50 protein-coding genes and 2 pseudogenes (2 of these 52 running past the window's edge) are annotated in these 57,671 nt (G+C 38.1%); 33 read left to right on the forward strand and 19 right to left on the reverse strand.

The window, feature by feature from the left end; translation table 11 throughout:
* Positions 1 to 2,189 carry the 5' portion of an S-layer homology domain-containing protein gene (locus F7731_RS11595; protein ID WP_151534944.1) on the reverse strand. Its footprint begins 1,690 nt before the window's first position, so 2,189 of the gene's 3,879 nt are visible here — the first part of the coding sequence; the start codon lies at positions 2,187 to 2,189; its stop codon lies off the left edge, out of view.
* Positions 2,190 to 2,528: 339 nt separating this feature from the next.
* On the opposite strand from F7731_RS11595, the gene F7731_RS11600 reads away from it, so the two are divergent.
* Both F7731_RS11600 and F7731_RS11605 read left to right on the forward strand, forming a co-directional pair.
* Positions 2,529 to 4,673: a bifunctional metallophosphatase/5'-nucleotidase gene (locus tag F7731_RS11600; protein ID WP_246197191.1), complete on the forward strand. Its 2,145-nt coding sequence runs from the start codon at positions 2,529 to 2,531 to the stop codon at positions 4,671 to 4,673.
* Positions 4,674 to 5,089: 416 nt separating this feature from the next.
* Positions 5,090 to 6,760, forward strand: coding sequence for a M4 family metallopeptidase (locus tag F7731_RS11605; RefSeq protein WP_151534946.1), 1,671 nt, complete (start codon positions 5,090 to 5,092; stop codon positions 6,758 to 6,760).
* 68 nt (positions 6,761 to 6,828) lie between these two features.
* On the opposite strand, the gene F7731_RS11610 is transcribed toward F7731_RS11605, so the two are convergent.
* Entirely contained in the window at positions 6,829 to 7,263 is a 435-nt protein-coding gene (locus tag F7731_RS11610) for an RrF2 family transcriptional regulator (protein WP_151534947.1), read from the reverse strand.
* A gap of 174 nt (positions 7,264 to 7,437) precedes the next feature.
* Here F7731_RS11610 and hmpA point away from each other — a divergent pair, with 174 nt between their 5' ends.
* The 3 genes from hmpA (at position 7,438) to opuFB (ending at position 11,545) form a co-directional block, all read left to right on the forward strand.
* Positions 7,438 to 8,637: an NO-inducible flavohemoprotein gene (gene hmpA / locus F7731_RS11615; RefSeq protein WP_151534948.1), complete on the forward strand. Its 1,200-nt coding sequence runs from the start codon at positions 7,438 to 7,440 to the stop codon at positions 8,635 to 8,637.
* A gap of 430 nt (positions 8,638 to 9,067) precedes the next feature.
* Entirely contained in the window at positions 9,068 to 10,024 is a 957-nt protein-coding gene (locus F7731_RS11620) for an ABC transporter ATP-binding protein (protein WP_151534949.1), read from the forward strand.
* A gap of 3 nt (positions 10,025 to 10,027) precedes the next feature.
* Entirely contained in the window at positions 10,028 to 11,545 is a 1,518-nt protein-coding gene (opuFB, locus tag F7731_RS11625; RefSeq protein ID WP_151534950.1) for an osmoprotectant update ABC transporter permease/substrate-binding subunit OpuFB, read from the forward strand.
* Positions 11,546 to 11,926: 381 nt separating this feature from the next.
* Here the strand turns inward: opuFB and F7731_RS11630 are convergent, their stop codons facing one another.
* On the reverse strand, positions 11,927 to 13,879 hold the full coding sequence (locus tag F7731_RS11630; RefSeq protein WP_151535162.1) for a bifunctional 2',3'-cyclic-nucleotide 2'-phosphodiesterase/3'-nucleotidase: 1,953 nt from the start codon (positions 13,877 to 13,879) through the stop codon (positions 11,927 to 11,929).
* 445 nt (positions 13,880 to 14,324) lie between these two features.
* On the opposite strand from F7731_RS11630, the gene F7731_RS11635 reads away from it, so the two are divergent.
* The 7 genes and pseudogenes from F7731_RS11635 to F7731_RS11665 all read left to right on the forward strand — a co-directional run bounded on the left by F7731_RS11635 (position 14,325) and on the right by F7731_RS11665 (position 20,313).
* Positions 14,325 to 15,200 (forward strand): radical SAM/SPASM domain-containing protein, encoded by an 876-nt coding sequence (locus tag F7731_RS11635; protein WP_151534951.1) that lies wholly within the window; start codon positions 14,325 to 14,327, stop codon positions 15,198 to 15,200.
* A gap of 359 nt (positions 15,201 to 15,559) precedes the next feature.
* Positions 15,560 to 16,402, forward strand: coding sequence for a phosphate ABC transporter substrate-binding protein (locus F7731_RS11640; protein WP_151534952.1), 843 nt, complete (start codon positions 15,560 to 15,562; stop codon positions 16,400 to 16,402).
* A 32-nt stretch (positions 16,403 to 16,434) separates the two neighbouring features.
* On the forward strand, positions 16,435 to 17,343 hold the full coding sequence (gene pstC, locus F7731_RS11645; RefSeq protein ID WP_151534953.1) for a phosphate ABC transporter permease subunit PstC: 909 nt from the start codon (positions 16,435 to 16,437) through the stop codon (positions 17,341 to 17,343).
* Between the two features lies 1 nt (position 17,344).
* The gene (gene pstA / locus F7731_RS11650; protein WP_151534954.1) at positions 17,345 to 18,169 is read left to right on the forward strand and encodes a phosphate ABC transporter permease PstA; all 825 of its coding nucleotides are present in this window, start codon (positions 17,345 to 17,347) and stop codon (positions 18,167 to 18,169) included.
* Between the two features lie 15 nt (positions 18,170 to 18,184).
* A complete protein-coding gene (gene pstB, locus F7731_RS11655; protein ID WP_151534955.1) occupies positions 18,185 to 19,015 on the forward strand; it encodes a phosphate ABC transporter ATP-binding protein PstB in 831 nt (276 codons plus the stop codon).
* A 175-nt stretch (positions 19,016 to 19,190) separates the two neighbouring features.
* Positions 19,191 to 19,325 (forward strand): annotated as a pseudogene (locus F7731_RS11660) (aminomethyltransferase beta-barrel domain-containing protein); the annotation flags it as partial.
* Between the two features lie 169 nt (positions 19,326 to 19,494).
* Entirely contained in the window at positions 19,495 to 20,313 is an 819-nt protein-coding gene (locus F7731_RS11665) for a squalene/phytoene synthase family protein (protein WP_151534957.1), read from the forward strand.
* A gap of 168 nt (positions 20,314 to 20,481) precedes the next feature.
* On the opposite strand, the gene F7731_RS11670 is transcribed toward F7731_RS11665, so the two are convergent.
* Entirely contained in the window at positions 20,482 to 20,991 is a 510-nt protein-coding gene (locus F7731_RS11670) for a staygreen family protein (protein ID WP_246197192.1), read from the reverse strand.
* 121 nt (positions 20,992 to 21,112) lie between these two features.
* On the opposite strand from F7731_RS11670, the gene F7731_RS11675 reads away from it, so the two are divergent.
* The 5 genes from F7731_RS11675 (at position 21,113) to F7731_RS11695 (ending at position 24,887) form a co-directional block, all read left to right on the forward strand.
* Positions 21,113 to 21,541, forward strand: a complete 429-nt coding sequence (locus F7731_RS11675; RefSeq protein ID WP_151534958.1) for a ferritin-like domain-containing protein — start codon at positions 21,113 to 21,115, stop codon at positions 21,539 to 21,541.
* 114 nt (positions 21,542 to 21,655) lie between these two features.
* Positions 21,656 to 21,910 carry a transcriptional regulator SplA domain-containing protein gene (locus F7731_RS11680; protein ID WP_151534959.1) on the forward strand — a complete coding sequence of 85 codons (255 nt, stop codon included), beginning with the start codon at positions 21,656 to 21,658 and terminating at the stop codon, positions 21,908 to 21,910.
* On the forward strand, positions 21,907 to 22,935 hold the full coding sequence (splB, locus tag F7731_RS11685) for a spore photoproduct lyase (protein ID WP_151534960.1): 1,029 nt from the start codon (positions 21,907 to 21,909) through the stop codon (positions 22,933 to 22,935). Before F7731_RS11680 ends, splB begins: the two co-directional genes overlap by 4 nt.
* A gap of 258 nt (positions 22,936 to 23,193) precedes the next feature.
* A complete protein-coding gene (locus F7731_RS11690; RefSeq protein ID WP_151534961.1) occupies positions 23,194 to 23,397 on the forward strand; it encodes a DUF3311 domain-containing protein in 204 nt (67 codons plus the stop codon).
* Positions 23,397 to 24,887 (forward strand): sodium:solute symporter family protein, encoded by a 1,491-nt coding sequence (locus F7731_RS11695; RefSeq protein WP_151535164.1) that lies wholly within the window; start codon positions 23,397 to 23,399, stop codon positions 24,885 to 24,887. The genes F7731_RS11690 and F7731_RS11695 overlap by 1 nt, the downstream gene beginning before the upstream one ends.
* 108 nt (positions 24,888 to 24,995) lie before the next feature.
* Here F7731_RS11695 and F7731_RS11700 read toward each other — a convergent pair whose 3' ends face one another.
* On the reverse strand, positions 24,996 to 26,186 hold the full coding sequence (locus tag F7731_RS11700) for an MFS transporter (RefSeq protein ID WP_151534962.1): 1,191 nt from the start codon (positions 26,184 to 26,186) through the stop codon (positions 24,996 to 24,998).
* Between the two features lie 204 nt (positions 26,187 to 26,390).
* Here F7731_RS11700 and F7731_RS11705 point away from each other — a divergent pair, with 204 nt between their 5' ends.
* Positions 26,391 to 26,939: a hypothetical protein gene (locus F7731_RS11705; RefSeq protein ID WP_151534963.1), complete on the forward strand. Its 549-nt coding sequence runs from the start codon at positions 26,391 to 26,393 to the stop codon at positions 26,937 to 26,939.
* Positions 26,940 to 27,266: 327 nt separating this feature from the next.
* Here the strand turns inward: F7731_RS11705 and F7731_RS11710 are convergent, their stop codons facing one another.
* From F7731_RS11710 to F7731_RS11730, 5 genes and pseudogenes are all read right to left on the reverse strand, one after another.
* On the reverse strand, positions 27,267 to 27,485 hold the full coding sequence (locus tag F7731_RS11710; RefSeq protein ID WP_091175162.1) for a helix-turn-helix domain-containing protein: 219 nt from the start codon (positions 27,483 to 27,485) through the stop codon (positions 27,267 to 27,269).
* Between the two features lie 10 nt (positions 27,486 to 27,495).
* Positions 27,496 to 27,975, reverse strand: a complete 480-nt coding sequence (locus F7731_RS11715) for a DUF2975 domain-containing protein (RefSeq protein WP_151534964.1) — start codon at positions 27,973 to 27,975, stop codon at positions 27,496 to 27,498.
* A 13-nt stretch (positions 27,976 to 27,988) separates the two neighbouring features.
* A pseudogene (locus F7731_RS26850) lies at positions 27,989 to 28,183 on the reverse strand (DUF2975 domain-containing protein); the annotation flags it as partial.
* Positions 28,184 to 28,436: 253 nt separating this feature from the next.
* Positions 28,437 to 28,655, reverse strand: coding sequence for a hypothetical protein (locus F7731_RS11725; RefSeq protein ID WP_151534965.1), 219 nt, complete (start codon positions 28,653 to 28,655; stop codon positions 28,437 to 28,439).
* Between the two features lie 347 nt (positions 28,656 to 29,002).
* Positions 29,003 to 29,224: a DUF5342 family protein gene (locus F7731_RS11730; protein ID WP_151534966.1), complete on the reverse strand. Its 222-nt coding sequence runs from the start codon at positions 29,222 to 29,224 to the stop codon at positions 29,003 to 29,005.
* A 443-nt stretch (positions 29,225 to 29,667) separates the two neighbouring features.
* Between F7731_RS11730 and F7731_RS11735 the strand changes: the two genes are divergently transcribed.
* From F7731_RS11735 to F7731_RS11745, 3 genes are all read left to right on the forward strand, one after another.
* Positions 29,668 to 31,731 carry a DUF4179 domain-containing protein gene (locus tag F7731_RS11735; protein ID WP_246197193.1) on the forward strand — a complete coding sequence of 688 codons (2,064 nt, stop codon included), beginning with the start codon at positions 29,668 to 29,670 and terminating at the stop codon, positions 31,729 to 31,731.
* A 107-nt stretch (positions 31,732 to 31,838) separates the two neighbouring features.
* Positions 31,839 to 32,471 carry a YdeI/OmpD-associated family protein gene (locus F7731_RS11740; protein WP_151534968.1) on the forward strand — a complete coding sequence of 211 codons (633 nt, stop codon included), beginning with the start codon at positions 31,839 to 31,841 and terminating at the stop codon, positions 32,469 to 32,471.
* Between the two features lie 415 nt (positions 32,472 to 32,886).
* Positions 32,887 to 33,276 carry a cupredoxin domain-containing protein gene (locus F7731_RS11745; protein WP_151534969.1) on the forward strand — a complete coding sequence of 130 codons (390 nt, stop codon included), beginning with the start codon at positions 32,887 to 32,889 and terminating at the stop codon, positions 33,274 to 33,276.
* Between the two features lie 116 nt (positions 33,277 to 33,392).
* Here F7731_RS11745 and F7731_RS11750 read toward each other — a convergent pair whose 3' ends face one another.
* Positions 33,393 to 34,823, reverse strand: a complete 1,431-nt coding sequence (locus F7731_RS11750) for a PQQ-dependent sugar dehydrogenase (protein WP_151534970.1) — start codon at positions 34,821 to 34,823, stop codon at positions 33,393 to 33,395.
* A gap of 355 nt (positions 34,824 to 35,178) precedes the next feature.
* On the opposite strand from F7731_RS11750, the gene F7731_RS11755 reads away from it, so the two are divergent.
* The gene (locus F7731_RS11755; RefSeq protein WP_151534971.1) at positions 35,179 to 35,745 is read left to right on the forward strand and encodes a hypothetical protein; all 567 of its coding nucleotides are present in this window, start codon (positions 35,179 to 35,181) and stop codon (positions 35,743 to 35,745) included.
* A 129-nt stretch (positions 35,746 to 35,874) separates the two neighbouring features.
* Here the strand turns inward: F7731_RS11755 and pcp are convergent, their stop codons facing one another.
* The 4 genes from pcp to F7731_RS11775 form a co-directional block, all read right to left on the reverse strand.
* Positions 35,875 to 36,522, reverse strand: a complete 648-nt coding sequence (pcp, locus tag F7731_RS11760) for a pyroglutamyl-peptidase I (RefSeq protein ID WP_151534972.1) — start codon at positions 36,520 to 36,522, stop codon at positions 35,875 to 35,877.
* Between the two features lie 3 nt (positions 36,523 to 36,525).
* Positions 36,526 to 37,488, reverse strand: a complete 963-nt coding sequence (locus F7731_RS11765) for a DUF979 domain-containing protein (protein WP_151534973.1) — start codon at positions 37,486 to 37,488, stop codon at positions 36,526 to 36,528.
* Positions 37,485 to 38,174 carry a DUF969 domain-containing protein gene (locus F7731_RS11770; protein ID WP_151534974.1) on the reverse strand — a complete coding sequence of 230 codons (690 nt, stop codon included), beginning with the start codon at positions 38,172 to 38,174 and terminating at the stop codon, positions 37,485 to 37,487. Before F7731_RS11770 ends, F7731_RS11765 begins: the two co-directional genes overlap by 4 nt.
* A 413-nt stretch (positions 38,175 to 38,587) precedes the next feature.
* Positions 38,588 to 40,057, reverse strand: a complete 1,470-nt coding sequence (locus F7731_RS11775) for a S8 family serine peptidase (protein WP_151534975.1) — start codon at positions 40,055 to 40,057, stop codon at positions 38,588 to 38,590.
* Between the two features lie 550 nt (positions 40,058 to 40,607).
* Between F7731_RS11775 and F7731_RS11780 the strand changes: the two genes are divergently transcribed.
* The 8 genes from F7731_RS11780 (at position 40,608) to F7731_RS11815 (ending at position 48,104) form a co-directional block, all read left to right on the forward strand.
* Positions 40,608 to 41,822 carry a M14 family zinc carboxypeptidase gene (locus F7731_RS11780; protein WP_151534976.1) on the forward strand — a complete coding sequence of 405 codons (1,215 nt, stop codon included), beginning with the start codon at positions 40,608 to 40,610 and terminating at the stop codon, positions 41,820 to 41,822.
* A gap of 505 nt (positions 41,823 to 42,327) precedes the next feature.
* Positions 42,328 to 43,212, forward strand: a complete 885-nt coding sequence (locus F7731_RS11785) for a DnaD domain-containing protein (protein ID WP_151534977.1) — start codon at positions 42,328 to 42,330, stop codon at positions 43,210 to 43,212.
* Positions 43,209 to 44,450, forward strand: coding sequence for a replicative DNA helicase (locus F7731_RS11790; RefSeq protein ID WP_151534978.1), 1,242 nt, complete (start codon positions 43,209 to 43,211; stop codon positions 44,448 to 44,450). Before F7731_RS11785 ends, F7731_RS11790 begins: the two co-directional genes overlap by 4 nt.
* Positions 44,437 to 44,853, forward strand: a complete 417-nt coding sequence (locus F7731_RS11795) for a hypothetical protein (RefSeq protein ID WP_151534979.1) — start codon at positions 44,437 to 44,439, stop codon at positions 44,851 to 44,853. The genes F7731_RS11790 and F7731_RS11795 overlap by 14 nt, the downstream gene beginning before the upstream one ends.
* A 235-nt stretch (positions 44,854 to 45,088) precedes the next feature.
* Positions 45,089 to 46,048, forward strand: a complete 960-nt coding sequence (locus F7731_RS11800) for a copper amine oxidase N-terminal domain-containing protein (protein WP_170289691.1) — start codon at positions 45,089 to 45,091, stop codon at positions 46,046 to 46,048.
* A gap of 108 nt (positions 46,049 to 46,156) precedes the next feature.
* A complete protein-coding gene (locus F7731_RS27285; protein WP_151534981.1) occupies positions 46,157 to 46,288 on the forward strand; it encodes a DnaB-like helicase C-terminal domain-containing protein in 132 nt (43 codons plus the stop codon).
* 188 nt (positions 46,289 to 46,476) lie between these two features.
* On the forward strand, positions 46,477 to 46,866 hold the full coding sequence (locus tag F7731_RS11810) for an OsmC family protein (protein ID WP_151534982.1): 390 nt from the start codon (positions 46,477 to 46,479) through the stop codon (positions 46,864 to 46,866).
* A gap of 416 nt (positions 46,867 to 47,282) precedes the next feature.
* Positions 47,283 to 48,104, forward strand: coding sequence for an aspartate dehydrogenase (locus tag F7731_RS11815; protein ID WP_170289692.1), 822 nt, complete (start codon positions 47,283 to 47,285; stop codon positions 48,102 to 48,104).
* 108 nt (positions 48,105 to 48,212) lie between these two features.
* On the opposite strand, the gene F7731_RS11820 is transcribed toward F7731_RS11815, so the two are convergent.
* The 3 genes from F7731_RS11820 to F7731_RS11830 are packed head-to-tail and all read right to left on the reverse strand — an operon-like array spanning position 48,213 to position 52,176.
* Positions 48,213 to 49,523 (reverse strand): cyanophycinase, encoded by a 1,311-nt coding sequence (locus tag F7731_RS11820; protein ID WP_170289693.1) that lies wholly within the window; start codon positions 49,521 to 49,523, stop codon positions 48,213 to 48,215.
* 19 nt (positions 49,524 to 49,542) lie between these two features.
* On the reverse strand, positions 49,543 to 50,715 hold the full coding sequence (gene iadA / locus F7731_RS11825) for a beta-aspartyl-peptidase (RefSeq protein WP_151534985.1): 1,173 nt from the start codon (positions 50,713 to 50,715) through the stop codon (positions 49,543 to 49,545).
* 39 nt (positions 50,716 to 50,754) lie between these two features.
* Complete coding sequence (locus tag F7731_RS11830; RefSeq protein ID WP_151534986.1) at positions 50,755 to 52,176, reverse strand: YfcC family protein; 1,422 nt, start codon at positions 52,174 to 52,176, stop codon at positions 50,755 to 50,757.
* A gap of 178 nt (positions 52,177 to 52,354) precedes the next feature.
* Here F7731_RS11830 and F7731_RS11835 point away from each other — a divergent pair, with 178 nt between their 5' ends.
* Together F7731_RS11835 and F7731_RS11840 are read left to right on the forward strand one after the other, a co-directional pair.
* Positions 52,355 to 54,394, forward strand: a complete 2,040-nt coding sequence (locus F7731_RS11835) for a sigma-54 interaction domain-containing protein (RefSeq protein WP_151534987.1) — start codon at positions 52,355 to 52,357, stop codon at positions 54,392 to 54,394.
* A 153-nt stretch (positions 54,395 to 54,547) separates the two neighbouring features.
* A complete protein-coding gene (locus tag F7731_RS11840; RefSeq protein WP_151534988.1) occupies positions 54,548 to 55,786 on the forward strand; it encodes an MFS transporter in 1,239 nt (412 codons plus the stop codon).
* A gap of 199 nt (positions 55,787 to 55,985) precedes the next feature.
* On the opposite strand, the gene F7731_RS11845 is transcribed toward F7731_RS11840, so the two are convergent.
* Positions 55,986 to 56,702: an ion transporter gene (locus F7731_RS11845; RefSeq protein ID WP_151534989.1), complete on the reverse strand. Its 717-nt coding sequence runs from the start codon at positions 56,700 to 56,702 to the stop codon at positions 55,986 to 55,988.
* 283 nt (positions 56,703 to 56,985) lie between these two features.
* On the opposite strand from F7731_RS11845, the gene F7731_RS11850 reads away from it, so the two are divergent.
* Positions 56,986 to 57,671, forward strand: the 5' portion of a protein-coding gene (locus F7731_RS11850) for a M14 family zinc carboxypeptidase (RefSeq protein WP_246197194.1). The gene runs 463 nt beyond the window's last position; the window shows 686 of its 1,149 coding nt (coding positions 1–686); its start codon is at positions 56,986 to 56,988; its stop codon lies beyond the right edge, outside the window.

Raw genomic sequence — 57,671 nt, forward strand, 5'->3', positions numbered from 1 at the left:
GTAACTTCATATAATTCCTTGCTAGGGGAAAAACCACTTACTAACTCCCCGTTAATTTTAATCTCAGCTAAATTTGAATTCGATGATGCAGGTGGCACCGACCCACTTAATAGAGGATAGTCCTTTCCTACATCAATTTGCCAAACATATGCAAAGTCCCAATCCTCATACGTTGCTTTCTGTTTCATCTCTGCAGTTGTTTTACCTGTTCCACCAGCACTAGAAGTTTGTCCGGATGTTTCAAGATCCCAGTAAGAATCATTTGTGTTTTCTGGTTTAGTAACACCGATTAAACCTCCCACTTCGCTAGTTCCAACTACATTTCCAGTAGAATACGTATTATTTACAGATGAATCGGCTTTCCCAAAAAGCCCCCCAACTTGCTCCGTACCCGTTACGTCCACTCGAGCAAAACTATCGGAGACGGGGTTTTGAATATGTCCGCCTAATCCCCCAACATACTTTATCCCTTTAACAGTTCCTGTAGCGTAGCTGTTTTTGATAAATCCACTACCTTTACTCTGATAGGAGACTAACGCACCAGCGAAGTTTTTACCCTCAACATATACATTTTCCAAAGCAACGTTTTTAATTTTCGCATTGGCACCTGTATAGCCAATGAGGGCATTATGATCGGTATCTGGTCGTTTAATTGTAAGCCCATTTATGATAAAGCCGTTTCCATCAAGTGAGCCCAGGAACCGAGTTGACGAACCACCAGTATTATCAATTGGTAACCAGCCTTTACCGTCTCCAGCGTCAAAAAAGGTTAAATCGATGTTTGCACCAAGTTGGTAATGAGCACTTGTGTTATTTCGAATGTTATAAAGATCCTGAGCTGTCAGGACAATATACGGATCTTCCTCTGTTCCAGCACCTTCCATTACAGCAGTAGGGTCTGGTTTAAGAACTCTAGACTCGATCGTAAAAGAGTCGACTATTTCTCCAAGATTACACTGCACATTTTCTTTTTTATGTGCAGGTCCACATACAAAATCAGCTTTGATTTCATCTTCTTCAAAAACAAGTTTTACTACTCCAAAATGAAAAAAGCGTTCCGCAGACCAAGGTGGGGAAGTACAGTTTTTAAATCCACAGTCCGAATCTTTTTCACTATAAAGATCAGAACCACCAGTACCAATTAGTACATGATGTACTCCAAACGTCTTGCTAACATCAGTTCGCTCGTAATGATGATCATGGCCCATCAGGTTTAGTACGAATTTCGGATGCTTTTTTGCTAAACCTTCCATAATATTGGCTAAGCTATCATTACTGCCATGTGACCCACTTGAATAGGTTGGTCTATGTCCAAAAGTGACAATAAACTTAATGTCGTTATTAGATTTTGCTGCTTCCATGATCTCGTCAGCTTCTTGGCCCCAATCAAGCCATGCAGCACCTGAATAAGGTTCAGGGTAAGCAATAAAGCGTGTGTTCCCATAATCAAACCAGTACCAATCTCCAGGAACTCCACTAGTCGGTCTATTTCCCAAACCTGGAGAAACTTTCGCATTTGGCAAATCGAAACGTCCGATATAATTAGTCAAGTCGTCGCCGGAGCTCTGCCATTCATGATTGCCCCAGATCGGCATAAAGGGTACTTCCCTACTCCATTTCATTACATCGTTGAAATAAACATTTACAGCATTCAGACCACTCTGATCAGCATAGGTAAAATCCCCAAGTCCCAAGAAGAGATCAGGGTTCAACGCAGCGATTAAATCATTGATTTCCCCAGCGGCAGGATAGACAACAGAATCACCGGTATCGCCCATAGTAACGATTGTAAATCCGGCACTTCCTTCAGTCGGTGCAGTGCGAAACGTATAATCCTGACCATCATCGATTGTGTAATGATAGGTCGTATTCGGTTTTAGACCAGTTATTTTCGCCTCGCGAAACACACCATCTGCAGGAGTCCTCGGTTTAACGATTGGCTCCCCAGCTTGGACAACTTGATCATAATCATTTGTTTCTCCGAATTGAATCGTGTCGGGACCGTAAACCCAATCAAAAGTGACTGAATCAGGTCCTGTAATCGAATAATGGATTTGCTCGGCTTTCTTTTCCACCTCATTAGCAGCTGCTGTAGGGGAATCATAAGGCGATACAAATCCCAAAGAGCTAACTAGGAAAATGAGGCACATTAAAATTCTCCCAATAAGTTTTAACGCATGTTTGTTCAAGATGCACACTCCTCCAATTATTTAAAATATGTAGATATCAAGAAAATATTAACACTAGAGTTTAATATTGGTATTACGCTATTGTAAATGTCTCGTTAATCTCAATTTCTTGACATCATATGAATCCTTGAAATTAGACAATGTTAGGGAATATAAAATATACAAATTAGCAAGAGAATGAAATCGAGATGAATATGAAACGGGACTATGAATCTAATCGTAAATCATGGCACTAGGAAAAAATGATTATTTTCAGGGGATTTACATGAAATTAACATGGAATTAACCTTCTATATAAATAACAAGATTATTATGGGGTCATATAGGAGGAGTGAAATTATGAGAAAACTATTTTGTAAAAGATTTATTAATTTACTAGTTATTGCTCTACTAGTTCTACCAATCTTCTCAAGTCTCGCCATTCGTGCGCATGCAGAAGATACAGTGTCGGTTAAATTACTTTCTGTAAACGATTTACATGGGAAGATTGATGTAACAGGAACAATTAATAATGTAAATTATGGACGTGCTGATTATTTGGCTACTTATTTAAAAGCCCGTAAAGCAACTAATCCAAATAACACGCTAATTATCCATTCTGGAGATATGATTGGTGGCAGTTCTCCGGTTTCAGCCTTACTTCGAGATGAGCCTACAGTTGAAATCATGGAAGCAATCGGATTTGATGTAGGAACTGTAGGTAACCACGAATTTGATAAAGGTACACAGGAACTCCTTCGGATGGTAAATGGCGGTGACCATCCAAACGGCACAAAAGGATATAAAGGGATGAACTTTCCGGTTGTTGCCGCTAATGTGGAATATAAAGATACTGGAAAGCTCATATTAGATCCCTATGCCATTAAAGAAGTAGATGGTGTCAAAATTGGATTTATTGGTGTAGCCACAGTTGAAACACCTAATATGGTGATGGCCTCAGGTATTCAGGATATTCGTTTCACGGACGAAGCGGCAGCTGTTAATAAATATACGGAGGAGCTAAAAGCAAAAGGAATTAAGGCGATTGTCGTTTTAGCTCACGTTCCTGGAAATCAAAGCGGTGAAACGGCCACTGGTCAAATTGCAAATTTAGCGAAGAACGTAGATGACGAGGTAGATGTCATTATTGCTGCTCATAATCATGTGAAACTCAATGCGATTGTAGATAACAAACTTATTGTCCAAGCTTGGGAGTATGGAAAATCCTTTGCGGATATTGATTTGAAAATTGATCGTGTTACAGGTGACATTGTTGAAAAACATGCGGAAATCGTTGATGTCATTCAAGAAGGTGCAACTCCTGACCCAGAGGTTAGTGCAATTTTAGCCAAATATAACGAAATGGTTGGACCAAAATTAAAAGAAGTAGTGGGTTACGCTACCACTCCAATGAATGGCGGATACCCTATCAAAGGCATCATTGGTGACAATGCTTTAGGAAACTTGATTGCAGATGGAATGAATTTTGAAATGAAGTCTGATTTTGCTTTAATGAACGGCGGGGGAATCCGTGATGTTCTGGCCCAAGGCGAAATTACTTGGGAAAATCTTTTCAATATCCAGCCATTTAATAACACACTGGTTACGGTCACCATTCCGGGATCAGCATTGGAACCTATATTAAATGCTCAGTTTTCATCCTATGGGCCGGACGTCTCCATTGGTGGATTCTCTTATACATGGGATAGTAAGAAAAATAAAGTAGTGAATATCTATCTTCCTGATGGAACACCAATTGATAAGAATGGGACCTATACGCTTACTGTCAACAATTATATGTATGAACATGGAACTGATAAATATAAAATTCGCCAATATAGCAAAGACCCAGTTCAAGGACCTGAAGATTTACAAGCCACTGTAAATTTCGTAAAAAGCTTTAATGGACCAATCCAATATGTAGCGGAAGGAAGAATCTCGGAAGACTTCAAGGCGCCTGAACTGGTGGATGCGGTATTACATGGGGCTGACTTGAAAGATGGATCGTATCTTCATGAAGTCAAAGTATCATTGGCAGCAACAGATGCAGGTATCGGGATTTCGCATATTGAGTATAGCCTAGATAACGGTGTCACTTGGAAACGTTATGATGAGGGGTTAACGATCAATAAAGCAGGTAAAAACTCTATTCAATACCGTGCGATTGATAAAGTGCATAATGTATCAGAGACGAAAACTCTTGAGGTATTCATTACACCTGCATCAATTGAAAATACGATTTCTTTAGTGAAACAAGCAGATGGGGATAAAGGAATTAAAGCATCGCTTATTGATCAGTTGGAAAATGCAATCAAAACTTTTGAAAAAGATAAAGAAGATAAAGCTTATCAATCTTTAGAAAAAATTTACTTGCATATTAGCAAGCTCTCAAATAAGCATTTAGGGGAAATGGATAAAAACGAAATCATGTTCATGCTTAAATACATCATTGAACATAGAACAGAAATTAGTCGGAATGAGTTACCAGCCTTATTAGCAAGTTAATTTTCGAATGTTTGTTATTAATAATAAATCAAAGGCATTAATAATTTTGATAAGAATCCCGCTAGTATTTTTATACTAGCGGGATTCTTTTGTTTATTGCGATAGGCCTATTTAATCTAACTCGCAAAGGCTCAATGCCAAACCGACTATCTTTCTGTCTGTTACATTACCTTTTCCATATTAATAGCTATGAGTCTATTTTTTTATCATTATTAACTGCAACAAAAGTATCGGAAAACCAATAATTTAGTTGCGTTTTCTATTTGTTCTCCTGGCTAATTATACCTATCTTAGCACCAGGAACTAGTTTTTTCTTACTGTTATTTACGAAAATTAAAATAATTCCAACTATTCATGTAAGTTAATTTCTATTAATCTATAATAAAATAGATGGAAAATAATAGGGGGTATTCATATTGAAGAAAAAGTTTATTATTCCTGTAGCTCTATCATCAGCATTATTGGTAGGTTCAATCCCAATGAATAGCGTATTTGCAAAGCTGGATGATTCGAAGGTGGTTAGTAGTGTACAAGCTTCTAAGAAGTGGAATGAGAAGGCAAGCGTTCCTGTTTTTGTGAAAGAGCGATTTGCAGAGAAATTTTCTTCTGGCACGCCTTCCAATGCAGTAAATTATTTAAAGAAAAACGAAGGTAAAACAGGAATTAAAAATCCGGAAAAAAATTTAAAAGTAAAAGATATTCAAAAAGATGAACTAGGTATGACTCACGTCCGCTTTAATCAGTCAATAAATGGAGTTAGCGTAGAAGGGGCGGAAATTATTGTTCATTTTAATAAGAATAATGAAGTAGAATCGGTCAACGGAAGAATCAATCAAATGATTGCGGAAGATGGAGTAGACACGACAGCTACCTTAAGCAGTGATACTGCGCTAAAGACAGCATTGTCCTCTGTCAAAGCACCTGAAGAGCTGACATATGAGCCAACTACTGAGCTTGTTGTCTATCCTTTTGAAGAGGAAAATCATACAGCTTATAAGGTAAATGTTAACTTCATGGGGGATGAGCCCGGAAACTGGTTTGTCTTTGTGGATGCAAACACAGGAAATGTAATCGATAAGTATAATGGCTTAATGCATGCAGATGAAATGAAAACACAAAAAGGTGTTGGAAAAGGTGTACACGGCGATCACAGGGAGTTACATATTTCCCATGTGAAGGAACCGAAATCTGGAACTAAGTTTGCGCTAGCTGATTATGCTCATGAGAATCTTGAAGGTATTTTGACATATGATGCTAAAAATGATACCGATACCCGAAATGATACTCTATATGTTGGGGATTCCGCTGCATTTTTAAGTGACTATGATCGCGCTGCTGTTGATGCACACTATAATTCCGAGAAGGTATATGACTATTTTTTAAATGAACATGGCCGTAATTCCTTGGATGGGAAAGGGATGGCTATTAAATCCTATGTTCACTATGGAAGCGATTACAACAATGCATTCTGGAATGGTGCTTGGATGACCTATGGTGATGGAGACGGCAAGTTCTTTATTTCCCTATCAGCCGGTCTTGACGTTGCTGCCCATGAAATGACCCATGGTGTTATCTCTCATACAGCAAATTTAGTATACCGCGATCAACCTGGAGCTCTAAACGAATCATTCGCTGACGTCTTTGGTGCACTCGTTGACGATAAAGATTGGGAAATAGGCGAGGATATAATGGCACCGGCAGCTAAAGCGGACGGTGTAACGAGATTGCGCAGCATGAGTGATCCAAACAGTGTAATAGTTAGTAATGCGCAAAGAGCAGCGTATGGCAGCGGAGTTTATCCGGCTCATATGGATGAGTTTTATTACATGCCACGTAATGTAGATAACGGCGGTGTCCATGTTAACTCTTCGATTACAAACCATGCCGCATACTTGATTGGACAAGAAATTGGAAGACAGAAATTAGGACAAATCTATTATCGGGCATTAACTGTTTATTTAACTCCAAATTCCGATTTTAGCGACGCCCGTAAAGCGATTGTACAGTCTGCGATCGATATTTATGGTGAAGGCAGCGCGGAAGAGGTTGCCGTTCATTCCGGTTTTGATGCTGTAGGAATTTACTAAAATAAATAAGCAGAAGCAGCCGATTTCCTTCCTCAGGAAATCGGCTTTTAAGATTCCATATATGATAATTAAGTACGTAAAAGCTGATAAATATCATCTTTATTTTCAATTAAGTCCTCCAATGTATATTCTTTTAAAACTTTAAGGAATGCTTGAAGGGCTTCGAATAGCACGTGCTTTAATTTACAGGTGGGTGAAATCACACAATAGTTTCCGCCTTGGCTGAAACAATCGACAATGTGAAAGTCTTCTTCTGTTTTTGAAACGACTTCCCCGATGTTGATGTCTTTTGGGTGCTTAGCAAGCCGAATACCACCGTTACGGCCGCGAATCGTTTCAATATAGCCCAGCTTGCCGAGCTCATGAGTGATCTTCATTAGATGGTTTTTTGATATATGGTAAAACTCTGCAATATCCTTAATCGTACCTAATTCATCATCTTTTTTTAAACCTAAATATATTAACACACGTAATGAGTAATCCGTATAATTAGTCAACCGCAATTGTGATATCCCCTTATATTTTCTGAGATCCTTTTCATTATAGCATTTTGGGAACAAATCCTCATGTAAATGTGACAATTTTTCAAAAGATGCATTACAAATATATCTTTTTATTCGATATTAGTATAGTCTTAAACATGTAAATTAAATATATGTTTAGGAAGGTGTCAACATATGTTATCTCAAAAAACAATTGAAATTGTAAAAAGTACGGTTCCTGTATTAGAAAAACACGGAAAAGATATTACAACTCGTTTTTATCAATTATTGTTTACTAACAATCCGGAATTATTGAATATTTTTAACCATGCGAATCAAAGACAAGGACGTCAGCAAACAGCATTAGCAAACGCAGTCTATGCAGCTGCAGCCAACATTGATAATTTAGGTGCAATTATTCCTGTAGTAAAACAAATCGGTCAAAAACATAGAGCTTTGAACATATTGCCAGAGCATTACCCAATTGTTGGGGAGAATTTACTTGCGGCGATTAAAGATGTATTAGGTGATGCGGCTACTGAAGAAATTATTGGGGCTTGGGCAGAAGCTTACGGAGTAATTGCTGATGCATTTATCGGCGTTGAAAAAGAAATGTACAAAGAAGCAAAAGAACAGCCTGGTGGTTGGGAAGGATTCAGAAGCTTTATCGTGGATAAAAAAGTGGAAGAAAGTGATGTTATTACATCCTTTTATTTGAAACCGGAAGATGGCGGAGCAATTGCCTCTTATCAAGCAGGTCAATATCTTACTGTAAAAGTAAAACCTGAGGACCAAGAGAATACACACCTTCGCCATTACAGCTTATCTGATGCACCAGGAAAATATTATTATCGTATAAGCGTAAAACGTGAAGACAAAGGGGTAGTATCTAATTACTTACATCAAACGATCCAAACAGGTGATGTTCTACTAATTAGCGCACCTGCAGGTGACTTTGTTCTTGAATCAAATAATAAACCAGCCGTTTTATTAAGTGGCGGTGTAGGCCTAACGCCTATGGTTAGTATGTTAAACACAATAGTAGAACAGCAGCCAGAACGTGAGGTTACTTTTATACACGGTGCGTTAAACAGCCGCGTACATGCGATGAAAGAGCATGTTGCACAGCTGGCAAATGAACATGCAAAGGTAAAAAGCTTTGTTGCTTATTCTGAACCGACTGAAGAGGATCGTGCAGCAAAAAGCTTTGATAAAGAAGGTTATGTAGATTTAGAATGGCTGAAATCTATCTTGCCGAATAATCAAGCCGATTTTTATTTCTGTGGTCCAACTCCATTTATGAAGATTATGTACCGCAATCTCACAGAGTGGGGTATACCAGTAGAAAATATTCATTTCGAGTTTTTCGGACCAGCAGCCGAATTAAAAGAATAGCCAGTTGCAATTGGCTAAAAACAGGGCTTTCGCTATTATTAGCGGAAGCTTTTTTATATTGGTTTTGAAAGTTACAGATGAAAAAGAAATAAAATGTCAATTAATAAAGACTAGAAATATTTCATTTTAGGATAATAAACTGTGAATCAAGAGCTCTTTTAGAAAGGAGGGCTTCTTTATTTGTGAATTTTCATATTTTCGGTAACGGGTATTTATTGAATCTAAGATACTAGAACTAGTAGCATTAATCCGACCATAATGAGACTCTTAAGTTATTCTAAAAGTGAACGTGCAAACATAAGTTTTAGTTTATAATACAGTTATTATTAAAAGGACGTGTTGGAAAAAGTATTAATAAATATTTTTTCTAGTTAATGGGTGCGAGTTTAAAAAAGAAGCCTATCCACTATAGATAAGGAGGAATAATTCTATGATTAAATTTGAAAATGTATCAAAAAGATACCCAGATGGAACAGTTGCCGTTGACTCATTAGAATTAGAAATTCAGCAGGGTGAGTTTTTTGTCATTGTCGGACCAAGCGGATGTGGAAAAACGACGACACTAAAATTGATCAATCGGTTGATTCCTCTATCAGATGGCACAATTCTCATTAATGGAAGAAAAATAAGCGAGTATGATATCCATGAGTTAAGATGGAATATTGGATATGTACTTCAACAGATTGCTCTTTTTCCACATATGACGATTGAGGAAAATATTGCGATTGTTCCTGAAATGAAAAGATGGGGAAGGGGAAAGGTTAAAACACGAATTCATGAACTTATGAATATGGTTGGATTAGACTATGAAACATACGCAAACAGAAAACCAAGTGAATTATCTGGCGGGCAACAGCAAAGGGTTGGTGTGATAAGAGCACTTGCAGCAGACCCTGAGATTGTATTAATGGACGAGCCGTTTAGTGCTTTGGATCCAATAAGCCGGGAAAAACTTCAAGATGATATGTTAGATTTTAAGGAAAATCTCAAAAAGACTACTGTTTTTGTCACCCATGATATGAATGAGGCATTAAAACTTGCAGATCGTATCTGCATCATGAAGAATGGGAAAATTGTTCAAATCGGGACACCTCACGAACTTGTTACAAACCCTGCCGATGATTTTGTAAAAGAATTTGTCGGGAATAAATATGAAAAATGGACAAGTGACATTAAATTGGATGATTTACTTCAACCAGTGAATAAAGATGAAATGCTGATAACTTCTTTTGCTACCGTACCTGTATCAGCTCCGTTAAGAGAGATATTGGAAATTCTATCCGAACATGAGCAACTAGTAATGGAGAAAGATGGTAATCCAATCGGCTATATTGATCGCAAGTCTGTTATGAAATATTTATCTACTATACTGGAGAAAGGGGTCTGACAAATGAATGATTTTACGCAAGTATTTCAAGATAGAAAAGATGAATTAGTAAGTGCATTATTGGAACATATCCAGATTTCGTTGATTGCCCTTTTCTTTGCAGTAATAATTGCTATTCCATTAGGAATTTATTTAACAAGAAATAAAAAGGTAGCAGAAGGGATAATCGGTATAACATCGGTCATTCAAACTATTCCTTCTTTAGCTCTATTAGGTATCCTGATTCCTTTATTTGGTATTGGGAAAGTACCTGCCATAATCGCTTTAGTTGCTTATGCTTTATTACCTATATTAAGAAATACATATACAGGAATTAAAGAAGTTGATCCTTCATTAATCGAAGCGGCAAGAGCGATGGGGATGAACTCAAGAAAAAGATTAATTAGGGTTGAAGTACCGCTTGCGATGCCAATTATCATGGCGGGAATCCGGACAGCAATGGTATTAATTGTAGGAACAGCCACCCTTGCCGCATTAATTGGAGCCGGTGGGCTTGGGGATATTATCCTTCTAGGTATTGATAGAAATAATACAAACCTAATTCTACTTGGAGCGATACCGGCTGCTTTACTTGCAATCCTATTCGATTTATTACTTAAAAAATTTGAACATCTATCATTCAAAAAAGTCTTGATTACACTGGGTACAATCGGGCTATTGGCTTTAGTTATTATCGTGACTCCAATGATTGGACAACAAAATCAAAAAATTGTTATTGCTGGAAAACTCGGTTCGGAACCGGAAATCTTAATCAATATGTATAAAATCTTAATTGAAGAGGAAACAAATCTTCAAGTGGAAATAAAACCAGGTCTAGGCAAAACCTCATTTGTTTTCAATGCTCTTAAATCGGGAAGTATTGATATATATCCAGAGTTTACGGGAACAGCGATTTCCGAGTTTTTAAAAGAAACAGCGAAGAGTACAGATCGTGAAGAAGTCTATCAACAAGCAAAAGATGGTTTGTTGAAGCGGTTTAATATGGTCATGCTGAAACCGATGCATTACAACAATACCTATACTCTGGCAGTACCAAACGATTTTGCGGATCAAAATGGGCTAGAAACCATTTCCGATTTGAAAGGCAAAGAGGAAAGAATAAATGCAGGTTTTACATTGGAATTTTCCGACCGTGAAGACGGGTATCTGGGAATTCAGGCACTATATGGCCTTCATTTTCCTCATCTCATAACGATGGAACCGAAATTACGCTATGCAGCAGTTGAATCGGGTGAGATCAATTTAGTTGATGCCTATTCTACTGATAGTGAGTTACGACAATATAATCTGAAAGTGTTAGAAGATGACCAACATTTATTCCCACCATACCAAGGTGCACCATTATTAAGAGAAGAAACCGTCAAAGAGTATCCGGAAATCGTGGATGCTTTAAACAAATTAGCTGGGAGAATAACGGATGATGAAATGAGAGAAATGAATTATCAGGTGAATGTAGAAGGTAAAAGTCCCAATGAGGTTGCTAGGAGTTATTTGGAAAAACAGAGTGTAATTAAAAAATAGAAAATTCCTAGATAAAGTTGTCATGATAACATTGTGGCTTGCCATATTCACTTTAAATCTTATATTGCAAAAAATCACTAAGGGCATTTTCCCGAAAATTAAGTAAGTAAATTTATTCAGAGTTATTTAAGGAGGGCGTTTCTACTTTTAGTGGAGACGCTTCGTGTGAAAAAGCAATACAACCCAAAATATAGACAGTCGTAGTCTTAAGGTGCCTGCCCCTCAATACGGTAAAGCTTTAGTATGTCGGGGTCAGGCACCTTTTTTGCCAACTAATTTAATATCTTGTCCATTTCAACTGGTGTTCCGTCTTCCTTCAGGCTACATTGCTGTTCTAATATTGTTTTAATATTCGCTTCGATTACCATCAGTTTGACAAAGTCATTTCCAAACCAGCTGAGATTCTGCAACTGGCAGTTTCATAGAATACTTGCCAGATTCGTTTGTGGCTTCACCCATAAATTTAATGCCACTATCAGGTGAAGTCGCATTTTGTGCGTTTAGAGAAGATTCAAATACAACCTCTACCTCATATGCAACAGGGGCAAAGGTCCAGTTTCCATCTGCAGACGGATCAATGGTTTGTTGTTCCTGAATATAATCAATGATCGCCTGGCGATTTTCATCTGGATACATTTCTACTGCCGTTTGATTTCTGACTCCTGGGAAATTGCCGCCTGCACGGTAGTTGTTTGTTGCAACAAGGAATTCCTGTTCTAGATCAATCGGCTGGCCGTTGTACTGTAAATTTTTAATACGGTTTGCCTCAGCATTAACAAGATTGCCATTTCTATCATACTTAGCCGGCTCTGTTACATCGATTTGATAAGTTACCCCATCCATTACATCAAAGTTATAGGCTGGATAGCTTCTATTAATCAATGGTTGCTCTTTATCTGAAGTTGGGTCAATTTGATTAAACTGCCCAGCGGACATTTCCAGCCATTCTTTTACATCTGCACCTGTAATTTTAACCGTGGCTATCGTGTTTGGATAAAGGTAAAGGTCTGCCACATTTTTAATTGCAATTGTTCCTGCTGGAATATAAGTATAGTTGCTTCCTCCTCCTGCTTTAAATGGAGCACCTGCAGAAAGAATTGGCAGGTTTTCATCAGGGGTACCCTTTACTTTTCTTTCCACATACCATTTTTGAGCATTCGTAACAATCTGGATGGAAGGGTCATCCTGAGCAAGGGCAAAATAGCTGTGAATATCAGCTTTCGTTGCTCCTACTGGCTGGCGGACATAATTAAGGGTTTCTTCGTGTGCTTTTTTAACAGCTTCTAATATTTCATTGTCAGGCTCGGCCAAGCTTGTTTTCGTTGTTTGATCATAAATGGCTCGTAACTCTGCCTCAGAATTTTTTACAACCCATTTCCCTTCTTCTTTCACAATTTTTAAATCAATGACACCAAGGTGGCTTCCCCAGCTCCCTGCCATTACAACAGGAACCCCGTTTATCGTCCCTTTTTCCGTATCTACTCCTGAGAGATTTCTATAGTTTCCTGGGAATGTGGAATGGCTATGACCAGAAATGATGGCATCGATGCCTTCTACCTTTGTCAGGTCGTATGTAGCATTTTCCTCCAACTCATTGACTTCTGCATCGCCAATTCCAGAGTGGGCTAGGGCAATGATCAAATCGGCACCATCTTTTTTCATTTTCGGGATTTGAGCTTCGACTGATTTTACAATATCTTTTGTGGTTACTTTACCAGCAAGATGTGCTTTATCCCATTGAGTGATTTGCGGAGCGACAGCGCCGACTACACCAACTTTAATCACTTGCGTTTTTCCTCTGTCATCTACTACTTTCTTCTTTAAAATGGTATAAGGTTTGAAGTAATGTTCATCATTTGATGGATCGTTATCGTGGTCATCCTTATACACATTCGCATTGACATAAGGCATTGGCGCATCGTCCAGTACTTCATCAAGGAACTCTAGTCCATAATTAAACTCATGGTTTCCAACAGTTGCAGCATCATAGTCTAATTGTTTCATTGCTTGAAAGACTGGATGAAGCTCTCCCTTCTCAAGCTTGTTCACTCTTGCTTTATAATCGCCAAGCGGGTTTCCTTGAATCAGGTCACCATTATCAAAAAGGAGAGTGTTTTTCACTTCCGCTCTCGCTTCCTTGATAAGGGTAGCTGTTTTGGCAAGACCAAATTCTAGCGTTTCAGCATCCTTATAATAATCATAGTTATAAATATTAGTGTGAATATCTGTCGTCCCAAGAATCCTTATGGATACCTCGTGTTTTCCAGTCTGATCCGGCTTGGCAGCCATCACAGTTTGATACGAAATGGGAGCAGCTAAGACGGATAATGCCATAGCAGTTGCTGATAGTTTCTTAACGGCTTTAACTAATGGTTTTTTCAACGGAAACAGCTCCTTATAAATGTTTTGTTTCAAACCAATTTTAATTATAAAGAGAATTTCCTATACATAAATGAGCCTGTAGGATGGAATATTCTTAATGCTTCGTAAATTTAATGTAAATAAACGGGTCTAAATTCCTGTAATGTGTAGCTGGAGAAGGTTCTTCATCTCAGTTTCTCTGAAAAGGGGCAAAAAATCAGGCACCTTTTTTTGGCATATATAAATTTCCTGCCCTTTTCTCTTTTTAATGAAGTGTTAGCGCTCCAGAGTACTAAAACAAATTGAACGCTAAAAGTAGAACTAGTTTTGGAAATTACTTTTACACTTGAATCCATTAAATTCTGTTAAAATGAGTAGTGATATTTTAATATTTTAGAATTGGATTGGTGAACAAGTCTTGAAAACATTCAAAAAAGTATATGTGGAAATTACAAGTGTATGTAATCTTGCTTGTAGTTTCTGTCCGCCGACAAGTCGAAAGGCGAATCTGATCAAGCTAGATGCATTTAATAATATTCTAGATCAGCTTAAACCTCATACGAAATATATTTATCTTCATGTGAAAGGGGAGCCTCTTCTTCATCCGAGAATTGATGAATTGCTAGATGCTAGTCATGCCAAGGGATTTAAGGTGAATATAACGACCAATGGGACATTGATAAAAAAGAATAGAGAAAAATTATTAGGGAAACCAGCGCTGCGCCAAATGAATTTCTCGCTTCATAGCTTCGATGGTCACGAGGGGTCAACGAATCGTGAAGGGTACTTGGCTGAAATTCTTTCATTTGTCCGTGAAGCGGCAAAACATAATGTGATTATCTCATTTCGATTATGGAATCTTGATCGAGATAATATGACGAGTGCAGAAAAGCGCAGAAACCGCGAAACTCTAGAAATTTTAGAGAAGGAATTTAACCTCGATTACAAGATTGAAGAAAAGGTCGTTCCTGGTAAAGGGATCAAAGTGGCCGATCGAATTTATATTAACCAAGATCATGAATTCCAATGGCCAAGTTTACTAGCTCCTGCAGATGATGGCAAAGGATTTTGCCACGCCCTTCGCAGTCAAGCAGCCATTCTTGTGGATGGAACGGTTGTACCTTGTTGTCTTGACGGAGAAGGTGTAATGAATTTAGGGAATATAAATCAGACTTCTTTCTCTGAAATTGTAGAGGGAGAGAGAGCGAATAATATTGTAGATGGATTTTCTAGAAGAGAAGCTGTTGAAGAAATGTGCAAGAGATGTGGATATAGAAGGAAATTTGGCGTTTAGAACCATGTGTTTTGTAGAGCATTTACTCTACGTTTGCAGCTGATTTTTAGTCAAGAAAAAGATTAAATAAAATCATGTTCTTTCATTTAAACTGCACCCCCAATTGGAGGTGCAGTTTTTTATGAGGAAGTTTTCATTTGAAGGTAATTTGAAGTCCATTCTGTAAACCTACCATGTAGGACGCATCCTCAATACTCTCACTTTCTACTCTTTAACAAAAATTAACACAAATCATCTTGTTTTTAATAAAATTTACAAAACCTTTACAAAGTTCATATCGAAAATTTACACTGAACAATTATTCTACTAAAAGACAATATACGACAAAAAAGTCGCTAACATTATCTTGGAGGAAATAAATGATCATTTTGAAAAAAGCAAAAATGGGATTAATGTTGCTATCTGTATTTGCTGTATTGTCAGCATGTACAAGTAATAGTGATACTGATACACAAGCGTCAAATAATAGTCATTCTACAATATCTATTTCGGGATCGACGTCTGTTGGGCCGCTTGCTGAAAAATTAGCAGTGAAATATAAAGAGAAAGATCATACGAAAATTGAAATAAATCAAATTGGTTCTTCTGCCGGTATTACAAACGCCATCAATGGTGTGTCGAAAATCGGTATGTCTTCTCGGGATTTAAAAGAAGAAGAAAAAGCGAATGGGTTGAACGAAATAGTTATTGCTTATGATGGAATTGTAGTAGTAACCCATCCAAGTAACAAAGTAAAAAATCTGACGATGGAGCAAGTCAAACAGATTTTTACTGGTGAAGTCACGAATTGGAGTGAGCTAGGTGGAGATGACATGGAAATTGTTGTTGTCTCTCGTGAGGATGGGTCAGGTTCTCGCGATGCGTTCCAAGAAATTGTCGGCTATCGCTCTGGTGAATTAATTAGAAACGCTATTATTGCAAGTGGGAACGGAAACATTAAAACAACCGTTGCGAACAATAAACATGCAGTCGGCTTTATTTCATTTGAATATATTGATGACTCGATTTCAACAATCGATATTGATGGCGTAGAGGCTACTGCAGAAAATGTTCTTCAACAAAAATACCGTTTGTCACGCCCGTTCTTATTTGTCTATAAAGATGGGAATCTATCAGAAGCTGGCCAACATTTTATTGACTTTATCTTAAGTAAAGAGGGTCAGCTTATTGCGGCAGAGGCAGGGGCGATCCCTGTAAAGTAATAAATTTTAAATGTAATTTTGGAGGAATACAGTTGTCTATCCCAATAAAGCACAATGTAGAAATCGGTAAAGCTAATAAAAAGAAGTATATGTTAGAGAAGGTATCAGCAAGAGTGTTCTTGATTTGTGCACTTCTTTCAGTCATCACTTTATTGTTAATCATTGGATTTGTTTTTTATAAAGGCTCACATCCATTTGTGGCTGGGAGCTATAGCTTTATGGACTTTATTCTCGGTACAGATTGGGTGCCAAGTGAAGATAAATTCGGCATCTTCCCAATGATTGTGGCATCTATTTTTGCAACCATTGGGGCATTAATTATCGGGGTTCCAATCGGGTTATTTACAGCGATTTTCTTAGCAGAAATCGCCTCAAAGGAAGTAGCCAAAATCATTTCACCTGCGATTCAGCTGTTAGCGGGTATTCCATCGGTTTTATATGGTGTTTTTGGTTTAGCAATTATCGTTCCTTTCTTGCAAAATACTTTCGGCTTAGTGAAGGGACAAAGCTTATTAGCAGTTATTCTTGTACTCGCAATTATGATGTTACCAACGATTGTGACCGTAGCAGAGACGGCGATCCGTGCTGTACCAAACACCTATCGCGAAGGGTCATTAGCTCTCGGAGTGTCACAAATTGGAACCATTTTCAAAGTTGTTGTTCCAGCAGCTAAATCAGGGATTATGACGGCGATCGTCTTAGGATTAGGCCGTGCAATCGGCGAAACGATGGCGGTTATATTAGTAGCTGGTAATAGTTTAATTGTGCCAACGAGCTTGGCTGATAGTGTTCGTCCACTAACGACAAATATTGCGTTAGAAATGGGCTATGCTGCTGGCACTCATCAAGAAATGCTGTTTGCAACTGGAATTATTTTATTCTCGTTTATATTAATCTTGAATTTTGTATTATCGAAAATTAGTGCGAAGGGCGGTAACTAAGGTGAGAGAATGGAAAGATAACTTGTTACGTGGATTTTTATGGCTTTCAGCTCTTCTTTCTGTTGCTGTTCTCGTAATGATTGTTGGATATATCTTTTATAAAGGGTTTCATTTGATTAACTTCGATTTCATCTTTGGCGATTATTCCCCAACTGGAGATGGTGGGATTTGGCCAATGATTGTCACAACGATTTACACAGTCGTTATTTCATTACTCATTGCCACGCCAATCGGGATATTAGCAGCCGTTTATTTACAAGAATATGCGAAGCAGGGACAATTAGTAAAAATCATCCGCTTTGCTACAGAAAGTCTAACAGGTATTCCTTCGATTATTTTTGGTTTATTTGGAGCGGTATTCTTTGTCACGACACTAAAATTAGGTATGTCCATTTTAGCTGCTTCGTTAACATTAACGATTATTGTATTGCCTGTGATCATTCGAACAACAGAAGAAGCGTTAAAAACAGTTCCGGGATCGTATCGTGAAGGTTCTTTAGCTCTTGGTACAACGAAGTTACAAACGTTATATAAGGTGATCTTACCTAGTGCAATGCCAGGAATTTTATCCGGTATCATCCTGTCGGTCGGACGAATTGTTGGTGAATCAGCTGCCATATTTTTAACTGCCGGAACAGTTGCTGCTATGCCAGAGAGTATTCTTTCATCAGCTAGAACCTTAACTGTCCACTCCTATTTAGTCACACAAGAGTCTGGAGACATTGAACTAGCTGCTGCAGTTGGCATTGTTCTAATCGTCATTATTTTGGCTATCAATCTATCAGCAACATTTCTATCAAAAAAATTAAACAAAGCAGACCAATAATTAAGGAGAATATTTATGAGCACAGCAGTATTGGAACGTAGCGAGACAGCGATTAAACAACAAATAGAGAAGGTTTTTACACAGATAGAGGAAGGCACAACGAAAATTAGTGTGAAAGATTTAAATCTATTTTATGGTACGAAACAAGCACTGTTCGGAGTATCTCTTGATATTTGTGAAAAAGAGGTAACTGCTTTAATTGGCCCTTCTGGCTGTGGAAAATCGACTTTTTTACGAACGTTAAATCGGATGAATGATTTAATTGATAGTGTAAAAATTAATGGTGATATTGAAATAGACCATGAGAATATTTATAAAACGAATGATGTTATTAAATTACGCACAAAAGTGGGAATGGTCTTTCAAAAACCAAATTTATTCCCAATGAGTATTTATGATAATGTTGCCTATGGTCCAAGAATGCAAGGCATTAAAAATAAAAAAGAATTGAACCAAATTGTGGAAGAGAGTTTGCGCGGTGCAGCGATTTGGGACGAAGTAAAGGACCGTCTTAAAACATCCGCATTAGGTTTGTCAGGCGGTCAGCAACAACGTATTTGTATTGCACGTGCGATTGCGATGAAACCAGAAGTGATTTTAATGGACGAGCCTACTTCAGCCCTAGATCCAATATCAACGTTAAAAGTAGAAGAATTAATCTCAAATATGAAGAAAGATTATACGATTGTCATCGTTACTCATAACATGCAGCAAGCGGCAAGAATCTCTGATAAAACAGCGTTTTTCTTAAATGGGGAAGTCATTGAATATGATGTGACTGATAAGATTTTTTCTATGCCAAAAGATCAGAGAACTGAAGATTATGTAACAGGTAGATTTGGATAAATTGTATTAATCATAAATCAAAGGCATAAATAAATTTAGAATTAATCCCGCTAGTAGTATAAAAATGCTAGCGGGATTTTTTAATTTTTAGTGTCAGATTCTTCAATTACAATTCTATAGCAATGTAATATTCTGAAGGTTCGCTGACCAGTTTTACTGGCCTGAAGAAAGTTGAACGGTAGAACGGTTGGATGATTCTAAAGTTAAAGTCATTTTCCACGAACCGATTCGTGCCATAACACCTGGACAAGTAGTTGTCTTCTATCAAGGAGAAGAATGCCATCAAGTGTACCGTGCCGACAAACGATAAACGTTTGTCGGGTAAAAAATGGCAATCACTAAAGTGTTGTAAATTTGACATATGACGCTGTGACATAATAAGGTATTATAATATGGATGTAGATAATTAAAGAAACTCATAAATTAATTAGAATCGGGCTTATCAATCGCAGCATTTAAAGGTAGGGGAATTGAATAAAATGAATGAAAAGAACTTCCCAAAGGATGCTTTACGTGTATTGAAAGAAACAAGCCGTACATTTTATATTCCAATTACCTTTTTACAAAAGGAGTTAAAACATTCGGTTGCATCTGCTTATTTAGTATTTCGAGCCATCGATGAAATTGAAGATCATGAAGATATAGACAATGATGTAAAATACACAACTTTAATGCAAGTGAGTGAATTATTTAAACAACCGTTCAATGAAGAGAAGTATTTACAAATTCTTGAGCCAGTAAAAGAGATATTGCCTGAAGTGACACTTCGTTTAGGTGAGTGGATCCAGGCGTGTCCAAAGAGTACTCTACAGTTTGTTATAGATGCTGCTAGTGAGATGGCATTCGGTATGGCTAAATGGTCAAAAGCAAACTGGCAAATCCATACACGTGAAGATTTAGATGATTATACTTATTACGTTGCAGGGCTTGTTGGTGTCATGCTTTCAGAACTATGGGAGTTTTGTGTTGGTGTAAAAACAGATCGAGCTCTTGCCATTGGGTATGGACGTGGACTACAAGCTGTAAATATATTACGTAATGAGAAAGAAGATTTAAATGAACGAGGAGTAAGTTTTGTGCCTAACGGTTGGACTCGCACAGAGTTATTTGATTATGCGGATGAAAACTTGGCGAAAGCGGACGAGTATATGAAGTCACTCAATAAGCGAAGTATTTTGTTGTTCTGCCGTCTACCACTGGCACTAGCACATAAAACCTTAAAAGCTATGAAAGATGGACGTGAAAAAATAACACGTGCAGAAGTAGAGCAAATAGTAGAAGAAATTCAGGTAGGGTAGCCATGTATAATGGTTACCCTTTTCTTTTTAAATATACAGCTATTATTAAACAACAAAATCATAAATGTAGAATTAAGAAAAAATGCATAAAGCATTGACCCACTTAACACGTAGAGTGTACAGTCCGAAGGTGCCTGACCCTCAGTATACCGGGATTAAGCACTTTATTTAAAACAAGTCATTAAGTAACATCTTGAAAAAGGAAGAATCCAAATATTGACGTGGGTTACCATAATAGAGTACCTGTTTAAATTGTGGATATATGGATTCGAATTGGATGAAGACGGAAGAATCCAGCAGCTGTGGATAGTAGCTGAAAACTGAGCGATCCCCATAAAAGATGGCTGTTAAGGCAAGTTTAGCTTCTTTCTGGAAGATTAAGAAGCGCTTTCTAGAGGAAGGTTCATCGAACTCTCCTCCACTTACATAGACTTTACCAATAAAAATAAATTGCTTATCTTTACGGAACCATTCCGCTAAAACTTCGTCACGGGTTTTTAAGTTGATGGCAGCAAGGTTAAAGCGATTTCCTATAGTTAAAAATAAATCCCCAGATGTATCAGAATGTGTCAATGTATATTTTCGACCATTAACAGGAAACCATTGGTTGGTAGGAGGTAAAAACTTAGTATACAGCTTTGAGGCACTAAACTGGCTAATCTTGATCACCACTTTCATTTTGAAAATGATTTTATGGAAGTATATGTAAAGGATTATAATAAGTACTTAAAAAGGTATATTAATAAAAAATACTAAATTGGGTAAATAATAGCTTGCTTACTATAAGGAGTGATTCATAGTGATAGAAAAAGATGTAGTCAAAACATTAAATCAATTTTTAAAGGGGCAATATATGGGGATCCATGCATATGAACACCATATACAAAAACTAACCGACCCAAAGATGAAAAGGGAATTTCAAAGGATACAACAAGATCATAAAAATCATGCCCTAAAAGTCGCGGAAAGAATTCAAAACCTTGGAGGAGTTCCAGTCGATGATGAAGGCCTGATTGGATCGGTCCAAGGATATTTTGGTCAATTTATGATCCCGGATACCACTGTAGGTATTATTGAAAGTTCATTAAAAGGTGAAGGTTATTATGGAATTCAAGTGTCTGAAGAAATCGTAAAAGGAGATTTGGATCCTGAAAGCCGGCAATTAATCGAAGAAATATTGGATAAAGACAGGGAGCATGTTCAGTTCCTGCAAAATTTGGTTCGTTAGTAAGATTGATTTTCAAGGATGCACCTTTTCCATAAACATGTTACATAATTTTAGTCACTTAAGGCAAAATTTTAGTAGTACTAAATGGATTTTAAATAAGGAGAAGGTGATAAATTGAACGGAAACCATTCTTATCATGCCGGAGATATTGTCTATGTCTTCTACCGGAATCCGCATACTCAGGATGTAGCAAATATACAGGCCGCTGCTGTGGTTAATCATCCAGAAAATCCTGATGAGCTTGCTTTATTTCTTTATGAAAACTATTATCCCTTATCAAGTGAAATGGCCGTTTATTCATCAGAAGAAGAGGCGAATCAAGCATTCAATTACTATTATGGAGATCTTTCAGAAGGGATTTTGGAATGAATAAACCATTTACACCTAAGCTTGTTTACTTTGAACCTGATGCTCTCAACTATCCATTAGGAAGAGAACTACTAGAAAAATTTGAAAAAATGGATGTCGAAATTCGATACACAACTTCCCATAATCAAGTAAGGAATCTCCCTGGTGAAAATGATTTTCAGCGATATCGGGTTGCCAAGTCTACACTGGTAGTTGGGATTAGAAAAACACTTAAATTTGATACCTCAAAACCTTCTGCAGAATATGCCATTCCTTTCGCAACAGGTTGTATGGGGCATTGTCATTATTGCTATTTACAAACGACGATGGGAAGTAAACCATATATCCGTACATATGTGAATGTTGACGAGATTCTCGAGGCTGCGGATAAATATATGGAAGAACGCGCTCCTCAGTTGACTAGGTTTGAAGCATCCTGTACATCCGATATTGTTGGAATTGATCATTTGACACATACATTAAAACGGGCAATTGAGCATTTTGGAGCATCGGAATATGGGAAATTGAGATTTGTTACGAAATTCCATCACGTCGATCACTTACTGGATGCCAAGCATAACGGAAAAACCCGATTTCGATTTAGCGTTAATGCTGATTATATCATTAAGAACTTCGAGCCTGGGACCTCCCCTTTAGTGAAAAGAATTGAGGCGGCGGGAAAGGTCGCGAGAGCGGGGTACCCCCTTGGGTTTATAGTAGCCCCGATTTATCTACATGAAGGCTGGGAAGATGGGTACTATCATATGTTTGAACGTTTAGACGAGGAATTACCTCCCGAGGCAAAAAAAGACTTAACATTTGAATTTATTCAGCACCGTTTTACAAAGCCGGCCAAAAGAGTCATCGAAAAAAATTATCCTATGACAAAATTAGAGTTAGATGAGGAGAGGCGAAGATATAAATGGGGTAAATACGGAATTGGAAAATACATTTATCAAAAAGAAGAAGAGGAAGATATAAAAAGTCATCTTTATGCCTATATGGAAAAGTTCTTTCCGGAAGCAAAATTAGAGTATTTCACATAAAAGGTCTTAGCAATTGAATAACATTACTTGAGTCTTGCAAGGGACCTCCAATACGGAGCCGCACGTACGGTGGTGTGAGAGGTCGGGGGTTAATCCCCCTCCTACCCGATTTAAATTATTTTTATAGAAAAGGTCAGCGTCTCTAGTGTTTTAAATATTCTTATATAATAAATACGCTTGTTTTATCTAATAATTATGATAATATTATTAAATTAATATATTTCTAAAATAATATATATCTAAGTTAGGAGGGAGACTATGGGCAAAAAAAACTTAAAGGTTATGTTAATCGTACTTCCTTTTGTCCTTATGCTCGGCGCAATACCTTTTGTAAATCGAATTCATCCTATAATAATCGGACTGCCATTTTTTCATTTTTGGCTGCTTTTAGGGATGATACTCACTCCAGTATGTACATTCATTATTTATCAATTAGATAAGTCAGAAGGGAATATTAAATGATGCAAGGAAATTTAACCGCTTTGTTAATTACGAGTTTTATTGTCTTAACAGTTATTATAATTGGATTTATAGCAGGACGGGATAAAGCGAGCAGAAGTTCTGTAGAGGAATGGTCTGTTGGTGGGAGACGTTTTGGAGCATTGTTAGTGTGGCTTTTAGTAGGTGCGGATTTATATACAGCTTATACTTTTTTAGGTTTAACAAGTCAAGCCTATTCAAGTGGAAGCCTTGCTTTCTTCGCGATTCCGTATACGATTATTGCTTTTTTTATTTCCTATTTTTTTCTACCAAAACTATGGAAAGTTTCTAAAATACATAAATTAACCACTCTTGCTGATTATGCAAAATTAAGATTTAATAGTAGGTTATTATCCCTACTAATAGCTGTAGTAGGGGTATTAATGCTCATTCCTTATATTGATCTACAGTTGGCTGGTATTCAAGATACACTAAGAGTAGCTGGTACAGGATATATTAATATTAATGTGGTAGTTATTCTATCATTCTTTTTAGTGGCCCTTTATACATTCTTTAGCGGAATAAAAGGACCAACCTATACAGCTATTATTAAAGACATTTTAATTTGGGTTATTATGTTATTCCTAGTTGTGTCCATTCCAATCATCCACTTTGGCGGGTGGGGATCAATGATCAGTAAAATTGTGACTGAGACTCCTGAATTGTTAACAATCCCAACAACTGGACCAAGAGGGATTCCTTGGTTTCTTACCGCTTCATTAGTATCTGGATTGGCATTATTTATGTGGGCTCACGGGATAACTGGGGTATTTACCGCTAAAAGCTCTGATGCCCTTCGGAAAAATGCAATCTATTTACCGCTCTACAATATTGTATTAATTCTTGTTGTTTTCCTAGGTTTTGCTGCATTTCATGTATTGCCAGAAGGCAGTGACCCGCGTTTCGCCTTACTAAATTTAATACAAGTTTCTTACGGTGGGGTCGTTCAAGGACTAGCCTATGCTACGATTGCATTAGCATCACTCATTCCTTGTTCAATCATGGCAATAGGTGCTTCCAATCTTTTTGCGAATAATATTTATCGAGATTTTATTAATCCAAAGGTTTCACCGGCAAAATTAACGATGATCACTCGTTCAATGGTATTTGTCGTTATTGGTCTAGCTTTAATCTTTGGCATGCTTTTCCCGACAGCTCTTGTATCCCTTCAGCTTATGGGGGTATCTGGAATGGTTCAAATCTTCCCAGCGATCGTCTTTAGTTTGTTCTGGAAAAACCAAACAAAAGAGGCTACTATTATTGGATTAATTGTTGGACTAGTTGTCACGTTTACAGCATCCGGAACCGGAATGACTTTCGGTATATATGAAGGCTTTTGGGGATTGCTGGCAAACGTTCTAGCCCTTATTATTCTGAATCCTATTTTTGTTAAAAGGGTTAAATCTAACATAGTAATGGACCAATTATTTACTGAACAAAATATAGAAGTTGAATTAAGAAAAAATGCATAGTTTTAAGGTGCCTGGCCCTCAATACGGTAAAGCTTTCGTATACTGGGGGTCAGGCACCTTTTTTTAAAGATGCTATAAGAAGCATACAAAGCGGTTGTTGCTTCCCTTTTATGCTAATTTCCTTTGTTTCTGGTCTAAATGATGACTAAAGAAAGTTAGCAGACTTGCACAGACTGCAACGATCCCACCAACCCATGTGACATTCATTAAATTCCCTTGATGGTATACGATTCCGCCTAATGCTGAACCGAAAGCGATACCTACGTTGCTCGCCACGGGCATAAGTGAAGCTGCAAGCCCTGTTGCTTTCGGCTGATAAATTCCGGCAAGGTCAATTAAATAAAGCTGAGTAGATGTTGTTAAGAGGATGGCCATTAACGACATCAAGCCAATGTTTGCCAGACCCATAATAAAATGATTTGTCGTCCAAAATAAACTTGTTAGAACAATTGCTTGCACGAGAAAAACAAAGCGAAGGCGACCGATTGGATTGTGGCTGGCGATTTTTCCAGCGAGAATGTTACTGAAAATCGAGATAAATCCGTAACAAAATAAGATTATACTAATTGATTGATTTGGTGCTCCCATTCCCTTCAAGATAGGGACAAGGTACGTAAAGACGGCGTAAGTTGCGCCAAATCCAAGAGCAGGAATGAAAAAAGCCATCAAAATTCGTGGCTTGGTCAATAAAGAAAACTGATCCCTTATCGAGCTCCGCGCTTGGCTAAGTCGATTAGGCAAGACGAAATAGGAGGCGATAAACGCCAATCCTCCAAGGATCGTCGTTAACATAAACGTAGCATTCCAGCTGTACCATTCGGCGATGACCGTACCAGTAGGCACACCAATAACATTAGCCATCGTGAATCCACCGAAGACGAATGAGATCGCGAGTCCGCGTTTTTGAATGGGCATGGTTTCACTTGCAACAATCATGGCGAGCGAAATTAATACGCCTGTCACAATCGCTGTCATCATCCGCAAGGCGAGGAGCATGATATAGCTCGTCGAAATGACACATAAAGCATTCAGGACGATGAAAGCCCCGATCAAAAACAACATCCATTTACGCTTTGGAAAATGACTTGTTGCTGACATCACTAGTGGTGTGGCAATGGCAAACGTAATGGCAAACGCAGAAACGAGTGTGCCTGCTTTTGCATTTGTCATATGAAGGCTTGAGGAAATATCGGTTAAAATTCCGACAATCACAAATTCGCTTGTTCCGAGAACAAATGTTAATAAAGTAAGTGTTAAGATAAGCAACCAATGTCGCTTAGATAATTTTGTGGTGTGCATAAAAACCTCTTTCTTAGATGAATGTAAAATGTGTCACATAGTAGAAATACAACCTAAACATCATACCATATTATATTTTGGCAAGAAAAACTCTTCTTATAAATAAATTGGTTATTCATGCTAAATTGTTTAGTAAATGAACGAAATTTTTTTTCATTAAAGAAGTATTTTTAAAGCACTCTTTGGGGCTGGGGGGATTTTAATTTGAAACGAAACAGTGAAGAGGAAATCCGAAAATTGCATAAGGCTCAAAGGGTAGCTTTGTATTGGTTGTTAGGACTAATTTATTCGGCATTTATAGGTTTACAGCTGGGAAGAGTCCAGGCAATTGCAGATTTCAATTATTCATTACATGAAATAATGTACGTACCACTCAATATAGCAATGTTTATTGTTCCCGTTCTCCTTCCCATTTATCTATATTTTTCAATTAAATATTTACGAAAAAGAGGAAGAGTAAAAGGAAATTTTAAAGCAACTATAAAAGCTGCTGTTGTAATAATCTCAGTCATTATAATTGTATCAATAGTAAATCATCAGTTTCATGAATTATCAACTGGAGGAGTATTCAAGCTAGAGGAGAAGCTTCAGGAGAAAGGGAAGTATTATTTGATATTCGATGATAAAAAAATAAAAGTTTCAATGAATGAATACAAATTAGTTAAAGTGAATGAAAAGTATCTAGTGAACTTTATTTGGAATTCAAAAACTCCTAATAAAGGTTCGCTTGAAACAATTGAACCTATTTATTGAAAGAAAAAGGAATTAAAAGGCGCATTTATTTGTAACGGGTTCTGTTTTGAAGTGCAAAATGTCAATTAACAAGCGAATTAACAATATAATACGCATCTTAATTAGCACAACATTTAACAACAAAAAAAACAGGGGAATCAGAATAACGGGTTCCCTTTTTAGGTGCAAACATTGCAAATCACATCCTATTTTTTGTCACTAATATCAATGCAATTCTCAATGGAATACTCAGAGCAAATAACATTAATAAACGCAAAGAAGGGATAGCTTAATGGCTATTCCTTAAATTCTCTATCGACTCCCACTAAATAAATTTGTTGTCTGTTATTATTGAGTGTCTTCGTCGCTTTTGTACTCCAAAATATCACCTGGCTGACAATCCAAAGTCTTACATATCGCTTCTAATGTTGAAAAACGAACCGCTTTTGCTTTCCCATTTTTCAGAATAGAAAGATTCGCCATAGTAATTCCAACCCTCTCCGAAAGCTCCGTTACGCTCATTTTCCGTTTTGCTAACATCACATCAATATTAATAATAATTGTCATATCCTCCACCTCAGACCGTCAAATCATTTTCTGATTTTATGTTAATCGCTTCTTGTAGAAGCTGTTGAAGGATAGCAGCAAAAACGGCGATAACCAACGAAGCAAAAATGATGATGAGTCCCATTAATCCAATAGGAGGGTCAACTTTTTTCGCTATAAAATGAAAGAGTGGCAAACCTAATACATACAAACCACTGATTGTAATCGAACAGCATTTTATGTTCTTTAACGCCTTTACAGATAATTCCGAGAACGCTGTGTTTTCGTCAATGTACCGTAAAAGGTTGAAAGCCTGATAGAGAGCAAAGTAAAAAGGCACAGCAGCTCCATACATCACGATGAAAACGAGATATTTCATATAAGCAATATCTGGATACAATTCTCCAGCAAAATTCCCGAACTTAGGCACCAAAAATATGCACAATGCAAGAACTGTGATTCCTATAAAAATAACAGCTAACTTTAAAAAGAATGTCGTAACTTGTTTCATAAAAAGCACCTCGTTATTCATTTTTTTGGTTTAATTCTAGGATGTTTTTTAATGGCTTTTGAAGTACGTCCACAATGGCTACGATGATACTTGTTGCCCAAATGCCCATTAGACTTAGTGATATTGGACCTGCTGCATCGTCACCTGTAACTTTAGCAAGCACGATTAAGCTTACTATTCCTAACAGAATGAGGAAAATGACTGTAAAGCAAACACCGCAATCCCAATCAGAAAAATAATTACCTTTAAGAAAGTGGTTGAACCTTGTTTAACATTCATTTAAAGCACATCACTGATTTAATGATAAAGTGACTTTAACACATAATTTATCGTTTTACAATAAACTAATATTGTTTTAAATTATATTATTATTGTTATTGATATATCTTTTTAATTTTTATGAAAATAAAAAGCATTTCATTACAAAGAAATGTTCTTACTTTAAGTTGTTAATTTTACAACTAGTTCAACAAAAAGTCTTTATCTTTTAAAAGATTAAGCAGAAACAAATCAACCACTTCGCTCTCACTGTATTGTGTATATTCCACATATGTTTTTACGATAGCTTGTACACGTTCCGATACAATCCAGTCTACATTGTCAGCATTGTTGTTTTTCGGCTTAATAAACTTCAATAATAATCGTCGTCCACAATCTAAAAATGACCGCTCAATTAACACCCCTTTTTAACACACCTTTTCGAGGCTGTCTGCCGTCCAGCAGATACTTGCTAATTAGTATGTTAATTGGTATGTTAATTTGATTGTTAAAACTGCAATAACCCTTTTATATCAATAAAAAAAACAGTACCAATTCTGATGCGAATTGTACTGCTAATTGTTTTGTTTTTTTGAGTTTTGTACTTCAAAACCGAACCCGTTAATTTATTTGGAAGCGTTTTTTAAAAAAGACCATTTAATACAATCCTTGGTTGTCAATGCTAATAATTTCAAAAATACAAAAGAAAGTATCGATAATCGATACTTTCTTTTGTTATTCAATCAATTATAACGAAGGGGAATGTATTTTAATGCAATAATTGTGCTTTCATTTTTTTATGAACTTGAGATTCGATTTTGTCAAAATGTTTTTCCTTAAGGGAATTTAAAGGTTGTGGATTAAACCACATAATCTCTCCATTATGATAAAGACCTTTAAAATCTTTGCCTTTATAATTTAATACGAACTGATATCTTTCAGAGAATTGGCTTTTAAATAATGTTTTTTCGATATTAAAATAAGTTAACAAAGTAAACAACCTCCTAAATTATGTTTATGTTTATAAATATTTAATTAATGTTTATGTTTATATATATTTATTTAATTTTTATAAGTTATTATCGTGTTCCTTGATTCAAATAATAGACTCCTTAAATGAGACAAACATGATAAGAACATTAAAATTTGGTGAGATGATAGGGTAAGAACAATTTAATCTCACTCTGAAAATAATTATATCCGCCAGTTAAAGCAGTAATATAGATGGAAGCGGCTTTTATTAGGTAGATACTAGAAACATAGACTTACGAACGAATAAGAAATTTGATATTCTATATAAATGAACCAATATTTATAATAATTGTAATTTATTGATAAAAGAGATTTGTTTTCATGGAATAACGATGAAATCCCAAATTTGTGAAACAAGTATCATCAACAAGGTGAATTATGTCCAAAAAGGGGGACGTGCTTATGATTCCAGCAAAAATAGATCCCATTTCTACGACTACAATAAGAGAAAAAGGCGTGGAATCCATCGTCGATTGGTTCGATCAGCATCAACAATCGTTTTATACACTTGGTTGGTGTTATCTGAGTAATCAGGAGCAAATGGAAGAGCTTTTTTACCGGTCCATTATTCAAGTCCAAAAGGAATGGCCTCGATTGAAAGGTAAAGCAGCATTCGAAACGTGGGTCACATCCATTTTCATCCATAACTGCCGAGAGCTTTCTCGTGATAGAAGTTTACCGGCCTCGGAAGAAAGTGAACCACGTCAAGGGGTATTTAAAGCACTTGATCAATTGCAACAGGACGAGAAAGATGCGATGGTCCTAACATATGTACAAGGATTCTCTCGGGAGGACGCAGCACATCTTCTCCAAGTTTCAGTGGGAAAGATGAAAGAGCTTTTGTTTTCCGGAATTCAGTCAATAAGAAATGAAATGTGGTCTGGAACAACCTTTCATGGCTGCAGGGAGTATCAAAAGGATTACCTCGATTACTTAGAAAGAACGATGGATCGGTCGAAAAAGATTGATTTAGAAGTACATATTTATCATTGCCAAGAATGTCAGGAGGATTTGGCGACCTTTCAGGAAGTCATGTTAACTATGTTGGATCTTCCTAATAATATTGAAGATGTGCCTGTGCTGGCTCGTTTCATGGAGAAAATTAAAGATAGGCTGAAAGAAAAGGAGAGGCATAAGCAAAAGCAGAACAAGAAACGTAAAAAAGTCAGAATTGCATTTGCTAGTGTTTTCGTATTATTGGTGGGGATCGGTTACTTTGCAGGGGCGTTTACGTACCTCTACTATGGATGGACAGAAGAAGATCCGCAATTGCGTGCCTTTCTACAGCAGGGCTATGGTCAAAGGCTGAACCTGGAAGCCGAAAGCGATGGGGTAAAAGTAAAGATTAAAAGTGTCATTGCTGATGATTTGCAGACTCTTGTTTATTATGAAATTGAAGATATAAATGAAGACAGCCAATATATGGTGGGCTATGGTGATGGAGTTTATGTAGAGAATGAATATGAAATTATGAACTATGAGACATATCCAACCTATTATCTTCCTGACCTAGAATCAGAATTAAATAATAAAGAAAAGAATGTGTTTCAAGGGAAGATGGGTTTAAGGCCACTTAAAAAGGATAATGGGACAATCAAACTCAAGATTACGAAGCTTCATAGATTGATTCGTGATTCATCTGAGCAGAGTCGGTATTGGGGTTTGGGGGATATTGAAATTAAAACAGGGGAGTGGAACTTCGAGATACCTGTAACAAAACAGCCTTCCATCGAATATGCATTGGGTGAAGAAACAGAAATAGAGGGGATTCCGGTTCGATTTGATAAACTAATCATTGCTCCTACTGCGACGATTCTTCAATTTGGTATTAATCATGAAAAGCCAGAGAAGCGAATAGAATTTCTTAATTTTAACAATCTAGAAGTGAACAATAACAAAGTGAAAGCACAAATGTATGGCAGCTCTTTTGTTGATTCACAGCAAGACATGAATTGGAATACTTTTCAAACAAACTTTGACCCTCTTTTTGGAGAAAAACCAGAAGAGGTTAACATTCAATTTGAATCTGCTTATTTAGCATTTGAAGACAAAAAAACCATCGAATTGGATGATACCCGAGAATATCCTCAAACTTTCGAATATGCAGGCAGCACAATCTCCATAGAAAAGCTGGAAGTTGGACAGTCTTTCGATATTGTCATAAGCAATCATGAAATTATGAATCGAGCATATGAATTGCTTCACTTCAATATTGTTAGTGAGGATGAAAAGGTACCTAGTGGAATGGAAATGAATTCTGAGGGCGTGCTCGTTGATAAAAACGGGGTAGAATACGCTATGAATAAAGCCCCTTTCTCATATGAAGAAATCGAACAGCCTCGTTATTTCCAAACTGTTCAAAGCATTCGGTTCCACAATAACGATGCGATCCCTAAAAATCTAGAGATTTATGGATATAATACAACGAGATATTTAGATGATGTTGTGAAGATTTCTTTGGAATAACAGGTGAAGCAGGGATTAAGTAAAGGCAAAAAGCGACAGAAAGAATTGGCGAAATTGATCATCTTTCTTGACTGTTAGCTGATCGAAAATTGAAGAGGGGTTCCTTTATGACAAATAATATAATGAATTCTAAAGTGGATAAATATTTAGCTGAGGGCTGCTGGCGTTGCCCACTAGGAGGTACTCTCGACTGTAAAGTCCACAAATGGCCGGAAGAATTAGAGAAATTACGAATGATCGTCCTTGACTGCGGACTGACAGAAGAAGTGAAATGGGGAGTTCCTTGTTACACATTTCAGAAAAGTAATGTAGCTATAGTAAGTGCATTTAACGAATACTGTTCGCTTAGTTTTTTCAAAGGTGCCCTGTTAAAAGATGCCTATAATATTCTAGAAAAACCTGGGGAGAATACGCAGGCGGCACGTCTAGTTCGGTTCACCAATGTTCAGAAAATAGTTGAGCTTGAACCTGTCTTGAAAGACTATATTAATGAAGCCATTGAAGTAGAAAAGGCCGGTTTGAAAGTGAATGTTAAAAAGAATCCAGAACCAATTCCTGAAGAACTTCAAAATAAATTCGATGAAATCCCTGCCTTGAAAACTGCTTTTGAGGCGTTGACACCGGGACGGCAAAGAGCATACATTCTTTATTTTTCTCAAGCCAAACAATCCAAAACTCGGGTGTCAAGGATTGAAAAACATATGCAGCAAATTCTTAATGGACAGGGATTAAATGATTAGTCTATTCGATGGGAAAATCAATTAAACAAACTTTAAGAAATTAGCTCACTTTGTCTTAATTGAATAAGAACGGATTCCAGAAGATCGTCATTTGAGACGATCTTTTTTCTTGCACGTTAAGAAAGTATAAATTGTCTGCGAAGAAGTTGATTCGACGCAGGCGCCAATTTTAGGAATTAAGTACGACGGACAGGATGTCCTAGTCGGGCGAATGCCACAGGACGTGGCTTTCATGAGCGCGATAAGTGCAACTACGCCTCTGTCTTCGCCTTTCCAAGGCTCGCCAATCGGCGAGTTTTCTTTATCACTGTTTCAGATAAAAGAGTTCCTATTTGAAAGCACGTTGGAACCCAATTCATAGTGATAATATTTTATGAATTGGAAAAAATACTGTATAGGAAAGGAGGGCTTGCGAATGTTTGTGAAAAAGGGATTAACAGGATTAGTAGTTTTGCTTGCGATGATTGTGGTTGTAAACACTGCAGGATCATTTGGCGTATTTGCCGAATCCGGTGTCGTAACACAACCTATGGAGACAGTGAAAGATATTGAGGTCGTGTTGAACGATGATTATTTTAATCCGGAAGTCATAACTATTTCCAATGAAAGAACGACAACATTGATATTGAAAAACAAAGGTCAGAAAGAACACACCTTCACGGTGGAAAAGCTCGGAATTGACGTCGAAGTCCAGCCGGGAAAAGAAAAAACCATTACCGTGAAACCGAAAAAGCCAGGTACATATGAACTGATCTGTCGGTACCATTTCAATGAAGGAATGATTGGAAAAGTAATAGTCAAATAACAAGCAGGGCCAATCGGGCCTTGCTTGTTAATAGGCAAAAATCGTAACTTGCTTATTAATAATGTTATGAAAAGGTCTATCGGCAGTAATGTATCGTAGGTATGAAAGTGATTTAATCATGGAACAATTTCAAAAACAGTACCTTGGTTAAAATCAGTTACTTTCATTGAGCCATAAACCCCTAAGTATAGTCTCGTTTGATCCGTATTCGTTCCCAAACTAACATAATAAGCCGACCCGGACCCAAAATCATAATTGGTTTCAATCACACTAAAATTATTTAATTTGCCATCTGATCTTACTCTGGTATAAGCTAAAACCCCTCTAACAGGAGACCCGGATTCTTCTTTTCGGGCAAGATCGGTAAACACAACGCTTCCTGTTAACGCGGGGATTCCATTCCCCATAAAAGCTTGCACTCCTGTAAGTGCCGTTCCACCAAACTTATCGGGGCGGGGATCTTTATGAAAATAACTAGTTAGAGGCGGAAGACGCTTCACAGAAGTTATTATTGCTTCATTGTAATATGCAATTGTTTTCTCATCCGAATTCTGATTTGCAGAGCAGCCCCTTATAATCGAAGTAGGAAAAGCGCCTTCCCACCCCCTCCAGCCAAAGTTAATAAATCCTTCTTGGTCAGGTTCGGAATTCATTAAAGAAGCTTGAACAAGCTGAGTCACCGGTATTGGTTTATAATGAACAAATGAAAAAATCGACTCTACCAAATCCTGTCCGACATTTCCCACATATTTGATATACTGATTATGAAACCTTTGAAATGAAATGCCCGGTATATTTCGAACCCCTTTGGCAATTACCGTAAGCGTCTCCTGAATAGGTGCGGGAAGTTCATTAAAACGTGTGACAACGGGTGGATGATTGATAAATGTATCCTTTGCTACGTCAATCTCAATGATTTTACCGGCTATTTCCATAATATCCTGGCTTAAATTAAATGGATCATAGCCTGCTCCACCATCTCCGGTTGTTAAAACAAGTTTTCCTGTTTCAGGTGAAAAGTTTAAGCTATTGACACCATTATGATTAAAAAATGGTCTTCTTAAGTTAAGTAATGTCCGTCGTTTTTGCGGTTGGCCATTCGATTGTAAAATCCATTCTTCAACTGTATCAATATGATTATATTGAGTTTCTCTATTTATCCACTTTAGGTTTAAGGTTCCGGGGTCACACGGGTCAGGTTTAAAATGTTTAGAAAGAGCACCTGGACCTTGTGTTCCAGCTACTGAATAATGAAGGTAAAATAGCCCGTTATAAGTAAATTCGGGATGAAACGCCAGCCCCAGCAATCCCCGTTCATCATATCCTGCACCAGAAACCCCTGGTTCAGAAGTACCTAGCTTTATGATTTGCGGGCGAATATCTAAAAAAGTCTTTATAGCCCCATTTCCTATGTAAAAGATCTCTCCCACCTGAGTGGCAATAAATAATCTTTCAATGGAGTCACCCGGAAGTATGGCTGTTTTTAAAACAGTGGGTAAGTTTAATTTGCTTACAAGGGGCCGTAATCTAACCTTAACTTTTACCAACTAACATTACACTCCTTCATATTGTTTTTATCGCGGATTAACGGGCAGTAAGCTTCCCACCTCAAAACTTTAGATACATCGGAGAAGTTTAGGTGGGAGATCAACTGCCCGTAAAGGCCCGACGACGGACAGGATGTCCTAGTCAGGCGAAAGCCACAGGACAAGGAATACTACGGCAGCGATACATCGCATGACCAAAAGCAGGGCTTTTGGGAGGACGTGGCGCTTTGAGCGTGATAAGTTCAACTAACATTCAGTGGCCACTGAATGAAGTTTCACTAATAAGAATATGATTAGAGCGGTTCTAATAGTATCAAATTAGGGACGGGAAATGTAAAAAGTGAAGGAGGAACTCATGAATTGGTTTAGTATTTTATCACCTGAATCATACAGGCTCCACTATTATTTTAAAACGTTCTCTTACTCTAAAAAGCTCGTATTAGCCGCGCTTTTTTCTGCACTTGCAGCTATCCTGCAGTCAACCGGAAACTTTCTCCCAGGGATCGGTTATTTAATCAGTCCTTTTGCCACTCTCCCAATCTTGATTTGTACCATTATATCTATTCCCTTTGGGCTTCAAAGTTACATATTAACGTTTCTTTTACTGATTCTGATCCAACCTGGCGAATCTTTTGTTTTCCCATTTACAACAGGGATCGTAGGTTTAGGAATTGGAATAGCTCTTCTTACTTTAAAAAGACGAATTGGCATTATAGTTTTTACCTCTATATTATTAACGGGTGGAATCTGTTTCCTTCTATATTTTTTTCATTTCCCTGTTTTAGGACCAATCGCCAGTACATCTCCTTCATTAAAGGTCATAGGATTTATTTATATTTTTTCTTTTATATATAGCTGGATATGGGGTGAATTAAGCAGGCTTATCTTTAAGAAATGGTATAAATTGATGGGAGATAGGTAAGCAAGTTTGAAATTTGGGGGCTATTCCCATAGTCCGGTAAAGTTTTCCCGAGCTGGGGGACTGGCACTTTTTATTATGATTTTAATCATGTAAAAACGCTTGGATTTATAGATCCAAGCGTTTTGTATGTTAATGTGTTGTACCGCCGATTACTTTTATATCTTCTCTTTCATTGGCTGCAACGATAGCAGCAGCTTTTAAGCCTTGTACAATCGTATCTAAACTTAAAGAAGGTGCTCCGTTATCAGTTGCTTGCTCAGGGATATAGGGAATATGGATAAACCCACCACGAACTGTAGGAGCATTACTGGTTAAATAGTGCATGAGCCCATAAAATATGTGATTACAAACGAAGGTTCCTGCTGTATTAGAGACTGCTGCTGGCACACCAGCTTTTTTCATTGCAAGTACCATATGTTTAACGGGTAAGGTGGTAAAGTAAGCTGCAGGTCCATCCGCGTAAACCGGTTCATCGATTGGTTGGTTCTGTTGATTATCAGGTATGCGGGCATCATCAATATTAATAGCAATCCGTTCAGGAGTGACTTGTGTCCGCCCTCCCGCTTGACCAACACAGATGACTACATCCGGCTGATGCTTTTCAATCGCTGTGATTACTACTTCAATCGATTTATGAAAGACAGTAGGTACCTCTTGTGCAATGATTTCTACATCATCAACAACGATTCCGTCCAATTGTTTGACAGCCTCCAGTGCTGGATTTACTGTATCCTTTCCAAATGGATCAAAGCCTGTTATTAACACTTTTTTTCCCATCTGTTATACCTCCAATTTAACTAGAAAATACATGAGTACGATATTAAATGCGAGCACACATAAAGCTGTAGGAATTTGAATACGAATCACATGGTTTTTATCTTTTAAATCTAATAATGCCGCAGGGACGATATTGAAGTTCGCAGCCATTGGTGTCATAAGTGTACCACAATAGCCGGCAAACATAGAGATGGCAGCAATATGATTTGGATTTGCGCCAAATTGATGAATCAAGAATGGCAATGCAATCCCAGCTGCCATGACTGGAAACGCTGCAAATGCATTTCCCATAATCATTGTAAATATCGCCATACCTAAACAGAATACTAACACAACCATGAATAAGTTATTTTCAGGAATGACCTTTGTTATGAAATCAGCGACAACCCCTCCAACTCCAGCTTGTGTAAAAATCGTTCCCAATGTGGCTAAAAGTTGCGGTAGTACGACTGCCCAGCCGATTGCTTCTAAAAGTCGTCGTGATTCTTTTACAGCTGTTACAGGTGTATTTTTTGTCATCACCATTGCCGTAATAATTGCGATGATACAGGCGATCCCTAGGGCAACTAAAGTTGGATTTGCCGGATCTAAAATGGCTAATGACCCAATATTTACACCTGCAAATCCTTTTGCTCCAATTACTGTGATGACGGGAATGAGAAGAGCAGGTATAAATAACTTTGAGCCTAGTCGTTTGCGACCTGATTCCTTTTCCTGATCCGTTGCCTCACCGTAAGAACCTTTGCGGAGGCCACCCATTCCTACAATGATAACCATGGCGAACACCATTAAACCGATATAAAATGGGGGTATCACTTTGCCGAATAAGATCGTAATGGAGTAAAGCAAATAGAATAAACCTGACAGATGTCTACGTGGGTTGGCTTTATCGGAGAATGTATAAATCGAGCAACATAATCCGATGATTCCCATAATAATATAAATAAATTCTACTGAAAAAATCATTTACTCACATCCTTTTTTGCTTGTGAACCTAGTTTGCGGTCAAGCCTTTTATCAAACATCCGGAGTCTGATTGAATGGACAATGAGGGCGAAAATAGCGGTTGGAAGTCCCCAAAGTGCCATCATAATGGGGTCAGATTCAATTCCATTTTGATCAAAGAAACCTTTCATTAATAAAATCGCTCCAACTGCAACGAAAATATCCTCACCAAAAAATAGTCCAATATTATCGGCCGCAGCTGCATGGGCACGGATTTCTTCACGTTCTTTTTCTGGAACTTCCCCATATTTTGCTTTTGCTGCTCCTTCAGCCATTGGCGCAAGTAGTGGACGAACAGTTTGTGGATGTCCACCAAGACTAAGCAAACCAAGTGCTGCACCTACTTCACGGGCAAATAGATAAATAGTGATAATCTTTCCAGCAGTAGCTGCTTTAATTTTTGAAACGAGATGTCCAGCCTGACTTTGCAAACCGCTTCTCTCCAAAAGCCCAATAACTGGTAATGTAACGATTAAAATCGACATATAACGATTCGTTGTGAATGCTTCACCAAACTGCGTAATAATGTCTATAATAGGTACTCCAGCGATCAAGCCAGTGACTAATCCAGATACCGTCACGACGACAAGTGGATTAAACTTTAATGCAAATCCGATGATAATTAAGGCAACACCAATTAATACCACGAAATAACAACTCCCTACTTTATTTGATATATAAATGATTATAAAAAAATATAAATTATTCTAACATAATATATTAGTAGCTGAAAAGATAGGAAATATGGTAAAAAGGCCATATTCAAATAGGAGGGCACTGAAAAACCTTCGATTTTCATGAGTTCACAACAGTACGTAATACTACAAATTTCCATTTAATAGCAATAAAAAAGTGGATAACCCTAGTGTTCATGGCACTGAGTTACCCACATGTAGTGTGATGATGTCTAACCTGAGTTAAAATATTGACCGAAAGGAAATTGGGAAAAAGAAGAAGTCGAAAGAGGATTAACTTCATAATGGATATGACTATAAATTGGAAGTATTCATAGTCTAATTCATTAATAAAACCGCTGAGTTTATACTCAACGGCCTTACTATTATTTTTTAGATTTTTCCTTTGATAAGAAATTATAAATGTTGGCTTCGCCTGCCCCGTATAATGGATCATTCCCGACTTTGCCAAAATCAATGGAACTTTGTCTAATGGCGGCTGCCACTTGGGAAGGATTATACTCAGGGTGAGCGGCTTTAATGACTCCAGCTACACCAGCGACTTTCGGTGCTGCCATGGAAGTTCCATGTAAATAGGAATAGCCATGCCATTGTCCGTCACTGAACTGTGTAGTTGCATTATTCCCACCTGCGACCGGATAAGTAGGGTAAGTAGACAATGTTCGATAAGTGTAATCACGTTTATCTAAATAGTTTCCGGCTGGGTTCTGACGATATAAACTATCATATAATGGACCATTATCGCCACCAGGACCGGCCACGTCGATGCCATTTCCGTAATTAGAGTAGAAGGCAATGCTCTTATTGGACCATTCATTTGAGGAAGATACAGTAATCACCCCTGGAATTTGGGCTGGTACGACACGAGATGGACCTTTAATGTCTAAACCGTAATTTTCCTTCCAATATGTCTGCATATCATGTAAATCACTCAAGTTTCTTGAGTCATTACCAGCAGACACCACAACAGTAACTCCTTTTTGTGTTGCGTACTGAACGGCACGGTGATAGGCTACCATTGAAGCAGAATCACCTTTCTCATCTAAGTTATGAGCCATCCAACGCCAGCCCCCAATTGACATATTAATCACCGCTACTCCATCGTTTGCAGCTTCTACAATTGCATCGGTAATCCATGCTTGTTGTGCTCCTCCGGTTGCTCCAAAAACACGGTATGCTCTGACTGTTAAATCTGGACCTACACCTTTAACTTTCCCGTTAGCTGCAATGGATCCAGCGACATGTGTACCGTGGCCATTTTGGTCCCAAGCATCTTTTGTACCTGGTACGAAGGTTTTCGAACCCGCTAAATCGGCATTTTCCTTCAAATCCGGATGGCTAAAGTCAATTCCTGTATCAATCACTGCTACAACCGTATCATGATTACCTTTATTTAAGTTATAAGAATCACCTTCATGTGTTAAACGCTGCATGTCCCATTGTTTATCCCAATAGCTTGCTGCGTTTGAATCTAAAGTGACTTTCTCCCCATTTGGGGTACCAGGAGTAAAATTCACGGCGTCATCCGGATCAGTTTCTAAGTATGCTTCAAGTTCTCTTCCAGCTGATTGAATGTTTGTATCTTGTTTCACCTTTGAAAGGAAGGTTGGATCTGCTGATGCTACCTCAATAATCCCAATTTCAGGTATAACTCTTTCAACAGCCCCTCCGGCCTTAGAGATTGTTTCTGAGAAATTACTAGGTAATTTCCCTTTATACGCTAATACATAATGCTCCTTTTCAGGTGCAGCCTTTGTTTTATTGGTTGGTAACCCAACGAGTAAAGAGAATGATAGAGCTGAACAAATAGATAGAACTGCTAGTTTCTTCTTCATTTAATATCCCCCTTATGATATGTAAAATATAAACAATATAATTATAAGCTATTAAATTTAATTTTTGGACAATATATCTGAAAATTTTAAATAATGCAACTAAATACCTAACTATAATTTTTCATCATTCAATTTCATAGCAATTATGTAGGCTCTTTTACTTATTACTAAAAGACTATGAATTTGTTAAATAAAAAAACCTCATCCTTTGTGCATTTGGTTATTTTTTAGTGGTATGTGAGCTTATTACTAGAAGGATATGGTCCTTATTATAAAATATGGGTATTTGTTTCTGTTTTTAATATATTTGCAGGTAGATTAAAATCTGTGTTGAATTTAACTCCTATATTCATTAAAGGAGGCAGTGTATGTTGATGAAGACATAAGAAGGGTATAGGTATCGCCATTTCTAGGGACGGAGAAAATTAGATTAAAATAGTTGAGAGTTCAAAGGCTTTAGAGCATAAAAAATCTAATTCATATCTTCCGGTTTTGTTGGCTCACCTTGGATTAACAGTAAATAAATTTAAAAAGGGGAGTACTGTAAACGGTGAAAAAAATTTGGAAAATGATATTGGCTTGTGTAGTTGTCTCTAATCTTTTTGTTTTTACTTCTCATGCTAAAACCGAACCAAATGGACCTTGGGTAACACCCGAACAAAAAGTAAGTCTTCAAAGAATGTACACTCCTGAAGAATTGGAAAAAGAGCTTAAGGATATTGAAGCTAGGTCTAAAGGAATGATGAAGCTGGAGGTAGCTGGTGTTACGCAAACCGGATACCCGATTTATGTTGCAAAGATTGGTGATAACGATCCACACAAAAAAGGAATCCTTATCCAATCGTCAATGCATGGAGATGAAGAACTAGGTGTCATTTCCTCAGTTGAATTAATTAAAACTTTAGCCACAGTTAATAGTAAAGAAGTTCAGAAGATGCGCGACAGCCTATCGGTATGGGTTGTTCCAATGTTAAATCCTGAAGGCATTGTAGGTAAAGTCGTAGATGGTAAGCGTAAACCAAGTCGTTACAACAAACAAGTTTGGAACCAAAGTGAGTTTGGTTTAGAGGCATCAACGGTCCCACCTTGGTATTACCGAAATCCTGGGTTTGACATTAACCGAGACTTTAATCCGGATTTAAATTTTGAATTAAATTCATCTACAGCTCATCTTTTGCCGGGACAATCGGTATCGGGATGGAGAGGGAGCGAGGGCTTTTTTGTAACTCCGGAATCTCGTGCGATGCGTGATCTATATAAAGCACTTGAACCAGAGTTATTTGTTGACCTTCATCACACATATCCAACCTATACAGTTTCTGAAGATAGTGATGAGATGTCCACCTTGGCCATTTTAAATGTACCGATAGCCGAAAAAGGGTATTATGATGCGAAAGGTGTGTTTTGGAAGGTAGATGATGAGGTATTAAATCTTTCAAAGCGGGTTGGTGCATTAGTATATCAAAAGCTCCAAAAAGGGCAATCACATTATGGTAATATCTCTCGTTATGAGGAATTGAATGTACCAGCGATGGCAATATCAACATTTGCTTTAAATGGGACACCAACCATGCTTTATGAAATTCGAGGCGGCTCTAACTATGATACGGGGCAAAAAGCAAGTGGAATGATGATTAAACAGACATATGAAGGACTTTATGAAACGTTAAAAGGATTTATTACAGGCGAAGTTTATCAGGCTGATCCTAAAGTGTATGATAATATCCCTGTATTCGGACCAGTCGTTAAAAATCCGCATAACTAATCTTGTGTTTCCTATGATGAAGAATCAGGCTTAAAATGGGTTTCTGTTCAAGGCTTTTATAATAAATAATATGATGGCAAGGAAAAAGACTAATGAGCTTTCGAAAAAAGTAGGATGGTAACTAGAATATAGGAACTGAAAAAGCAGATAGAGGCATGGTTTACACACTCTATCTGCTTTTTAATTTACCCTATCCAACGTTACGGTGAACCTCATCATAAGTAACAGTAAAATCTACGGGTATTTCAAATTATTTTATTCTCCCTTTCCTTCTCAAAACCTTGCGAAATTTGGAGCTCGTCTCTTTATTTCCCCCCTTAAAGCTGCCTAGTGAATAGATAAAATTCCAAACAAATTTTGACTAAATCGGAGTATAGGTAAAGTTCCTTTCGATACTCCTAAACAATTTTTCTCCCTTTTTTATAAAAAGTGCCCTTTTCTCGACCTAATCCATATATAACAGGTGAACGATTTTTGAAAGAGTTTTAAGAAAGGGAGAGAAACGATGGCAAAGTATCGCGTAGTTTACACTCAATTTTGGGATGATCCGAAGGTGGTGGAGGAAATGACACCGGAGGATAAGTATATCTTTCTTTATTTATTAACGAATAAAAATACGAGGCAAATTGGGGTTTACACGATCACGAAGAAGCAAATGGCGTTTGATACAGGGTATTCGCAAGAGACCATTCAAAGTATCTTAGAGCGCTTGATCGATAAGCACAAACTTGTGAAGTATAACCCTGAAACAAGGGAAATCGCGATTAAAAATTGGGGGAAATACAATTTTATTCGTGGCGGAAAACCGGTGGAAGATTGCGTGAGTGCTGAGTTAGAGAAGGTAAAAGACGTAAAGCTCATTCAGTATGTAGGAGAGCATATTAGAAATGGAAGGATGCGGGAGATATACGAGTCATATGTTGACTCTTCATTTGAGTTGTCCAAAAACGGGCCAGATGATCAACCGATTCGTGACGGTTTAGACGATACGTCCACGATACGGGGACAAAAAGAAAAACAAAAAGAAAAAGAAAAAGAAAAACAACTACTAGGTGGTCGGTGTGGTCAGGTGTTTGATTTTTATCAACAAAATTTTGGCATACTCTCGCCATTTATCGCTGAAGAAATTGGAGAATCTGTAGACGAATTTGGAGAACCACTCGTGATTGAAGCTATGAAAATATCTTTATCAGTCGGCAAACGAAATTGGCGGTATACATATGGGATTTTGAAAAGATGGCGTGACGAACAGGTGAAAACATTGGAAGATTTATGGGCGTTGGAGAGGGTGTTTGAACAGCAGAAAAAAGCCCTACCTATGACGGAAAGGTGTCCAAATGTACCAGGCATTTATCAGCATAATCCTTCAGAGGGGGAGGACCTGCCATGACTGTCGAAAAAGCGCTGCTTGGCTGTATGCTGAAAGAGAATTTTTACATAGGTGATAGTGTGATCCGGCCTGAACATTTTGAAGACCTTCGTCATCAAGCACTTTTTAGAGAAATGCGTCTTTTGCATGAAAAAGGCAGGATTGTTGACATTATTACGCTTACCACAACGGCAGATATGGAACCATTCGGAGGAATTTCCTATCTTTACGATTTACAATCATATGCCAATCCGAAAAAATTTGATGAGTATGAAGAGCTCCTTCTCGACCAATGGAAAGAGCGGGAGAAGCGAAATATTTTAACGCGTGCAAAAGAGGAGGATTGGGGAATCCAGCAAGTGATTCAGACGTTACATCTCATTGATGAAGCAAGAATGGATGACCATTTGTCCATTTCAACGGCATTGGCTGAGATTTATGAAGCACCATGGCAAGAAGGGGAGGAAACAAGAGGGATTCCTACGGGGATTAAGCGTTTGGATCAAATGACGAATGGCTTCCAAGCGGGTGAGCTCTCGGTCATTGCAGCAAGGCCATCCATGGGAAAAACAGATGTGATGCTCCATTTTGCCAAAGAAGCAGGCTGGCACGGATTTCTTCCCATTATTTTTTCACTCGAGATGCCTTCTCAAAGCTTGGTCCAAAGATTAATTGCCTCAACAGGGGGGATCAATCGCATAAAATTACGGAACCCGTTTCGTAGTCTTAGTTTAGAACAGAAGGAAGAATGGACAGACATTATCGGGCGTGTATCGAGGACAGATATGCAGATTTTTGATGGTGCCAGGCAAACAATCGCTGAGATGAGGGCGAAAACGAGAAAGCTGATTCATCAATTTCCTGACCAAAAACCGATCATTATGATTGATTATTTAACGTTAATTCGTCCAAAACAGGATTATGGCGGGAATATACATTTGCAAGTGACGGAAATTTCTCGGGATTTGAAGATGCTCGCCAAGGAAATGAACTGCCCCGTTATTTTGCTTGCACAATTAAATCGAGCGGTGGAGCAAAGGCAGAATAAGCGACCTTTAATGTCGGACATCCGTGAATCAGGGAGTGTCGAGCAAGATGCGGACGTCATCATTTTTCTCTACCGTGATACGTACTATGATCAGGCTTCTAACCAGAAACAGCTGGAGCTGATCATTTCAAAAAATCGCAATGGCCCAGTTGGTACCGTTTTTGCCAACTATAATCAATTTACGGGGAGAATTGACGATGTCAACGATTGAAACTCTATATGATGATGCTATTCGCTATGAAGAACATGTCCTGGCCCATTACATTTTGTGCTTAATTCAAGAGGGGAAAATTTCATTGGATGATGAGGAGTCTGTTTTATTCGAAGTTCAGCCTGATACTGTGAAACTGACAAAAATGATTGAGAATAATCATCTTGTTTTTTGCCAAATTCATATGTATGCCCTGAAGGTGGGGGAGCGGAAATGGGCTTTTATTTACGCCGTTAGCCCAGAAGAAGCGAAAACACATTTGTGGAAAATGACGGGGAGTAGGGCATTGAATTGTCGTGAAATGGCTCCGGATGAGGAGGTGTTGATCGGTAATCGTTTTCTAAATTTTCGGGAATGGAAGAAGGAACAGAAGGAGTTTCCTTGTTTGGTGGGGTATTGTTAAGGTGGTAGGGGTTCGTGATTGCCTTACGTTAAGGTTTTAACTTACAGGTGGAAGGGACTCCTGTTTATGAATTGGGGAATTCTACTTTATTAGATAAGATTCCTTCTTTTTCTATATTTAGATAGAAATTTTGTGGTACATTGATCCTGATATGATAGTTAAATTACATTAATGTTTGAAGCTATGATATTATCAAGTAATAAAATGGAAAATATGTGGGTAAGGAGTGGAAAAAGTGATTAAGAGATTGACTTTCGCATTAGTAGCCGTTTTTGCAATAACCATTTTCTTGGCGTCTAATAGTGCAAGTGCCAACGATGATATTAAGGTGTTTTTAAATAACGAAGAAGTAAAGTTGGATCAAAAACCTGTAATAAAGAATGGGCGGACGCTTGTTCCAATTCGTTTCGCAACTGAACGTCTCGGTGGAGAAGTGAATTGGGACCAGAAAGGGAAAGTAGTAACTATTAAAAACAATGGATATATTACTGCCTTACCAATTGGCCAAAAGACTGTGACTGTTTCACATATGGGTGAAGTAAACAAGATTCAATTAGATGTACCTGTTCAGTTAATAAATGGTAGGACTGTAGTTCCTTTAAGATTTGTGGGGGGAATTCTTGGAGTAGATGTTCGTTGGGATTTCCAATACAAAGATGTGTATTTGTCCAAGACAGGTATGAACTTAATACCATCAGATTTCGAAAAGAATATTTACAATAAAGAGTTGCGGAAAATTAAAGATTTTGGCAAGCCGACAGTCAATTATGAAAAATTCCTCGCTATGAATCTCGAAAAGGCAGATTCTATGGATAACAAATACCTATTTGCCCAAGAGCCTGAATTTGACTTTCGCGTAGACATTTACCACTTTAAAGATTTCCATAGAGGACTCTACGATTTTTCAAACAGTATAACAGTATTTAGTTATCCAACACGGGTAGTGTATTATGGAAACGATTTACCGAAATCAAGTTATCCGGGTGTTTCAGAGGAAAATTACGCAACGATTAAAGAAGGCATGACATATGAGGAAGTAATCAAGATATTCGGTGGACCAGGTGCAATGAATGAAAGAGGAAAGATGGCAGAGGGATACGTCTGGCTTTCACCTAAAAATGAAGGGACAGCGCAAATCTCCTTTATAAAAAAGGACAACTCTCTCCAAGTATCTTCAACTAAGTGGATAGATTAATAGTGACTGACATCAAGTATAGTACAAAAAATTAATAGATTTAAGTCAGGTGCCTGACCCCCAGTGCTGTAATACCTTAATACTGTGGGGGTCAGGCACTCTTTTTATATGGATCAATTGACGAACCGCTTTCAAGCGGGAGAGCTGGTGGTCATTACGGCTAGGCCATCGATGGGAAAATCACATGTGATGATGAGGATTCTGTTTTATTCGAAGTTCAGCCTGATCAAGCGAAACTAACCAAAATGATTGCAAATAATCATCTTGGATTTTGCCAGATTCATATGTATGCCCTAAAAGTGGGGGAGGCATCATTTCCTAAAGTTTGTAATATTATGAAAAGAGATTTACTATAGGAAACTAGAAAAGGATTTAGAAGTTTTTCGGTTTATCTACCAAAATAAAATAACTTTAAAGGAGTGTCTGGGATGATTTTTAATATGACTGAAAATGGTTTTGTAACAGAATGTGCCTATGGAGAACTTACTGTATCTGGTGATGACCAATACGGATTTCGCCCATATCAACTATTGGTTTCATCTATTGCCGTTTGTAGCGGAGGAGTTTTACGTAAAGTTTTAGAAAGAATGCGAATTTCCTTTCAAGATATTAAAGTGCAAGCCGAGGTAGAAAGAAATGAAAAGGAAGCGAATCGAATCGAAAAGATTCACCTCCATTTTGTGATTTTAGGAGAAGACTTAAATGAGACAAAAATAGAAAAAGCTTTAGTCGTCACTAGGAAAAATTGTGCCATGGTGCAATCTGTGAAAGATAGCATTGAAATTACTGAGTCCTTTGAAATAAAAGAGACAAAATAAAAACATGGTGTGTATTTTAGACAAGTCCCCCAGTTGGTAAGTGTTACCGAACTGGGGGACTTGTTCTACAACAACTTATATGCTGTAGGACGATTACTTATTTTTCTTGTTAACGGGACTTTTTCAGTGATTAAAGGGAACAGCAGAAGCGTCATGGTATTTCTTGTTCATCAAAAATTAAATTCCTGATTTAAGAAGGCACTTTTTTTCCTTTTCGGAGCTAAAAGTGTTTTTTTCTTTTTTAAGTGGTTTCCCCTTTTTTGTTAATCAGGGGACTACTTAATGGCGCACATGCTATCATAGTGGATATGGACTAATAATAGGAATTGAAATACATATGTAGCGATTTAAAAGGTAAAGGAGAACATTCATGTTTTCCTATGTTTTTAATTCAAAATCTTTTAGAGGTGATCATTATGAATGTGGCTATTATAGGGTGTGGAAATATCGCAACTTATGTTGTCAATTCAATTTTAAAAGGGGACATTAAAGGGTTAAGACTGCATTCGATTGTTGGCACGCCTCGCCGAACAGAATATTTAAAGGAAATTGCGGCTCATGCAGAATGTAATTGGACAACAGATGTTAGCAGTTTGAAATGGGAGGACATTGATTTAATTATTGAGGCTGCAGGACAAAAAGTGGTAAGGGATTATTTGCTTTCTTTTATTAATAGAGGCAAACATGTTTTGGTAATTAGTATTGGAGCATTAACTGATATAGACTTTTTCAAGACTGTTTATACAGCGGCAAAAAAATCTGGAAGCCAAATCTTACTCCCCTCTGGAGCCATCGGGGGACTTGATGCCATCAGAAATGCTGCAATGGGTGAATTAAGTTCAGTTGAATTAACAACAAAGAAACATCCTGACTCTTTAAAAAGCGCCCCTTATATAATGGAGAATGGAATTGACATGGATGATTTACAAGAGGATTATGAACTTTTTAGGGGAAATGCCCTAGATGCGGCAAAGGCATTTCCAGCGAATTTAAATGTTGCGGCTGCCTTAAGTCTCGCTGGTATTGGACCTGAACAAACAATGGTTAAAATCATTGCAAGTCCCCATATTGAAATGAACACTCATGAAATCAGGGCAACCGGAGATTTTGGGAACTTTTATTTTCAATTCGAAAACAAGCCTTCGCCTAGGAATATTAAATCTAGTTATCTTGTGAATTTAAGTGTTTTGAGGGTGCTGAGGGATTTTTGTGGAAATAGGGGTGTATTTTATAATTAGCTTTAATGATCAATAAAAAGAGTCCATTTTAGTTTAACGATGATGGGCTTTTTGACTCTAATCTATAACCCATAGGGTATAGATTAGAGTCTCTGTTGCAACGGTATTCTATTTATCTAATTGGATTTTGATTGTAATTGGTTCAACGTCCATTTGAACGTTTAATGCGGCGTATGATCCGACTTTGTCAATTCTGCCCCAGAACCCTTCTGTTTTGTTTGTTTTTCTAAAGGTAAATTTGAAGCCAATTCCTTTTTTGTCATCTTCCATGTCAAACCAAATGGCCTCTGCTTTTTTGGCCTCGTTATCGATGAGATCTTCAGTTAGCACCTTTTTTAATTTTTGCGCACCGAAGATATCGGTTGCCATTGGATTTTTACTATAGTATTCGATCCCTTTTGTCGTTTCGTGCTTTTTATTAAGTTCGAACGTACCGGCAGTTACGTTGAACCGGTCGCCTTTTTCCAAGTAGTGCATCGTTACATTGTTCATCGCAAAGCGCTTGCTCTTAGGCGTTTTCGCCTCCTGTAAATCGACGATTAATAAGCCGCTCTCACCAACAACTTCTATACTGTCATCCGCGCCGTAGTATACCATGGCAGAGTTTTCATCGATTCCAAAGCCATAACGTGTTTTATTATATTGAGTTGCCACGAGTAAACGTCCAAAACGACCGCGTTGGAGGAAATGCTGGTCAACGATTCCATGCGGAAAAAATCCGAAACCAGTTGTTAGAAACAGTTGATCGTTATCTACCTCTTGATCAAAGTTTTTAAGAAGATGAACCCCTTCAGTTAAGGCGCTGACGCTCGTTCCATTCGCAATCATCGGATTGCTCATAATCGCAGCACCTGCACTTGAACCGCCAAGGACCGCGCCGTTTTCGTATATTTTTCGAATGGCATTTAATACGACTGTATCTTTTCCATCTGGTGTCACTAACGTTTTAACATGGCGTAATTGGTCACCGCCGACAAACCAAATCGCGTCAACCTCTTCTATTTTTTTGGCAATCTCGGCACTATTCCCGTTATTCTTCCACGTAGATTCATCCACGTCCTTTGTCGAAGGGTCATCAATGACTGCGATTGGTGCCGTATAAACATTCTCTGCAGGGACACCGTACTGAATGAAATCTTCTTTATATGCATTAGCACTTCCAATCGGTTCAGCGCTAGCAGCAGGAATAATCGCAATCTTTACATCCTTTAGTGACTTTCCTTTATACTGTTGGGCTAAAGTTAAGTATTTCATGTAAACCGCCTCATTATCTGAATCTAGGGCACCACCAACAATGACGAGCGAACCAGCATTTTTAGATACATTTTTATTATTCTCAGCCGCTTCTACATCAAATGACGATATCGTTATGGCAAAAATCGTTAACACAAGAACACAAATAATGGATAATTTCCTCAATCTCAATCCCTCCAATTTTTTATTCAAATGTACCTTTTACAATTGGCACTTTATTTTCGACCATCACTTTCCCTTTGGCGATGACAGTGTCAATATCGAGCGTCTCTTTATCTAGTAGAACAATATCAGCATCTGTTCCTTCCTCAATGCGACCTTTGTATGAAAGCTTAAGCACATTCGCTGGATTTAATGTAATAACCTGAAGGGCCGTTTCTAATGAAATCCCCTCATTGATGACGGCATCTCTTGTTTCCTTATATAATGAGGAAACTTTTCCAACTTGAAGGCCAATTAATTCTCCATTTTTGTTAAAAGTCGGCAGACTGCCTTGGCCATCAGACGAAAAAGTAATATTCTCTAGCGGCACACCGGCATCAAGCATCTGCTTCAACCCTTCGCTACACTTCACTTCTCCTTCTTCAAAAAACTGTGGGACGGAACTCGTCGTTAAATCAACGTAACCACCGTTTTTGGCATACTCAATCCCGGCCATAAATAATTCTTCATTCCGATTAATATGGGTTGGGTGAAAGTGGGAAATAGGAATATTCGTCTTTTCAACGACTTCCTCGAGCAAAGCAAGCTTATCTGACCCATCACCGACATGAATTTCAACAAGGCCGGCCTTACCGGCTAAAATCCCGCCATTTCTGGCAGCGGCGGCAATTTTTGCAATTTCATCCACCGTTGGTTCCGATGACCGATGATCGGCAATGGCAATTTCGCCAACCCCGATAATTTTGTCAATAAAAATGAGATCTTCCTCGATTTTGTCTGTAATCGTTCTTACTGGCAACTGGTACGAGCCTGAATGAATAAAGCATGTCACACCTTCTTCTTCTAAGCCATTCGCTTTTGCAAGCAGGCTTTCCATTCGTCTCGTCGTCCCATCCGTACCAAGAAGTCCGACAACCGTCGTAATGCCTGCAGTGGTTAAATCACTTAACATCAACTCCGGCGTCCGGGTTTTAAAGCCGCCTTCGCCACCCCCCCCAATGATATGAACATGGGCATCAATAAATCCTGGAACAACGATTTTATCTGTAGCATCAATAACCGTAATCGGAACGAAATTATCGGGCTGTTCAATGGATTCTCTTACAAAACCGATTTTACTATCAACTAGCAATATATCTTTCTTGCCTAAATAATGAGGTGCATACACTTCCCCATTTTTAATTAAAGTAAGCACTATATTCTCCTCCTACGTTACACTCTAGATGTGCTCTTTTTAAAACGGACCATAATTGATAAAATGTGCGACAACAACTGCAATTAAGCCAATAACAAATTGGATGATCACTAACGGCAAGACCCACTTTGCCCATTTCGTCCATGGAATCCCAGCGATCGCTAACCCGGCCATTAAAGTACCGGCAGTTGGGAAAATAATATTTCCGATTCCATCAGCAAATGAGAAGGATAGAACAGCAGTCTGTCTTGTAATATCAAGTAAATCAGCGAGCGGTGTCATAATAGGCATTGTTAACATCGCGTGTCCGCTTCCAGATGCTAAAATAAAGTGAATCACCGTTTGGAAACTATACATACCGACAACACTGATCGTTCCCGGAACATGACTAATCGCTTCCGATACACCGTACAGCATCGGATCGACGATATGCCCTTGGTTTAAGACTACTAACGTCGCCCGTGATACCCCGATAATTAACGCACCGGTTATTAAAGCAGCGGACCCGCTCATAAAGTTTTTCACAAGATTATCAACAGAAAGTCTGCCAATGATGCCAATAACGATCGTTAAAATAATAAATAACGCCGCAATCTCAGAAAGGTACCACTCGTATTTGATTACTCCATAGGCCAGAACGACATAGGTTGTTAGAAATGCACCAAGAATTAATTTATGTTTTGTTGTCAATTGCACATTTGATTTCAGCAGCTCGTCGGCAACTGATTTGTCATAATTACCATAAAAACCTAATTCGGGGTTTCGTTTTACCTTCATCGCATAACGATAAACAAAAATCACAGAAACAAGATAAACAACAACAAACAAGATTAAGCGTAATCCAATCCCTGAGAATAATGGCAGTTCCGCGATCCCCTGGGCAATACCAACTGTAAATGGATTCATAACAGCTGTTGTAAAACCAGCAGCCGCACCAAGAAGCACAATCGCCATCCCCGTGATCGTGTCAAAACCAAGGGCAATGGCAAGCGGAATTAATAAAGGGATATAAGCTAGCCCCTCTTCAGCCATCCCCATTAATGAACCTCCAGCAGCAAAGAACAGCATCATAATTGGGATTAACAGCTTTTCCCGTTTCGCTAGTTTTTTCGCCATTGTAGCGATTAAGACATCAATAGTCCCAGTCGCTTTGAATACACCAAAAAATCCCCCAATGATTAAAACAAAGAAAATAATACCGCCGGCTTCCACCATCCCTTTATGAATGGCTTTCACCATATCGAATGGATTTACTGGTGAAGATTCCGTCCATTGAAATGAATCCGCCTCAACAACGGTTCTGCCATCTACTTCAACTCGGTTGTACTCCCCGGCTGGCAAAATCCACGTTAAAATCATCGCCACGACAACTACTCCGAATAGTAACGCAAAGGCATTGATTTGCACCGGCTTCTTTTTAGGCGCGGCTGCCGGTTCCACGTTCTTGCTCAATTGACTCATTAAACCATCTCCTTTTTAGACTTTTAATGAATGACACATAATTTATGTGCAATTATTGTGCCAGCTCGTGAGTTGTGCGGATTCTGAAAATTTAATTATTAAGGGCTTTATATTGGTTCTTTTTGGGTCATTTTGGTAGAATGAAAGAACCAAAATCGCACAAAAGGAGGGTGTTACTATCAAACAATCACTTACCTTAATTGCAGGCAGCAGGCAGACAAAACAAGTTTTGTATGAACAGCTGCAACAGTTATTGGGAGATTACGTCCAAATTGAGATTTACTCTACTGATGAAGGGCTACCAACGCAACTGACCGATGATTTCTTTTTGTTCTCATCAGAGGTGACAAGGCTAGAAGCGCATGAGGCATGTGAGATTAATGGCAAAGAAATGATGGTTGGAAAACGGACAATCCATCACCGATTCATCGGCCAGCTGTTAAAAATACCCGTTAATTCTGATGTTCTTATTGTCAATGATGATGATACTGCAACGATTGAAGTGATCGAATCGCTTTATCAGCTAGGTATTGATCATTTACGGTTCATCCCATATAAGAAGGACCAAATTTATTATGAAAATATCGATATCGCCATCTCTCCCGGGGAAACCCATCTTTGTCCGCCTTCTATAAATAAAGTCATTGATATTGGAGTTCGACTGTTTGATATGGCAACAATTTTAAAAGTAGTAGAATACTTTTGTTTAGGCGAAAAAATCTCGTCACTGATTTCAGAAAGATATATTCGTAACATCATTGATTTACAACGGGAGTTATCATTCGCGGAACAAAATGCAAAACAAATGAAGCAGCATATTCAAAACGTGGTCAACACTGTCGATGATGGCATTATTGCGATAAATAAACAGCATCGAGTAACCGTTTTTAATCGGCGTTTAGGGGCCTTGTTTCATCTTCCTGTTAATGACGCCATTAATAGGCAATTGGAGGAAGTGATCGTCCAACAAGATCTTATCGACTTTATCTTAAATGGTAATGAAGAAAGTAAATTTTTTACGATTTATGGTGTTGATCTTGTTATTTTCCGTCATCAAATGGAAACGGAAGATACAATCGTGGCGACTTTTAAAAGTATTCGCCAAGCGTTTGAAGTTGAAAAAATGGCGCAAAGGGAATTGAAAAATAAAGGATTTTACGCAAAATACGACTTTAATGACATCGTTGGGGACCACCCACTCCTCAAAGAAACGAAACAAATTGCCAAAAAGCTGGCCCTCTCCGAGCATCCGATTTTAATTCAAGGGGAAACAGGGACGGGAAAAGAATTATTTGCCCACTCGATCCATCTTCATTCAATGCGGAAAAATGGACCATTTATCGCCATCAATTGTAGTGCTTTAACCGAAAATTTACTTGAAAGCGAATTGTTTGGCTACGAGGAAGGGGCTTTTACTGGTGCGCAAAAAGGCGGAAAAAAGGGGTTATTCGAATTAGCGGATAATGGAACGATTTTTTTGGATGAAATTGGCGATATTAGTCTCACCGTTCAATCCCATTTATTACGGGTCCTTCAGGAGAAAGAATTGCGGCGCATCGGCGGAAGAAAAGTCATTCCAATAAATGTACGGGTCATCGCAGCCACAAATAAGGACATTCAACAAAAATCGGAAGAAGGCTCATTTCGTTCGGATTTGTTTTACCGCTTGAACGTTCTTACGCTTTCTGTTCCACCGCTTCGAGATCGAAAAACGGATATACCGTTATTGGTGAAACATTTTATTACGAAAAGCGGAAAATGGGTCAAGGTTGAAGAGAATCTCCCAGAACAGCTGCAAAATCACGAATGGTTAGGGAATATTCGTGAATTAAAAAGCACGATTGACTACATGCTCACCATCTGTGATGGAAATAAGATTGAACAGAAAGACATCCCTTACAACCGCTTTCAAAAAAATAGGAAGCAAGAGATTGTAACGAGCTATCCAATTCCCAACAATTTATTAGATATGGATGAATATAAATTTATCCTCGAAACGATTAAACAGTGTAATGATAATGGGAAGCCGGCAAGTCGACAGCATATTTCAATGGTTAGCGAGGAAACCGGTTCTTTTTTATCCCCGCAGCAAGTTCGCAGAAGATTGGATTACCTCGAATCCAAAGGCTTCATTACGAAAGGCCGGGGAAGATCTGGCACAAAAATTACCATGATTGGGGTAGAGTATTTACATCAGCTTGAATTACATGCAACATAACAACAGCCTGTAAATTTTAAAACTGCGCCTTTAGGTGTCCTTCATTTATTAATCCGACACGAGACCCTCAGTACAAATCCATTGAGGGTCAGGCATTTTTCTCCGCAAAAAAATCATATACATAGCAGTAAACGTTAACAGGGGTAGAAACCATTGGACGTACAAAAAAGTGGATTTAGATGGATTGTATTTGCGTCTGTTCTGTTTACCTATGTCATGATGTCGAGCCAGCGAACCGCCCCGGGATTAATTACCGACCAAGTGATGTTGGATTTTCAAGTAACAGCTACAACGATTGGGTTGCTGACAAGTATCCAATTTTTTGTGTACACTGGACTGCAAATTCCGATGGGGATATTGGCTGATCGTTTTGGGCCTAATTTTTTTCTAATAATGGGTGCCTTTTTGACAGGTTTAGGTACAATCATTTATAGTCTTGGCACGCATGCATTTGTCTTGTTTTTTGCTAGAATTTTGACTGGATTAGGGGATGCGACCATTTGGGTTAATATCGTATTAATTTTGAGTCAGTGGTTTAATGCGAAGGAATTTACCCGATTAATTGGTGTGGCAGCCATGACAGGTAGCCTAGGGTTCCTGTTAGCGACCGTCCCATTCTCCGCATTGATTGTCTTTCTTGGTTGGAGGGGAGCATTCTTTTCAGCGGGGCTGCTTTTATGTTTATGTAGTATCCTTCTATACTTTGTACTTGTAAGAAAACCTAGACAAATCCTTCCTAACGCATTGGAAGTTGTTAAAAAGGAAATACAGCGTGAAAAAACGTTGGTTTTGCTGCGAAGACTTTCGTCTAATCGGCAAGCATGGGCTCTATTTTTTTGTCATTTTGGGATTGTCGGAACGTATGTTGGATTTATCAGTTCGTGGGGAGTGCCTTACGGAATGAATATGTACGGAATGACACGTTCGGATGCAAGTCAGCTTATGATGATTGGTCTGATCGGGGCGCTTATTGGCGCTCCTTTTGGCAGCTGGATTTCTAGCCGGTTAGGAACTATTAAACGGCCATATATGGTTGTTCACATGATACTCTTATTGAGCTGGTCGGCCCTTCTGTTATTTCGTGGACATCCGCCAATTTCCTTATTACCGATGCTTTTTCTTATTATTGGCCTTGCCTATGGAGCAAATGCCTTAACTTTTGCTGCCGTTCGTCAATCTTTCCCTATTCATGAATATGGCATTGTCTCTGGATTTGCGAACACAGGTGGTTTCTTAAGTGCTGTATTTCTGCCAAGTATTTTTGGGAAAGTGCTTGATCATTTTCAGGCTGTTTCGGGCAGTGTAATGGATGGCTACTATTATGGATTCATTATTCCAGTTGTCTTCTCCGTGATTGGGTTGGTTGGAGTGAGTTTAATTAGGGAAAAGTGATGAATATAATTAGTGCCTGACCTCCAGTGTAGTATTACTTTCATACGCTGGGGGTCAGGCACTTTTTTACACGTTAGGTAAGTATAAATTGTCAGCGCAGAAGTGCATTCGACGTAGTAGCCAATTTTAGGAACTAAGTATAAGTGCAACTACACTTCTGTCTTCGCCTTTGCAAGGCTCGCCAATCGGCGAGTTTTCTTTAAGTATTATTGTGCTTATCCTTCATTTTTTGAAGTTTTTCAATCATGTAGTTATAGTCAATTTCATCAATATTTGGGTAAGCATCAATCGTTTGTTTTATATCCTTAAGCTCTTTGGGAAGTCGGTCATCTTTATTATCTGTAAAAATGGAGGCAACTGTTCCTGTTATTAAACCGATGATACCTATTCCCGTTAGCATCAGAACGCTCGCAATGATTCTGCCCACCGTTGTTTCTGGGGAGAGGTCCCCATATCCGACTGTTGTCATTGTAACTATTGCCCACCAAAGTGCATCGCTATATGAATCAAAACTCGGTTCAATGAACCTCATAGGCAAAGCAATAAGAAAAAGAATGGACATGACTGAAACAACAAAAGTGTCAATTTTGTATTTTTTCAGTAGCTGATCAAGGAAGGCTGTGCGTCTGTTCATAATCATTAACAGGCGGAGTATCCTGAAAATCCGAACAAACCGTGCAGTTCGGAAAAATTGATCTAATGGCAGAATGGCAATAAAGTCTAAAGGGTGGCTCTTAAAATACTCCCATTTATTATCACTTTTAAAAAGCCGAATCATGTAATCCAGAATAAAGATTCCCCAAATAAACCAGTCGAAAATCTCCCCTTCCTTTGAAGGGAGATCAAGGACAAGGGAAAGTATAACTAATGCAGCTAGGCAAAGCTCATATATGATGCCAAAGTAAATTCTTTTCATCTAATCCCTACTTTTTTAAACTACTTTTGCCATTTTAACATAGGGAATCTATTACTAGAGACTCATTTTAAAGTTAATACAGGGATTATTTAACTTCATGCGCTGGGGCTAGGAGCCTTTTGTTAACGCGATGAACTTTTCTTCCTGCTTACCACTCAATAAAACAGACAAAATACCTACCTTTGATTAGTTAGAATAATCCAAAATCATCATTTTATTTAAATATTCCTTCAATTATACTAGTGATGTATTTGAAAATAATGATAATTTGGGAGGTTATGTGTTGAAAAGATTGATGTCTTTTGTCGTAGTAATGTTCTTTGTGTCAGCTCTGCTTTCATCTCAAGCTAATGCAGCTGACACCATTCCTGGTGGTCCATCGACAAATGGAAACACGAGCATGGATAGTATGATTACATATGATGACATGATTAAAGAACTGAAGAAAATCGAACATGCGAGTAATGGGAAAGTAGAAGTATTTACGTTAGATGAATACGGAAAGAGTGAGCAAAACCGAAGCTTCTACGTAGCTAAAGTGGGTACAGGCCCAATTAAAATTTGGGTCCAAGCTCAAATTCACGGAGATGAAAAATTAACAACGGATGCCGTATTAGAATTATTGAAAACTTTTGGTAGTAATGGATCTAAAGATATTGAGAAGATCTTAAAAGAAACAACTATTTATGCTATCCCAATGTATAATCCGGATGGAAGCATCATGAACACACGAACAACTCTGCTTCATGATGAAAAAGGACAACCTAGAGTAGACAACAGAGGCCGTGCCATGACGATTGATTTAAATCGTGATTGGGCAGAAAACGGGTTTCAAGCAAAAGAATCACTTGTCTTCTACAAATACTGGGCAGATTTGAAACCAGATTTCGCTGTGGATCTTCACCATCAAGGATTTAAAACAGTTTACGGAACAAATGAATCCACATCCATGTCGCTTGGCGTATCATT

The sequence above is a fragment of the Cytobacillus depressus genome, assembly GCF_008923245.1.
GTDB lineage: Bacteria > Bacillota > Bacilli > Bacillales > Cytobacillaceae > Cytobacillus > Cytobacillus depressus.

Coding starts and splice junctions, on each gene's coding strand:
- pcp (WP_151534972.1), bottom strand. CDS start 36,522: ATGGGAAAAAAAGTGTTAATAACAGGCTTTGATCCATTTGGAAAGGAT.
- F7731_RS11640 (WP_151534952.1), top strand. CDS start 15,560: ATGATCATTTTGAAAAAAGCAAAAATGGGATTAATGTTGCTATCTGTA.
- F7731_RS11795 (WP_151534979.1), top strand. CDS start 44,437: ATGTCAACGATTGAAACTCTATATGATGATGCTATTCGCTATGAAGAA.
- F7731_RS11715 (WP_151534964.1), bottom strand. CDS start 27,975: ATGAAACAAGTTACGACATTCTTTTTAAAGTTAGCTGTTATTTTTATA.
- F7731_RS11665 (WP_151534957.1), top strand. CDS start 19,495: ATGAATGAAAAGAACTTCCCAAAGGATGCTTTACGTGTATTGAAAGAA.
- F7731_RS11710 (WP_091175162.1), bottom strand. CDS start 27,485: ATGACAATTATTATTAATATTGATGTGATGTTAGCAAAACGGAAAATG.
- F7731_RS11695 (WP_151535164.1), top strand. CDS start 23,397: ATGCAAGGAAATTTAACCGCTTTGTTAATTACGAGTTTTATTGTCTTA.
- F7731_RS11755 (WP_151534971.1), top strand. CDS start 35,179: ATGAATTGGTTTAGTATTTTATCACCTGAATCATACAGGCTCCACTAT.
- F7731_RS11740 (WP_151534968.1), top strand. CDS start 31,839: ATGACAAATAATATAATGAATTCTAAAGTGGATAAATATTTAGCTGAG.
- F7731_RS11620 (WP_151534949.1), top strand. CDS start 9,068: ATGATTAAATTTGAAAATGTATCAAAAAGATACCCAGATGGAACAGTT.
- F7731_RS11785 (WP_151534977.1), top strand. CDS start 42,328: ATGGCAAAGTATCGCGTAGTTTACACTCAATTTTGGGATGATCCGAAG.
- F7731_RS11775 (WP_151534975.1), bottom strand. CDS start 40,057: ATGAAGAAGAAACTAGCAGTTCTATCTATTTGTTCAGCTCTATCATTC.
- F7731_RS11700 (WP_151534962.1), bottom strand. CDS start 26,186: ATGCACACCACAAAATTATCTAAGCGACATTGGTTGCTTATCTTAACA.
- F7731_RS11690 (WP_151534961.1), top strand. CDS start 23,194: ATGGGCAAAAAAAACTTAAAGGTTATGTTAATCGTACTTCCTTTTGTC.
- F7731_RS11735 (WP_246197193.1), top strand. CDS start 29,668: ATGATTCCAGCAAAAATAGATCCCATTTCTACGACTACAATAAGAGAA.
- F7731_RS11630 (WP_151535162.1), bottom strand. CDS start 13,879: ATGGCATTATCCGTCTTAGCTGCTCCCATTTCGTATCAAACTGTGATG.
- F7731_RS11830 (WP_151534986.1), bottom strand. CDS start 52,176: ATGAGTCAATTGAGCAAGAACGTGGAACCGGCAGCCGCGCCTAAAAAG.
- F7731_RS11845 (WP_151534989.1), bottom strand. CDS start 56,702: ATGAAAAGAATTTACTTTGGCATCATATATGAGCTTTGCCTAGCTGCA.
- F7731_RS27285 (WP_151534981.1), top strand. CDS start 46,157: ATGGATCAATTGACGAACCGCTTTCAAGCGGGAGAGCTGGTGGTCATT.
- F7731_RS11810 (WP_151534982.1), top strand. CDS start 46,477: ATGATTTTTAATATGACTGAAAATGGTTTTGTAACAGAATGTGCCTAT.
- F7731_RS11745 (WP_151534969.1), top strand. CDS start 32,887: ATGTTTGTGAAAAAGGGATTAACAGGATTAGTAGTTTTGCTTGCGATG.
- F7731_RS11670 (WP_246197192.1), bottom strand. CDS start 20,991: ATGAAAGTGGTGATCAAGATTAGCCAGTTTAGTGCCTCAAAGCTGTAT.
- F7731_RS11600 (WP_246197191.1), top strand. CDS start 2,529: ATGAGAAAACTATTTTGTAAAAGATTTATTAATTTACTAGTTATTGCT.
- opuFB (WP_151534950.1), top strand. CDS start 10,028: ATGAATGATTTTACGCAAGTATTTCAAGATAGAAAAGATGAATTAGTA.
- pstB (WP_151534955.1), top strand. CDS start 18,185: ATGAGCACAGCAGTATTGGAACGTAGCGAGACAGCGATTAAACAACAA.
- splB (WP_151534960.1), top strand. CDS start 21,907: ATGAATAAACCATTTACACCTAAGCTTGTTTACTTTGAACCTGATGCT.
- F7731_RS11765 (WP_151534973.1), bottom strand. CDS start 37,488: ATGATTTTTTCAGTAGAATTTATTTATATTATTATGGGAATCATCGGA.
- hmpA (WP_151534948.1), top strand. CDS start 7,438: ATGTTATCTCAAAAAACAATTGAAATTGTAAAAAGTACGGTTCCTGTA.
- F7731_RS11790 (WP_151534978.1), top strand. CDS start 43,209: ATGACTGTCGAAAAAGCGCTGCTTGGCTGTATGCTGAAAGAGAATTTT.
- F7731_RS11815 (WP_170289692.1), top strand. CDS start 47,283: ATGAATGTGGCTATTATAGGGTGTGGAAATATCGCAACTTATGTTGTC.